This window comes from Streptomyces spinosisporus (assembly GCF_022698145.1).
Classification (GTDB): Bacteria; Actinomycetota; Actinomycetes; order Streptomycetales; family Streptomycetaceae; genus Streptomyces; species Streptomyces spinosisporus.
On the sequence record NZ_JALDAX010000023.1, the window covers coordinates 1 to 54931 of the forward strand.

The following is a 54931-nucleotide window of genomic DNA, read 5'->3' on the forward strand; positions in this document are numbered from 1 at the left end:
TGGGTTTGGGGGGGTGGGGTTGGGTGGTCGGGGGAGCGGTGTTGGTGGGCGGTGGGGTTGGGCGGTTCGGGGAGGTGGTGTTGGTGGTTGGTGGCGCCGGGTGGTCGGGGGAGCGGAGTTGGTGGTCGGCGGGATCGGCCGCGATCCGGGCGAGCGGTCGGTGGTCGTCGGGACTGGCCGATCGGCCGAGCGGGGTGTCGGTGGTCAGCGGGACCGGTCGGCCTGGGGGAGCGGAGTTGGTGGTTGGCGGGTCCGGTCGGCCCGGGCCTTCGGTGGGCGCCGGGTGCGGTTGGTTCGGGGTGGGTGTTGACGGTCAGTGGGACCGACCGCGGTCCGGGCAGGCGGTTGTCGGTGGTCGCCAGGACCGGTCGGCCTGGGGGAGCGGAGTTGGCGGTCGGTGGGATCGGCCGCGATCCGGAGGAGCGGGTGTCGGTGGTTGGCGGGACCCGTCGGCCTGGGGGAGCGGCGTTGGTGGTCGCCTGGACCGGTCGGCCTGGGGGAGCTGCGTTGCCTGGTCGGCGGGACCGGTCGGCCTGGGGGGCTGGTGTCGGTGGTCGTCGGCTGCGGCTGGTTTGGGGTGGGTGTTGACGGTCAGTGGGATCGGCCGCGGCTCGGGCTGGCGGGTGTCCGCGGTTGCCAGGTCCGGTCGACCGCGGGCGCGTTGGCGGTTTCGGCCGGATCGGCGGGCGAGTGCGGGCGGTCCGGGGCAGGTGTCGGTGGCTGGCGGGTGCGGCCGGCCGGGGGTGGGTGTTGGCGGTCGGCATGACCAGCAGGTTCCGGAACAGCGGTTGTAGGCGGTCAGCGGGATTGGCCGGCCCCGGAGCCGAGTCGGGCGTCAGCGCGATCGGCTCGGGCCAGCCGAGTTGGGCGTCAGCGGGATTGGCGGCCCCGGGAGTAGCCGCGCTGGTCAGCCGGAGTGGCCCGGGCCCGCTGCTGGGGTCTTGCCGGAGAGGACGTCCTTGAGGCGCTGGGTGCCCTTGGTCGCCGCCTGGTCGGTGGACTGTTGCTCGTCGCCTTCGAGGCCGCCTGCGGTGACGGTGATGGCGTCCTCGCCGACGCGTACGACGGCGACGTCGAGGGTGAGCGTGGTGGCCTCGCCGTTCGTGTCGCCCTGCACCACCACCCGCAGATCCTGCCGGGCGTCGCCCACGGCGGGCACCGACCCCTCGGTGACCTCGACGGTCCGCTTGGCGCCCTTGGAGTCGGTCACGGTGAACCGGTCGCACTTGACCGGCAGCGTCTTGAGCCAGGCCAGGGACGAGTTCAGCTGCCCGGAGTCGTAGGAGGCCACCTGGTAGAGGAGGCGGGAGTCGCCCTGTTCGAACCCTCTGAGCGCGGATGCGCCGGACGGCTTGCCCAGCAGTTGGTCGGAGTAGAGCGCGTCGAGGAACTTCTGGCAGTCGGCGGCGTCCGCCTTGGCGGTCAGGAAGTCGGCGACGTCGACCTTGCCGATCAGGAGGGTGTCATGCCACTTGGAGGCGTCCTTGACCTGGTTCCAGTGGTCCTCGATGTCCTCCTCGGTGATCAGCGCGGACCGGGCCCCGGCCTCGGTGAGCCGGGACGGGGCGGAGGTGGCGGGTGAGGACGCGGGGGAGGAGGCAGGCGAGGACGCGGGCGAGGTGGTGGGCGACGACGTGGGCGTCTGTGCCGCCAGCGGTGAGGCGGCGACGTCCGAGGCCCCGGAACCCGAGCCGCCGCCCTCCCCGTCGCCGGAACAGGCCGCGGTGGTCAGCAGCGCGGCCGTGGCCAGCGCGGACGCGACCACACGAGCGGTGGAGGCACCCACCGGGGCCTTGAGGTATCGGGGCAGGGACGGGTGTCGGGACATGGTGGACGCCTCCAGGGAAACCGCGACGGACAGGGGGGGGCTCTGTTCAGCGCACCACCGGCGACACCGGCCCACCAGCGCACCCGGTCCGTTCGGGGGAGTGCCCCGAGGGCCGACGTAGAACTCGAACGCCCCGCCCGGCATGCCCGCACCCCCGCCCGCGGTGACACTGGCCCCATGCCGACGCGTGCCAAGGAGTGACCGTGCTGCCCGGATTCCTCGCCAGGGCGGTCGAGTTGCTGCTCGGCCGGCCGGGCCGTTCGCTGCATCTGAAGGCGGCGGGTGCGGCCACGGCCGTCCTCGGGGTGGTGATGCTGCTCGGCGCCTGGGCCGTCGTCGCCGCCGAACACGACGCACCGCGCGCCAATCTGAAGACGTATCCCCAGGCTCTGTGGTGGTCGATCGAGACGGCCACGACCGTCGGCTACGGCGACTTCTTCCCCGTGACCCTCGGCGGCCGCGTCGTCGGGGCCGTCGTGATGATCGTCGGGATCACCACGTACGGCATGGTCACCGCGGCCCTGGCGACCTGGTTCGTCGGCCGGGAGCAACGCCGCCGCCACCATCTCGCCCACCACGCCGAGGAGTTGGGCGAAGAGACGGTCCGTGCGTTGCACGAGCGCTTCGACCGGCTGGAGCGAATGGTGGGCGGCGAAGGCGGCAGTGGTGGCCGCGAGCAACCCCCACAGCGCCACTGACCACCGGCCTGTGCCCCCACTCACGACCGACCAACGCCCCGCTGACTACCGACCAGTACCCCGCCCTGTGACCCGTGTGACCTCTGAGATACGGTCCCTCCCGGGTCCGCAAGCACCCGCAGCGTGCGGACCGTCACAGGCGGTGGCGAAGGGCGGCGGAGGCATGGAGTTCCACCTGGTCGACGGTGGCGAAGGCGACGGAGGGCACGCGACGCCGGACGGCACACGACTGGAGGACCTGGCGCCGGAGCCGCTGCTGACCCGGGACTACGAGACCCGCCCCGAACTCGTCTACGAGCGGCTGCGCGAACGGCACGGCCCTGTCGCACCGGTCGACCTGCTGGGCGTGCCCGCCTGGCTGGTCCTCGGCTACCGCGAGTCGCTCCAGATCCTCCAGGACGACGCCGCCTGGCCCAAGGGTCTGGAGAACTGGCGGGCCCGTTCCGAGGGCCGAGTCCCCGCCGACTGGCCGCTCGGCCCCTCCCTGGAGGTCAACCATGTGCTGATCCAGGGCGGCCCGGGCTACCGTTCCCTGCGCGGCGCGTGGGACATGGCCCTGCGGCCGTTCCAGGACCCGCGCAACCCGCAGGCCAAGCAGCTCAGAGCGGCCGTCACCGGCTACGCCGACGAGCTGATCACGCTGCTCGCGCAGGGCGGACGTACGGGTGTGGCCGACCTGTCGGCGCAGTTCTCCCGGCCGCTGCCGCTGATGGCCGCGAGCCATCTGCTCGGCTTTCCCGGCTCCCAGGGCGACGACGCCCTGATGGACATGTGGCGGGTGCTGGACGCGGGACCCGACGCCGAGCCCGCTCTCGAACGTCTGCTGGTCACGCTCACCGAGCTGGCCGCCGCCAAGACCGAGAAGCCCGGCGACGACTTCCCCTCCCACCTGCTGGCCGCCCACCCGGACCTGTCCGTGGACGCGCTGGCCCGGGAGCTGTTCATGCTGCTCGGCATGGTCTCCGACCACGTCGGCATCCTCATCTCCAACACCGTCGTCGAGGTGATCGCCGGGGAGAGCGACGGCGGAGTGCGCACCGCCCTGTCCGCCGGGATGATCCGGGAGACCATGAACCGGGTGGTCATGCGCAAGCCGCCCCTGGTGAACTTCGTGCCGAGGTTCGCCGCCGAGGACTCCCCGCTCGGCAACCACACCATCCGGGCGGGCGACCCCGTGTGGGTCTCGGCCGCCGCCGCGCACGCCGACCCCCTCTTCGCCACCCGTACAACATCGGGCGCGGACGTCAGCACCCGGGCGCATCTGTCGTGGGGCGCGGGGCCCCGCCAGTGCCCGGCCCGCGAGCTGGCGTCGAGCATCGCGTCGGCGGGCGTGCGCCGCGTCTTCGAACGGTTCGGGCATCTGGAACTCGCCCTCCCGGTCGACCAACTGCCGTGGCGCTCCTCGCCGTTCATGCGGGGACTGCGGTCGCTGCCGGTGCGCTACGAGCTGGTCGGGCCGGTACCGCAGCTGGCACCACCGAGCGTGCCGGACGTGCCGGACGCATCTCACGCATCGGACGCGTTGGACGCACCCGCCGTGGCGGACCGGCAGTCGGCCCGGCGGCGGTCCTCGCTGTGGCGCTACCTGACCGGGCTGATCAGGTCGAACACCTGACCACGTAGGCTGGCGGGACCGTCGCCGTCCCCCACCGGAAGCAGGTCATGTCCACCGCCCCCGCGCCCCTCCCGACCACCCCCGACCTGCCCAGCGGCTCCGCCGACATCCGGCTGATCGTCACCGACATGGACGGCACGCTCCTGGACGACGCGAAGCGGATTCCGCCGGGACTGTGGGAGACGCTGGCCGAACTGCGCCGCCGCGGGGTGCTGTTCAGCCCGGCGAGCGGACGCCAGTACGCCACGCTGGCACGGGAGTTCGCGGACGTGGCCGAGGGCATGGTGTTCATCGCCGAGAACGGCACCTATGTGGTGCGCGACGGCGTGGAGCTGAGCTCGGACCCGCTGGATCCCGAGGTCGCCGCCCGCATCGTGCGGGCCGTGCGCGGACTGGTCGCCGACGGGGTCGACGTGGGCGCCGTCGTCTGCGGCAAGCGCTCCGCCTATGTCGAGCGCTCCGACGAGCCGTTCCTCGCCGAGGTGCGCAAGTACTACGTCGAACATCGCGTCGTCGAGGACGCCACCGCGCTCGACGACGACGTCATCAAGGTCGCCCTCTTCGACTTCGGCTCCGCCGCGCACACCACCGCCCCCGCCCTGGCGCCCTTCTCCGCCACCCACCAGGTCGTCGTCTCCGGCGAACACTGGGTCGACGTCATGAACCGCACCGCCGACAAGGGCGCCGCCCTGCGCCGGCTGCAGACCGAGCTGGGCATCACCCCCGCCCAGACCATGGTGTTCGGGGACTACCTCAACGACCTGGAGATGCTCGACGCCGCCGAGTGGTCGTTCGCCATGGCCAACGCCCACCCCGACGTCATCGCCCGCGCCCGCCACCTCGCCCCGTCCAACAACGACAACGGCGTACTGCGCACGATCAGACGGGTGCTGGGCCTGCGGGCCTGACACACGGCGGGCCGCCGTGGGCCTCACCAGCGGCTCTGGCGCCCCGGTCGCTCCCGGCTGTTCAATGGGGCTGGACATCCGGCCAACGGGGCTGGACGTCCCGCACGTGGGCATCCCCCACCGGAGAGGAGCCGCCGTGTCTCCCGCCGCCGTGCCGCCGGTCGGGGCGCGCATCCGCCAGGCGCGCACCGCCAAAGGCGTGAGCCTGCGCGCCCTCGCCCGGGACGTCGGTGTCTCCGCGAGTCTGGTGTCGCAGATCGAGACCGGTAAGAGCCAGCCGTCGGTGAGCACCCTCTACGCCATCACGACGGCGCTCGGCATCTCCCTGGAGTCGCTCTTCGATGCCGCGGAGAGCACCGCCGCCCCACCGCTCGCCGCCGCCTCCTCGGCTGCCGCGGCACCTGGACCCGTCCTGCACGCCCTGGCCGCCTTCGCCGCAGATCCAGGCCGTCGTATCGGCCCGGTGGTCACGCCCGGGGAGCGGGAGGTGCTGGAGTTGGACTCGGGGGTGGTGTGGGAGCGCCTCGGGCACGTGCCCGGCACAGATGTCGACTTCCTCCAGGTGACCTACCGGCCCGGCGGTGCCTCCTCCGGCTCGGGCGGTCTGATGCGGCACGCGGGCACCGAGTACGGCTGTCTGACCTCGGGCGAGCTGATCCTCACGCTCGGCTTCGAGGAGTACACACTGCGCCCCGGCGACGCGGTGTGCTTCGAGTCGACGACCCCGCACCGCTACCGCAACGATGGAGAGGAACCGGCCGTCGGAATCTGGTTCGTGTTCAGTGACACTTGACACTCGTGCCGCATGGTCGTTCACTCCGAAGTGGGGGTGGTCGTCATGGCGATCCGTACCTACGGCCCCAATGCCGTCGACTGGGAAGAGCGCATCGACCTGGACCGGCTGCGCCGACAGCGGCTGGCCCGGCTCAACGACTCACTGAACCGCTCGTCGCTCGGCGCCGTGCTGAGCTTCGACTTCGCCAACATCCGCTACATGACCGCCACGCACATCGGCACCTGGGCGATGGACAAGCTGATCCGCTTCGCCCTGCTCGTGCGCGGCGGCGAACCGGTGGTCTGGGACTTCGGCTCCGCCGCCCGCCACCACCAGATCTACAACCCCTGGCTGGACTACAGCGACGGCAAGGACGGCCCGCCCACCGGCGCCCGCGCCGGGATCTCCACCCTGCGCGGCGCCTTCCACCCGAACGCCGGGATCGCCGAGGACGTCGCCCGCAAGATCGCCGCCGAACTGCGCGAACACGGCCTCGCGAACGAACCCCTCGGCATCGACGTCGCCGAAATGCCCGTCCTCGCCGCACTGCGCGCCGAGGGCATCGACGTCGTCGACGGCCAGCAGGTCTTCCTGGAGGCCCGCCGCACCAAGACCCGCGACGAGATCTCCCTGCTCACCCAGGCCTGCGCGATGGTCGACGCCGCCTACGAGGAGCTGTACGGGTACCTGCGCCCCGGGGTCCGCGAGAACGAGTGCGTAGGCCTGGTCAGCAAGGTGCTGTACGACCTCGGCAGCGAATACGTCGAAGGCGTCAACGCCATCTCCGGCGAACGCTGTTCACCCCACCCGCACGTCTACAGCGACCGCCTGATCCGCCCCGGCGACCCCGCCTTCTTCGACATCCTGCACAGCCACCTCGGCTACCGCACCTGCTACTACCGCACCTTCGCCGTCGGCAGCGCCTCCCGCGCCCAGCGCGACGCCTACGTCCGCTGCCGCGAGTACATGGACCAGGCCATCGCCCTCGTCCGCCCCGGCGCCACCACCGCCGACATCGTCCAAGTGTGGCCGCGCGCCGAGGAGTTCGGCTTCGCCGACGAGACGGCCGCCTTCGCCCTGCAGTACGGACACGGGGTCGGCCTGTCGATCTGGGAGAAGCCGATCTTCAGCCGGCTGGTCTCCCTCGACCACCCCGAAGTCCTCGAAGAGGGCATGGTGTTCGCCCTGGAGACCTACTGGCCGGCCGCCGACGGCTGGTCCGCGGCCCGGATCGAGGAGGAGCTGGTCGTCACCACCGACGGTTGCGAGGTCATCACCAAGTTCCCGGCCGAGGAACTGCTCGTCGCGGGCCGCAAGTACTGGACCGTCGGCGGCGAGCTCAACACCCGCCGCGAGTCCCAGTCCCACCTCAACACCCGGGCCGACGGGGGTGCTTGATGACCGACCGCGACGAATCCCGTGACGAACTGCGCGATGAACTCCTCGCCCTGTACGAGCAGATGGCCGTCATCCGCCGTACGGAGAAGGCCGCCCACGACCTGTTCATGTCCGGCCTGGTCAAGGGCACCACCCATCTCGCGGCCGGCCACGAGGCGATCGCCGTCGGCGCGAGCGCCGCCCTGCGCGACGACGACTACGTCTTCGCCACCTACCGCGGCCACCACCACGCCATGGCCCGCGGCGCCACCCCCGAGGAGTGCCTCGCCGAACTCATGAGCCGCGCAACGGGGTTGTGCCGGGCCAAGGGCGGCTCCATGCACCTCACCAAGGCCTCCGGCCACATGCTCGGCTCCTACGCCATCGTCGGCGCCCACCTTCCGATGGCGGTCGGCGCCGCCTGGTCGGCCCGGCTGCGCGGCACCGGACAGATCGCCGTCGCCTTCTTCGGCGACGGCGCCACCAACATCGGCGCCTTCCACGAGTCGCTCAACCTGGCCGCCGTATGGAAGCTGCCGGTGCTGTTCGTCTGCGAGAACAACCTGTACATGGAGTACACGCCCATCGCCGACGTCACCGCCGTCGCCCGCCCCGCGGCCGACCGCGCCCCCTCCTACGGCATCCCGGGCGAGGTCGTCGACGGCAACGACGTCGTCGCCGTCCGGGACGCCGTGGCCGCGCTGGCCCGACGGGCCCGGGCCGGAGAAGGGCCCGCCCTGCTGGAGGCCGAGACCTACCGCCACTTCGGGCACAGCCGCGCCGACCCGGCCACCTACCGCCCGGCCGAGGAGGTCGAACGCTGGCTCAAGCACGACCCGTTGGACCTCGCGCGCGGCCGGCTCGCCGAACTGGGCGTGCCCGAGGAGACGCTCACGGCGGCCGACGAGCGCGCCCGTGACGCCGTAGAGGAAGCGGTCGACGCGGCGAAGAACGCGCCACCGCCCGATCCGGCCGAGGCGCTGACCGACGTATGGGCGGACGGAGGTGCGGCATGGCGGACGTGACGACGGACCGTGACGTGATCAGCTACCGGGACGCGGTCGCCGAGGGCATCGCCCGCGAGATGCGGCGCGACGCCACCGTCGTATGCCTGGGTGAGGACATCGGCGAGGCCGGCGGGGTGTTCAAGACGACCGTCGGGCTGTTCAAGGAGTTCGGGCCCGAGCGGGTGTGGGACACGCCCATCTCCGAACAGGCCATCGTGGGCGCGGCGATGGGCGCCGCCATGACCGGGATGCGCCCGGTCGCCGAGATCATGTTCTCCGACTTCCTGGCCTGTTGCTGGGACTACCTCGCCAACGAGATCCCCAAGGTCCGCTATATGACGGGCGGTCAGGTCACCGTTCCGCTCGTCGTGCGGACCGCCAACGGTGGCGGGCTCGGCTTCGGCGCCCAGCACTCGCAGTCCACCGAGAACTGGGCGCTCACCGTCCCCGGCCTGAAGATCGCCGCACCCGCCACCCCCGCCGACGTCATCGGCATGATGGCGGCGGCCGTCCGCAGCGACGACCCCGTCGTCTTCTTCGAGCACAAGGGGCTGCTGGCCAGCAAGGGCGCCCCGCCGCCGCCCGGCCATGTCGTCGAACTGGGCCGCGCAGCCGTCGTCCGCGAGGGCGCCGACGTGACGCTGGTGGCGCTCGCCGCCATGGTGCCGATGGCGCTGCGGGCCGCCGAGCGGCTCGCCGAGGAGGGCATCGACGCGGAGGTCGTGGACCTGCGCTGCCTCGTCCCCCTGGACACCGCCACCGTCCTCGCCTCCCTGGCGAAGACCTCACGGCTCGTGACCGTCGAGGAGAACCCGTACCAGGGCGGCTGGGGCGCCACCCTCGTCTCGGTCGTCGCCGACGAGGGGTTCGCTCTCCTCGACGCGCCCGTGCGCCGGGTCGCGGGGGAGTGCGTGCCGCTGCCGTTCGCCGACGCGCTCGAGGAACGGGTCATCCCCACCGTCGACAAGCTCGTGGCGGCCGTCCGCAGTCTCGCCGCGTATTGAGCACCCCGTACTGAACACCCCGTACCGAACACCCCTGAGGAGGAAGCGCGATGACCGATCGGATCCTGCTTCGCGCGGGGCACGTGATCTCCATGGACGCCTCCGTCGGGGACCTGCCGAGGGGTGACGTCCTCATCGAGGACGGGAAGATCGCCGCCGTGCAGCCGGAGATCAGCGCCGACGCCGAGGTCCTCGACATGACCGGGCGCATCGTGATCCCCGGCTTCGTCGACACCCACCGCCACACCTGGGAGGCCTCCATCAGGGGCGTCGCCCCCGACGCCACGCTCGACGACTACTTCGTCGACATCCTCGACACCTTCGCCCCGCTGTACACCCCCGAGGACGTGTACGCGGCCAACCTGGCCGGCGCACTGGAGTGCCTCAACGCCGGCATCACGACGCTCGTCGACTGGTCCCACATCAACAACACGCCCGCACACCCGGACGCGGCGATCCAGGCACTCACCGAGTCCGGCATCCGCGCCCAGTACGCCTACGGCAGCGCCAACACCTCCCTCGCCGACTACTGGTTCGAGAGCAAGATCGCGATCCCCGGTGACGACGTGCGCCGCATCCGCGACACGTACTTCGCCTCCGACGACGGCCTGCTGACCATGGCCCTCGCCACCCGCGGCCCCGGCTTCTGCCTGGGCGACGTCGTCACCTCCGAGTGGGCGCTCGCCCGCGAACTGGACATCCCGATCACCGTGCATGTGGCGATGGGCCGGCTCGCCGGCCGCTTCGGCATGGTCAAGCAACTCAGCGACCTGGGGCTCCTGGGCCCGGACACCACCTACGTCCACTGCTGCTATCTGAGCGAGGACGAGTGGCGGATGGTCGCCGACAGCGGCGGCACGGTGTCCGTCGCACCGCAGGTCGAGACCCAGATGGGACACGGCTGGCCGCCCGTGATGAAGGCCATCGAGTACGGACTGCGGCCCTCGCTCAGCATCGACGTCGTCACCACCGTGCCCGGCGACATGTTCACCCAGATCCGCGCGGCCTTCGGCGCCGAGCGGGCCCGGGTCAACGCCGACTGCTGGAAGGCCAACATGCCTGTTCCGGACACCATGTTGACGGCCCGTCGGATGCTGGAGATCGCGACGGCGAACGGCGCGCATGTCGCGGGACTGGAGCACCGCACCGGTTCCCTGACCCCCGGCAAGCGCGCCGACGTCGTCGCCCTCGACGCCACCGCGCTCAACGTGGCCCCGGTGCACGACGCGGCCTCCGCGGTCACGCTGTGCGCGGACGTGTCCAACGTCGAGACGGTCGTCGTCGACGGCGTGATCCACAAGCGCGACGGGAAGCTGACGGGCGACGTCGCGCGCCCGGCGGCTCGTCGAGGAGTCCCGCGACCGGCTCCTGGCGGCGAAGGAGGCGAAGCAGACGGCATGACCCGGCATCTGGTGCGGCGGGCCGCCGAGGTGCCCGAGCCGCCGTACGACACACACGGCCACCGGCGCCGGACACTGGTCGGCGAGGACGACGGCAGCGTGCACACCGGCTTCGGCCTGTGCCAACTGCGCTCGGACGGACGGGTATTGGCGCATGTGCACTCCTACGAGGAGAGCTTCCACATCCTCGACGGCGCCGTCGTCCTCGACGTGCCGGACGGCTCGTACCTCCTGGAGGAGGGCGACTACGGCATCCTCCCGACGGGCGTGCCCCACGCCTGGCGCGGCTCCGGCGACACGGCCGCGCGCTGGGCGGACATGCTGGCGCCCGTGCCGCGGGCGCGCTACGACCACGACACGCAGCGGGTGTCCGACCTGCCGGAGCGCGACCCCGTACGTATCGACGTGCGCGATCCGCGCACCCGCCGCTTCGGCCACTTCGAGCCCGCCCAGATGGACCCGGGCAAACAGTCCCAGGACCTGCTGGCCGTCTCGGCGAGCATGCGCACCGCACTGCTCGTCTACAGCGGCATCACGGTCAAGATGATGGTCGACAGCGATCTCGGCGCGGTCGCCTCGACGATGTTCATGGTGCAGTACGCACCCGACGGGGTCGCCGGCACCCACGACCACCCCTTCGAGGAGACGTACTACTTCCTCGAAGGGGAGGCGGACGCCGTCTTCGACGGCGAGCGCTACCGCCTCGGACCCGGCGACTGCGCCTGGGCGGGCGCCGGTTGTGTGCACGGCTTCGCCAACGCCGGTCAGGGACCGCTGCGTTGGCTGGAGACACAGGCACCGCAGCCGCCGCCGCGCCACTCGTACCGGTTCACCCGGGACTGGGACTATCTGAGGGAGGCCCTGGAGTCATGAGCAGCGTCCTGGTCGTCGGCGGCACGTCGGGCATCGGCCGCGAGTTCGCCCGCGTCCGCGCGGAACGGGGCGACGAGGTCGTCCTCACCGGCCGTGACCCCGACCGCGCCGACGCCGTCGCCAAGGAGATCGGCGCCCGCGGCCTCGCCCTCGACCTGTCCCGCCCGCACGACCTCGCGGACGGCCTCGCGGACGTGGGACGCGTCGACCATCTCGTCCTCGCGGGCATCTCGCGCGACGAGAACCGCGCCACCGAATACGACATCGGCGCCGCGCTGCGCCTCGTGACCCTCAAACTCGTCGGCTACACCGAGGTCGTGCACTGTCTGCGGCCGCGCATGCCCGACGACGGCGCGATCGTCCTGTTCGGCGGCCAGGCCAAGGAGCGCCCCTACCCCGGCGCGACGACGGTGGCGACGGTCAACGCGGGCGTACGGGGCCTGGTGAACACCCTCGCGGTCGAACTCGCCCCGATCCGCGTCAACGCCGTCCACCCCGGGGTCGTCGGTGACAGCCCCCACTGGCGCGACAAGCCCGAGGAGGTGCTGGCCGGACTCCGCGCGAAAACACCGACCGGACGGCTGGCCACCATGGCGGACGTCGTGGACGCGGTGGACTTCCTGCTGCGCAACAGGTCGGTCAACGCGGTGGAGTTGAGTGTGGACGGGGGGTGGCTGCTGGGGTGAGTCGCCACTCACCCAGGAGAACCGTCGACGTGAGCGGATCGACGTGAGTCGTCATGCCGCCCGGCGCCGGCTCTCCTCGACCACGTCCTTGTCGAGTGCGGCGCGCACCAACGCGGCGGCCAGTACGGCCGGTTCGGTGTCACCCGCCAGCCGTATCCGGTCGGAGTCCTTCGGCAGGCCCAGCCGGGCCGCACCGTCGAGGGCCTTGCGGTCCAGGTACGGTGCGACCTCCGGCCAGACCCGCTGGACCTCGCGCAGGAAGATGTCGGCGCCGGCCGGGCCCAGGCCCGGGACCTGCTGGAGCAGATCGCGCAGTCGGCCGGTGTCGCCGTCCGCCTCCTTGCGCATACGGCGCAGATCACCGCCCCAGCGCTCGGTCAACAGCTCGGCGCCGTCACCGAGTTGAGTGGCCGTGCGCTCGTCGTAGCGCCGGTAGCCGCCCCGGCCGAGGGCGTCCACGCGCTGCTGCCAGTCCGCCCCGGCCATCCGGCGCGGGTCGCGCAGCCCCGCCGCGTACAGCTCACGGGCGGTGGCCACGGCGACGGACCCGCGGATGCGGGCGCTGAGCAGCAGCGCGAGGACCAGCAGCCGGTACAGCGGCTGGGGCGTGTCCCTGAGCGTGATGCCCGCCTCCTCGGCGAACGTCCGCCCGTGCGAGCCGACGAGCGCCCGCACCACGTCCTTGTGGCCGGTCACGGCTTGAGGGGGTCGTGGCCGATCGTCATCAGCCGGTGCCGGCGCTCGGAGTCCTCGGCAACGGGCTCGTCCGCCACGTCCGCCTGATCCTCCACCGTGTCCACCACCTGGTACATCACCCGGATGTCCTCGTCGGTGAGGTCGGTGCGCCGCTTCTGCAGGATGGCGAGAACGTGCTGTCCGGTCGGCGTACCCGCCCGGTCCGGCAGCGGTTCGAAGCTCTCGGTGGCGTCACTGACCCGCAGCCAGGCGGCCAGTTCCTGCGACGTCATGTTGACCGCGCGGTGGAAGTCCTCCCACAGCGCGTCCAGTTCGAGGGCGTCGGTCATCGCGCACCCCTCTCCACGGCGGCTCAGTTGTCCCGGGGCCAGTTCTCCGCGTCGAACATCCACCGCTGCTTCTCCAGCTCGGCGGTGATGGAGATCAGCAGGTCCTGGGTGACCGGGTCCGCCTCGTCGGTCGCGGCGATGCGCTCGCGCAGCCGCCCGATCGCGGCCTCCAGGGCGTCCACGATCACCTGGACGACCTCGGTGTCCTTCAGCCAGCCGTCCTTCGGGCCGGGCAGCGTGCAGGTCGCCGCGATGGTCTCGGGCCGGCCGTCGGGCGGCAGGCCGAGCGCGGCGGAGCGCTCCGCCACCGTGTCCGAGAAGGTGCGTGCCGTGCTGACCACCTCGTCGAGCTGGAGATGGATCGACCGGAACCGCGGGCCGACGATGTTCCAGTGCGCCTGCTTCCCGATCAGCGAAAGTCCGAGAAGATCCACGAGAGTGCTCTGCAGGGCCTGGCCGACGACCTTCTGCGCCGATTCCGGAAGCGTGCTCTTCACGACAGACATGGGGTTCCTCTCCTCTTGGCGTAATGTCCCCAGTGCCCAGGTCGGACCGGTGCAAACACCGTCCCGGTACGCCCGGATTCGTCTCAGCCAGTGAGCACGCCGTCCAGGAAGCGGATCAGATCGGCGAAGGCCTCCGCCTTGTTCGTCTCGTTGAACACCTCGTGCCGGGCACCGTCGTAGACCCGCTCGGTGAGGTGGCCGCCGTCCAGCTGCTCGACGCCGATCCGGCTCCCGGCCAGGGGCACGATCCGGTCGTCCGCGCCGTGCAGCCACAGCAGCGGGAGCCGGCCGATGTCGCCGATCTCGGTGATCGTCTCGAGCATCCGGGCGAACGCCACGACGGTCGGCCGCTTCATCGGACCGTGCCAGACCAGCGGATCGGCGGCATAGGCGGCGCCGACCGCCGGGTCCCGGGAGAGCGCGGAGGGACTGATGGGTGTGTCGGGGATCTCGTCGAGCGCCAGCAGCCGCCCCGGCAGCTCCCAGGCGCCGATCACCGGTCCCGACAGCACGAGCGCGGCGAGTTCGTCGCCGTGGCGCTGGGCGTAGCGGGCGGCGATCAGGCCTCCCATGGAGTGCCCGATCAGGACGAGCGGTACCCCCGGATGCGTGCGGCGGGCCAGGTCGGCGACGGCGTGGACGTCGTCGACGACCTCCTCGAAGTCCTCGATCAGCACCCGCTCGCCGGCCGAGGCGCCGTGCCCCATGTGGTCGGGGCCGAACACGGCCGCGCCGTGTGCGGTCAGCACACCGGCCAGTTCCTCGTACCGCCCGACGTGCTCGCCGTACCCGTGCACCACCAGCGCGACGTACCGCGGCTGCTCCGGGGGCCACTCGCGTGCGGTGATCGTGCCCCGGGTGCCGGTCAGCACGTGCTCGCGGGCCTCGGCCATGTCTCCTCCAGCGGTCGGTGAACGGTGCTGCCTGTGGTGGCCAACAGGCGAGACGGTACTGACCGGACCGTATGTCTGCACATACCATCGGTCTCCGCATGGACACGATGACGCTCTGGCACATATCCGGCTGGGAGTTCGCCGCCCTCGCCTTCGCGGCTCTCCTCGTCGGCTTCTCCAAGACGGCCGTGAGCGGGGCGAACACGGTGAGCCTCGCCATCTTCGCGGCGGTCCTGCCGGCCCGCGCCTCCACCGGCGTACTGCTGCCCGTCCTGATCGTCGGCGACGTCCTCGCCGTCCTCACCTACCGCCGGCACGCCCACTGGCCGACCCTGTGGCGGCTGTTCCCGGCGGTCGCCGCGGGCGTGGTCGTGGGCACGCTCTTCCTGGTGTGGGCCGACGACGCGGTCGTACGCATCTCGATCGGCGCGATCCTGCTGCTGATGGCGGGCGTGACGATCTGGCGGCGGCGTACGGCGAAGGCCGAGGACGAGGACGAACCGGACTCCGTGGCCACCCGCTCCGGCCGCATCAAGGCCCGCTCCTACGGCGTCCTCGGCGGCTTCACCACGATGGTCGCCAACGCGGGCGGCCCGGTGATGTCGATGTATCTGCTCTCGGCGGGTTTCCGCAAGCTCGGCTTCCTCGGCACGTCGGCGTTCTTCTTCCTGATCGTGAACGTCTCGAAGGTGCCCTTCAGCGCCGGGCTCGGCCTGATCGACGGGCACTCGCTGCTCCTCGACGCCGCGCTCGCCGTGTTCGTCGTCCCCGGCGCGTTCATCGGGAAGTGGGCCGTCGACCGCATCAACCAGCGCCTTTTCGAACAGCTCGTGATCGCGGCGACGATCGTGGGCGGCCTGCAGCTGCTGCTGCGCTGAGCCCCGCGAGAGGGTGTCGCGGGGGCGGGAATGCGGCGGGGGGTCGCCGCGTTACAGCCACTGTGATTGACATGCTCGGATCAGTGATCCAGGGCGTGGGCGAAGGGAGGACCTCATGGCACGCAGCACCGCGCGTCCCGTCATCAGGCTGAAGTCGACGGCCGGCACCGGTGTCACCTATGTGACCCGCAAGAACCGCCGGAACAACCCCGACCGACTGGTCCTGCGCAAGTACGACCCGGTGGCCGGCGAGCACGTCGCGTTCCGCGAGGAGCGCTGAACGAACCAGCGCCGCCCGGCACCCAGGGCACCGAGGAGGTAACCCCATGAAGCCCCGCATCCACCCCGACACCCGCCTCGTGGTCTTCCGCGACCGCGCCGCGAACGCCGCGTTCCTGACCCGCTCCACCGCCGACTCGTCGAAGACGATCGAGTGGGAGGACGGGAACACGTACCCGCTCATCGACGTGGAGATCTCGTCGGCGAGCCACCCCTTCTACACCGGCAAGTCGCGGGTCCTGGACACCGCCGGCCGCGTGGAGCTCTTCGAGCGCCGCTACGGCCGCACCGCGACCCGTCACCAGGAGAGCTGAACCATGAAGGTGCGCAATTCCCTGCGCTCGCTGAAGGCCAAGCCCGGGGCCCAGGTGGTCCGCCGCCGCGGCAGGGTCTTCGTCATCAACAAGAAGGACCCGCGCTTCAAGGCCCGCCAGGGCTGACGCGCCAGGCAGCTGACGAGCAAGGCGAAGGGCGGCCTCCCGACAGGAGGCGCCCTTCGCCATGTCACCCTCGGCGGCATTGTTCAGGGGGCGATCCCGACCCCGTCGATCTTGCTCCACTTCTTCTCCTGCGCCGCCGACATGGCGGGCCACTGCAGCCCGCCCGGCCGCGGCCGGATGCGCGAGGCGTAGGGGGAGGGGTGGAAGCCGGGCTCGTAGAAACAGCCCGTGCCGTACGTCCGGTCGAAGGCGCCGCACGAGTCCGCGAGCGACTGGGGCGTCGGCTTGTGGCCGGTGCGCACCCAACTGTCCAGCGCCGCGATCGAGTTGGCGTACTCGGAGTTGCTCAGCTGGCTGTGCTCGTGCTCGTCGGTGAAGGACTGCACCAGATAGCGGTCCCGGTGCGCGCCCTGAAGCGTCGCCCGGTAGGCCGCCTCGTGTTCCACGAACGCCGTCGGATCGTCGATCGCGTGCATCGTGAGCACCGGGATGGACACCTTGCCGGTGAGATCGCTGTCGTAGGACAGATCGCGTACGGCGGTCGGGTCGGCGGAGAACCGCTCGACACCGGCGTTCAGCGCCTTGTCGTCATGCGAACCGGAGTACCACACGCCCTCGTTGGAGAACGGGTTACGACCGCCGAGCCGGTCGTGCACGATGTCACGGAACGTGAAGGTCGCGAACCGCAGATGCGACTCCAGCGTGCGCTCGGGGATACGCGTGACGGCCAGGATGTCGTCGAGGTTGCGCTGCTGCAGCGCGGTGCGCTCCTCGGGGGCCGAGGCGTAACCGGTGCACTCCTGCAGCCGGGCGCGCAGCCCCGCGCTCGTCATCGTCGACCCGGCCCGCAGCCCCTCCCAGAGCGGGTACTGCACCTCGGTCGGGCGGGGATGGTTGTGGCAGTAGTACTGGTAGACCACGCGCAGGTCCACGCGGTAGTCGTACCCCCGCGAACCGCCGCCCAGGACACCGCTGGTGAGCAGCGCACCGTCGTAGGGACCGTTCTTCTTCCCGTACGTCTCGACGACCTTCGCGGCGACGTCACCGCCCCAGGACTGACCGTGCACATACGTCCGCTCCGGCTTGCCGAACCGCTCGACGAACAGCCGGCGCACGTTCTCGGTGTCCTCGGCGCCCATCCGCGTGCCGTAACCGCCCCTGCGGTACGACGAACCCGCCCAGGCATACCCCTCGTCCACCATCACCGACCAGCGGGCCAGGTCGTCCACACTGCGCTGCGGGTCCGAGGTGGCGCCGAGGTCGGGGCCGCCGTGCGCGTGCACGACGAGGGAGCCGTTCCAGTCCTTGGGGACGGCGATCGCGTAGTACGCGCCGTTGGCGTCCTGGCCGGTGTAACACGTTGCCTTGTCGGCCAGTTCGGCCGGGCAGGCGGCGACCGACGGCGGCGGCGCGGTCGCCTGTGCGGGAGGCGCTCCGGCCAGGGCGGTGGAGACCGTGGCCGCCAGGACGGCCAGTACTCCCGTACGCCGGCGGCGGCTCGCCGCGCGGATCAGTGCGCGCGTTCTCGATCTGTCCAAGACGCTGCTCCTCGTCCTCGTCGGCGCGTCGTCGCGCCGTCGGCGGCGATGCTAAGGAGCGGGGGCGGCCGGGAACCATGCTCTGACCGTTGTGTTCATAGTGTTCGGCGGCGCGGCGGCCCTCGGACGGCGCCGTGGCGGGCCCTGCGCTCTCCCTCTGGACGGCGACCTCGTACGCTCGCCCCATGTCCCCCCACGTCCTGATCCTCGGCGGCACCGCCGAGGCCCGTGAACTGGCCGCCGCGCTCGCGGCACGCCCCGGCGTGCACGTCACGACCTCCCTCGCGGGACGCGTGAGCCGGCCGGGCGCCCTGGCGGGGGACGTACGCGTCGGAGGCTTCGGTGGAGTGCGGGGGCTCGCGGACTGGCTGCGCGAACAGCGCGTGGACGTGCTCGTCGACGCCACGCATCCCTTCGCGGCCGGGATCACCGCGAACGCGGTACAGGCCGCGGCGGCGAGCGGTGTCCCGGCCGTCGTGCTGCGCCGCCCGGGCTGGCGGCCGGGCCCCGGCGACCACTGGCACCTGGTCCCGTCGCTCGCCGCGGCCGCGGACCTGCTGCCGCACCTCGGCTCCCGGGCATTCCTGACCACCGGCCGCCTCGGCCTGGCGTCCTTCGCCCATCTGACGGACCAGCACTTCGTCGTACGCTCGGTCGAACCTCCCGAACCGCCGCTGCCACCGCACACCGAAGTACTGCTCGCCCGCGGGCCGTTCACGGTGACGGACGAGACGGCACTGCTGCGCGAGCACCTCATCGACGTACTGGTGACGAAGGACAGCGGGGGTTCCGCTACGGCCGCCAAACTCACGGCAGCGCGCCAACTCGGGCTGCCTGTGGTGATGGTGGAGCGGCCGGTGCTGCCGGATGGGGTGAGTGTGGTGCCGGATGTGGCGGGGGTGCTGACGCTGTTGGAGGGTCAACTGCCGTAACAGCTCGTCCCGTTGCTCTCAGTTAACCCCCACCGCCGCCGGTTCCGGCTGTCGTTGGGGGCAGGCCGTGGGTGAGGTTGTTGGCGTCAGCCAACCCCCACCGCCGCCGGTTCCGGCTGTCGTTGGGGCAGGCCGGTGGAGAGGTCCTCGACCAGGAGGCGTTTGGCGATCGTGTCGACGGCGGCGCGGAGGTCGGTGCCCGGTGGGCGGCCGAAGTCCTGTTGGACGCGGTCCTCCAGCCAGGTGCCCCACGCCCGGCCGATGACCGCCGCCTCGCGTGCGCCCGCCTCCGTGTGGGAGAGGAGAGAGCCGTCACGTGTCAGATATCCCTCCTCGACCATGCGGTCGAAGACCGGGAGCAGCACCTCGGGCGGCATGTGTCTGCGGGCCGCGATCAGACCGAGCCCGGCGTGGCCGACCAGCCGGGTGAGGAGTTCGACCTGCATCACGGCCCAGGCGCCCGCGATGTCCAGCCGGGTGTCGCTCCCCGCCATGATCCGGCGCGCGGTGTTCAGATCCGTACCGGCGATGATCTTCCCCACGGCCGCCTCCAGCAGCCGTTGCGAGTCCGCGCCGCGCGGTGAGGCGAACCCCTCGCCCAGGTCGGTCGACCCCTGCCGCGCACTGTCGCGCAGCTCGACCTGCTTGAGGAACAGCGAGACCACGAAACCGACGGCCGCGACCGGCACGGTCCACAGGAAGACGGTCTGCAGCGTGTCGGCGTAGGCGTCGATGATCGGTGCCGCGACACCGGACGGCAGCCGGTGCACCCCCTCCGGGCTGGTCGCCGCCCTGGCGAGCGTCCCCGGGTCCACCCCGCCGCCCCGCGCGGCCGCGGCGATCCCGTCGGACAGGTTCGGCTTGAGCGCGTTGGTGTAGATCGTGCCGAACACCGCGGTGCCGAACGAACTGCCCAGCGTACGGAAGAAGGTGACACCGGAGGTCGCGGTGCCGAGGTCGGCGTAGTCGACGGTGTTCTGCACGGCGATCGTCAGGACCTGCATGCACAGCCCGATGCCGGTGCCGAGCACGAACATGTACAGCGACTCCAGCCACGCCCCGGTCTGCGGCCCCATCAGGGACATCAGATACAGGCCGAGCCCCATCACCAGGGACCCGGCGACGGGGAAGTACCGGTACTGGCCGGTCTTGCTGACCACGTTCCCGCTGAACACGGACGCGATCAGCAGCCCGACCACCATCGGCAGCGTCCGCACCCCGGAGATCGTGGCCGAGTCGCCGTCGACGTACTGCAGATAGCTCGGCAGATAGGTCATCGCGCCGAGCATCGCGAACCCCACGATGAAGCTGAGGATCGAGCAGACCGTGAACACCGGGTTGGAGAACAGCCGCATGGGCAGCATCGGTTCGCTCGCCCGCGTCTCCACCCAGCAGAACAGCCCGAGCGCGAGCGCACCGCCGGCGAACAGTCCGATGATGACGCCCGAACCCCATGCGTACTCGTTGCCGCCCCAACTCGTCGCCAGGATCACCGCACTCGCGCCGACCGCGACGAGCGCGATGCCCAGATAGTCGATGACGGGCCGGGACGCCGACTTCACCACCGGAATCGTGCGGGCGGCCGCCGCGACGACGACGATCGCGATCGGGACGTTGATGTAGAACGCCCACCGCCAGGTCAGATGGTCGGTGAACACCCCGCCGAGCAGCGGCCCGACGACCGTCGCCACCCCGAACACCGCGCCGATCGCGCCCTGGTACTTGCCGCGCTCCCGCAGCGGGATCACATCGGCGATCAGCGCCATCGCCGTCACCATCAGACCGCCGGCGCCGATGCCCTGCATCGCCCGCCACGCGATCAGCAGCGACATGTTCGTGGCCAGACCGCACAGGAACGAGCCGGTGATGAACACGACCGCCGAGACCTGGAAGACCACCTTGCGGCCGAACAGGTCGCCGAACTTGCCGACCAGCACGGTCGAGACGGTCTCTGCGAGCAGATACGCCGTCACCACCCACGACATGTGCTCGGCACCGCCCAGGTCCGACACGATCGTCGGCAGAGCCGTCCCCACGATCGTCTGGTCGAGGGCCGCGAGCAGCACTCCGAGCATGATCGTCACGAAGACGACGTTGCGCCGGCGCGCATCCAGCACGGGCGGCTGAGGGGCTGCGGCGGGCGGGGCGGAGTCCTCGGCGACGGTCACGAGGTCACGATCACACCGGTGGACCACCCCCGCATGCGGGACCGTCCGCTCGGGTGGCCCACGCACGGGCCCGCGCGGGCTGCTCCCGGGCGGCTCCCGGACTGCTCCCGGACTACTTTTCGGGACGGCGCTCGGGACGGCGTTCGGGATGGCGCCGCAGCAGATAGGTGTCCATGATCCACCCCTTGCGCTCGCGCGCCTCGGCCCGCAGCCGCTCGATCCGCGGCCCGGCCTCACCGATCGGCCCGGAGACGAGGATCTCGTCCGGAGTGCCGATGTAGGCACCCCAGTAGATGTCGATGTTCTCCTCGGCGTACTGCCGGAACGTCTGGTGCGCGTCCAGCATCACCACGACATCGTCGACCCCCTCGGGAAGGCCCTCGGACAGCCGCCGCCCGGTGGTGATCTGCACGGGCCGGGCGACCCGATTGAGCCCCGTACGATGCCGCGCGACGAGCGCCGAGACGCTGCTGATGCCCGGCACGACGTCGTACTCGAATTCGACTCCGCCCCGCTCCCGCACCTCTTCGAGAATCCCGAGCGTGCTGTCGTACAACGCCGGATCCCCCCACACCAGGAACGCGCCGCTCTCGTCCTCGCCGAGCTCCTCGGCGATCAGCCGCTCGTAGATGTCGGCGCGGGCGCTGCGCCAGTCACCGACCGCGGGGGAGTAGGCCGCGCCGCCCGCGCGGCGGTCCCGCTCCGGGTCGCGTGCCTCGACCACTCGGTACGACGCCGGGTCCGGTATGTGCGCATCGAGCATGTCCCGGCGGAGCCGCGTGAGGTCGTCCTTCACCTCGCCCTTGTCGAGGATGAAGAACACGTCCGTGCTCCGCAGCGCCTTGACCGCCTGCAGGGTGAGCTGGTCGGGGTCGCCCGCGCCGATACCGATGACATGAATCTTTCGCACACGCCGAGTCTGCCGTACGCCACTGACAGTGCAGGGCTAGGGGGTCCGCAGGCGGGGAGCCCGTGCCCCGGCGTCGACCGGCGCACCCCCGTTCTCCACCTCGCCCGCCAGCGCACGCGCCCACCCGGCCAGGCCCGCCAGATCCATCCCGTACGGCCGCGGCTGCCCCGATTCCACCGCCCAATCCTGTACGGCCCCGGCGCCCCGCCGCAGCAGCCGGGCGCCGCCCGTGACATTGCCCCGGGCGGCATGCGTGAGCCCCACGGCGAGCTGCGCCAGACCCCGCCACAGGGACCGCTCCTGCTCCGGCCCCGACTTCCAGGCGTCCTCGAACACCTCGTGCGCATGGAAGGGCTTGCCCGCGTCCAGCAGCTCCTGCGCCTCGGCTACGGTCCGGTCCGGTGTACGGACGACGCCCTCGGGCTGCCGGTCCACCCCGTCCGCGCCGTACGGCAACGGCCGCCCGAGCCCGTCCCGCGGCCGGGCATTCCGCGCCCGCCCCTCACCGTCCCGGTCCCGCGGGACCACCGACCGTCCCGAGTCCTCTGAGGATGTCCCTGCCATACACCGATTGTCGCGCGCCCCCGCCGACCGCTTCGAGGGCGGGCCCCGGCGTGGGGTAAAGTACTCACGGCGCGATCACGTGGTCCACCACGCGAAGCGCACCGGGACGTGGCGCAGCTTGGTAGCGCACTTGACTGGGGGTCAAGGGGTCGCAGGTTCAAATCCTGTCGTCCCGACCAGCTTCATGGCAGGTCGGAGGCCGTTCTCTCGTTTGCGGGAGGGCGGCTTTTTCGCGTTTCTGGAGGGCCGGTGGTCGTGGGCCGGGTCGGGGGCCGGGGCGCAGAAGGGCGGCGCGGCAAGGGAGCCGAGCCGGTGAGGGTTTCCGGGAGCCGTGGGGCCGGTGTGGCTGACCCGGCGGCGCTGTCGTCGGAACCCAGCCTGGACGATGAGCCTGGTGCCCGCTGACATGGTCACGGGCTCGGGACGCCGACGCTATCGTGGACGGACGGCGCGGTGGAGAGGAAACTGCCATGACCTCGGCGTACGACTACAGGGAACTGCACGAGCTCATCGATCGCCTGGAGCCCGAGCAGGCAGAGGAGCTGCGTCGTCACGCTCTGCGTCTGGTGAAGCCCGCGCCGAGTCGGTTCCGGATTCTGCGAAGCTTCGACGGCCCGGCGACCGATCTAGGTGCCCGTGCGAAGGACGTCGCGCGGGAGGAGATCGGCGAGGACGATGCTGATCGTTGACACCGGACCGCTTGTCGCCTTCCTCAATCGCAACGATCCAGATCACGAGCGGTGCGCCGAGCTACTGGAAATCGTAGGACGGCGATGGTGCAGGTGTTTCCCGATGCCCGGGACATGGCCCGGATCGCTGAGCTGATGCACCGCTACCGTGGCTTTCCGCTGGGCGTGGCTGATGCTTCAGTAGTCGCTGTGGCGGAGCGGCTGAAGCTGACGGATGTTGCGACACTGGACCATCGGCACTTTCGTGCGCTCGTGCCCGAGCACGTCCCTGCGTTCACACTGCTTCCCTAAGGGCTCCGCTCAGGCTTCCTCGGCCCGCCGCCGGGGGCGTTCCCGAAGACTTTGCCGATCGAGGCGGTGGGAGGGGCCTGCCCGTCCGGGGTCATGGAGGGCGGCCCCGCACCTGGTGAGGCCGGTGTGGCGGATGACGTGGTCGCCGCACCCGACCTCCATGATCACCGCGCACGCGCGTCGGGTCAGTATCGCAGCGCCCTCGCGACCTCCGCCTGCACCGTGCCGGACAGGGTGCGGTTGCTGCGGGCCGTGCCCGTGCCGGGCTTGCCTGCCGGGACGTCGGAGACGGTGACCACGGCCGTGTCGAGGAGATTGCCCCCGGAGTCCTTGAAGTTGATCTGGATGGTGAAGGACTTGGTGGACGACGTCGCGTTCTCGGCGGTCACGTCCACGGTCGTGCGCCCGCCGTCCGTCGTCGGCCGGCCGAGCCGCACCGCGTCCTTGGCGTCGACACCGCCCTTGATCTCGTCCAGCTTCCGGTTCGCCTCCGCGCTCGCCGAGGAGAGCGCGTCCGCGCCGCGCGAGGCGAGGGAGGAGGCGGCCGAGGCGGCCTTGCTCACGGAGGAGGCGGGGGTGTCGTCGTCCGAGCAGCCGGCCAGTCCGGCGCCGACGACTGCCGTCAGTACCGCACACGCCGTCCAGCGCATCGCGTTGCGTGCGATCATGCCGCCGCCTCCCTCACACTCGCCCTCGCGGCCCAGTGAAGTACGAATGCTCCGCATCTGCATGCCGAAGTCGAGCCGAAAGCCGCACCGGCCCGTCTCCACTTCGGCCTGGCTCCACATCGGCCCGGCCCCGCAGCGGCCCGTCTCCACTTCGGCCCCTCGCTCCAGCCCCGCCCCAACCCAACCCATCCCGCTCCGCGGCATCATGACCCCATGCATCTCACTCCGGTGGAAGCCACCCTCATCGGCGCCACCGTGGGTGCCCTGGCCTCGTTCGGCGGTACCTGGTTCATCCAGCGGGCCACGCTGGCGCGCGAGCGCGAGAACCGGATCTGGGAGCGGCGGGCCACGGTCTACGAAGAGGCGCTCACCTCCGTCAACCGGGGTGAACGCTTCCGCGCGGGGGTGCTGGCGACGGGCGATCTGCCCCGGGTGCCCGAACAGCGCGGGCGCGAGGTGGAGGCCGACCTGGTGCTGGCGCGGCTGAGGATCTACGGCTCGCCCCGGGTGGTGGACGCGCATGTGCGCACCGTCGCGGCGATGACGCGATGGATCACGCACTTCGCCGCCTGGAAGGAGCAGGCCGCCCACGGCACCACACCCGTCCGGGCCCAGACCGACCCTCTCTGGGCGGCCGTCCTGCAGGAGGCGGAGCGCGCAAGCGGCGTGGAGCAGCAGTTCGTGAGCATCGTGCAGGCCGAGATCCAGGCCGAGGAGGCCGTACGCCCGCTCCGGTCGCGCGTGCCGTGGCGGCGGCGCCGTTCGTGACGGTGCGGGGCGGCCGGGGTGGTAGGGGCGGCAGGGGTGGCCGCCCACGATCTCGATTCGTACCAACTGCCGCGCTATCCTTGACGATTCAGGATCGTGGCCACGGCGATCCTGCTGGCGATCGGGGGATCACTGGTGACGTCGGCCGAATACACGGTGGAGCTGTCCCGCAACGACAGGATCCTCGGTGGCGGATTCCGTATGACGCGGCATTTCGTCCTCACCGCCGACCATCACCTCGGGACCGAGATCCGTGAGCACGGCTCGGTGGATCTGCAGCTGCCGCAGGGGCTCAGGGTCGCCGGCACCGTCGAACAGCGGTGCCCGGACGCGGACTTGGCCCTGATCAGGCTCTACAGCGACGACCTGCCCGCGCCGGAGATCTATTTCGACCAGGCCAGAAGAGGCGAGCCCTGGCGCACCTCCCGCCCCACCTCCTACGGCGGCATGCTGCACGGCACCGTGCTCAGGGCCTCGTTCCACCACGCGGACCCCGGCCGTTCGGCCGTAGAGATCCTGGTGCTCGACTGCGCCGGTGCCGACGACGAGGAGCAGCAGGCCAACCGCGCCGCCTACACCGGACGCGCGGGCATGCCGATCGAACGCGCGGGAGCGGCCCGCTTCCCCGTCGTCCTCGGCGTCGCGATCCGGCTGCACGGCACCGGCAACAGCGACTCCAACGGCACCGCGCACACCGCGAACGGCCGGCCGGAGCTGGTCGCCGCGACGGTCAAGGAGGCGCTGCGGCGCTTACGTTGTCTGCGTCTGACCGAGGTGGTCGAGTCCCTGTGGCCCACGATCTCGGGCACGGACGCGGCATCGCAGCCCGGAGCGACGGTGGAACCCGCCCCGCCCATGGAGCTGTTCAGGATCGACGAGGTGCCGCAGGAGAACGTGGTGCCGTACCGTGTGAAGTACGCCAGCGAAGTCCAGACCCGCCTGAGCGAGTTCGGCTGGATCACCCCCGTCACCATCACCAGCGCTCTGACGCGTGCGAACGACGAGACGGAGGGCCAGTCGTGAGTACGGATCTCGATGCGGCCGTCGATCTGGCCGAGGATCTGCTGCTGGGCGGCACACACCCGGCCGAGGAGTCGCACCGGTCGGCGTTCGAACGGTACGCGGCGGCCCTGGAGGCGACGTCCCTGGAGTCGGCCGCCCTCCCACCGGAGTCGGCGCAGCGGCTCGTCCACCTGTCCAAGCTGCTCCTGGCGTTACGGCTCGAAGAGCTGTCCCTGCGTCTGGTACGCCTGGCCGTACGGCAGTTGGAGCTCACCGAGGCAGGCCCCTACGCCTTTGGGGCCGAGGTCTGGAGCGACGCGGCAGCACTCCTCGCCGAGCACGAGCAGCTGGACCAGGCGCGTGCGGCTTTGATCACCGGCCTCGGTAAGGCGCGCAGGGGAGCGGAGGGCGGGGGAGCGAAGGGTCTGCTGCCCCGGATCCTCGCCAATCTCGCCGCCGTGAACCTCCGTTCGGGGAACACGGAGGACGCCGACCGGTGGGCGCGGCTGGCCGAGCGGGCGCTCGACGAGCCCGGCCGTCCGCACACGGGTGAGAAGGAGGAGGCCACCGTCCGGCTGCTGGTGCACTGGGTGCGGGCGGCCACCAGGACGACCCCGGCCGGTGCCGAGGACGAGACGGCCATGACCTCCTTCGCCCGGGCCGCACGGCACTTCTCCGAGATCGCGGGCGACGGCCATCGGCTGTCCCTGAGCTCCGCCTTCGACCTGGCGCTGAGGGCGATCAGGGACGCCGACGCGACCGGCCGGCCCGAGCAGGCGGCCCGTGGCCGGGAGGCCCTGGAGATCGTCGGCCTCCATGTGTCCGCCACCTACGGCACCGAGGACCCCCGTGCGCTCGCGGCCCGCGCCGTCCTCGCGAACGCCGAACTCGAAGCGACCGACGCCGAGTCCGACCCCGGCCGCAGCACCGCCCTCGCCGCCCTGGAGCACATCGCCGGCGCCACCTCCGCCGTCCTCGGCGTCGACCACCCGCAGAGCCTCGCGACGCTCGACAGCCGCGCCCGTATACCGGCGGACCTGCCGTCCTCGCTGGAACTGCCGTACCACATCGACCACTTGTATCTCCCGCAGGACGGCGAGGAGCGCAACGCCGCGAAGAAGGAGGCCCTGCGCAAGGAGGGCTCACTGGTCAGGCTCATCGCCCACGGCGGGGCGTCGTATCTGCTGGAGGGCGCCCACCGCTTCCGGCCGGTCATGCTCGAAGCACTGGAACGGCACGTCCACTTCGAGATCATCATCAGCAACCCGTGGAACAGCCTCGGCGTGTTCATCAACAGGGATCTGCACCCCGACGTGGAGGTCACCGCCGACAACATCATCGACCACATCAGGAACAGCCCGTACTACCGCGAGACGTTCGTCGCGGTGACCGAGGCCTACGAGGAGCTGCGGGCGACGTACGGCGAGGCGATCGAGCTGCGCCTGACGCCCATGGACATCCCGGCGACCACCCTGCTGACCTCCGAGGGCGGCTTCTACGAGCCCTATGTCACGACCGACCCGGAGTACCGCACCAACCACGGCATGAAGACGTTCGAAGTCCGCTTCAACCGTGCCACCCGTCTCTACGAGGACAGCCTGGCCGGCTTCGCCACCCAGTGGGAACTCGCCGGCAGCCTTGCGCACTTCCGCCAGTTCGAGGAGCAGTACCAGTCGCGGCTGCGCTTACTGATGACGACCCTCACGCACCCCAAGTCGCCGTAGACACCGCCCGGTTCAGATGCAGCGACCCCGCCCGCACACTGTCCAGCACCGTGACCGAACCGACGAACAGGGCCTCGGGCAGCGCATCGAGCGGGAAGAACCGCCAGCCCGCGCAGCGGTCGGGCTCGCGGACCGTGATCCGTCCCTCGTAGCCGAGGACCTCGACCCCGATCTGCATATGGTGGTTGGCCTCGGGCTGCGGATCGGTGACGCAGGCGACCCTCAACCCGAGCGGCCGGATGCCGACTTCCTCCATGAGTTCCCGCGTGGCCGCCTCGAAGATCGTCTCCCCGATCTCCAGATGCCCGCCGGGAAGTCCCCAGGTGCCCTCGCCGAAGGTGTTCTTGCGCAGCCCCAGCAGGACACCGTCGTCCGACCGCACGACGGCCTGTACCCCGACACGCACCACCGAGCTCATGACGCTCCCTCTGCCGTGGGATCCGGATATGTGCCGGAGAAATTACCGGCGTTCCTCGTGTGATCGATCGCGCCGCGCAGACCCGCCGCCACCATGTCCGGCTCCTGGAAAAGGTGACCGATGCGCCGTTCCTGTCCGTCGTCGATGACGACGGCCTGGCCGTCGGGGTCGATGAACAGATAACTGCCGCTCCGCTTGGAATTCCGGTACACCTCGAGCCGGATCCCGCGATTGGCGGCGGCCTTCTCGCACCGGGCGACCACGTCCTCGAACTGCTGGTCGCCGACGGAGAGCCAGTCCCGGTTGTCGGCGCCGTAGTTGGTCTCGGACATCTGATAGACCTTCCACACATGCGGAAGCCAGGCGTCCTCGATCAGGTCCAGGACGTCGGGCGCTCCGGACAGGTTCAGCCGGGTGACGACCGTGCCGAGTTTCACCTGTACGCGGTCGTGCCGTGTGCGTACTTCCTCAAGGAGCCGCAGGACGCGTGCGCGGTGCGGTGCGACTCCGGTGCGCATGAGCCGGTGCTGTTCAGCGTCGGCGGACTCCAGGGGCAGGGCGATCCAGGAGAGCTGCGGCAGGATCCGCTCCATCGTGCGCAGCGGGGCCAGCCCGTTGGTGGACAGCACCACGCGCGGACCCGGCAGACCCGACGGCAGCGGCCGGCTCAACTCCGCCAGCAGGTCGGCCAGATAGGGCAGCAGCGTCGGTTCCCCACCCGAGACGACCACGCCCCTGACTTCTGCCCGGCGCAGCAGCCCCACAACCCGGAACGCCTCCTCTTCCGTCATGGACGGAACCTCGTGCCGCGGCCCGAAACAGAACGGGCAGCTCAGATTGCATTTGCCGAGCAGCCGAAGATCGACATAGGCCGGCAGCCGCAGCGTGGGGTCGGGCATTGCTCTCCAGATGACGTGCCTGCGAAGGAAGAGAGTAGCGAGGCGAAAGCAACTTGAGTGACGGCTCGGGTAACGAGTCGGCCGACGTCACCCGGCGTGAAGGTGACGGTGCCGGATAAAACGCTTGGACGCCGTGGGTCCGGTCGCGGGACACTCCATAGCTCTGCCTGCCCGTACTGCCACAAAGACACAGGATCGGGATGGGATCACCTGAATCGCGTGAATCTCCGCCGCGCAGGGGCGCCGTGCTCCTCGCGCTTCGTTACTACGGACGGGAGTTGGTCCGGCTTCGGTTGCCGGCGGTGCCCGGGATGTTGTTGCCGGCGCTGGGCAACATCGGACTGGCGTACATCGCGCCGCTGATCGTCGCGAAACTCGTCGGCCGCATCGCCGGGGGCGCCGGCGGCGGCATCCGTACCAACCTCTCCTACGTCCTCGCCTTCGCCGGCGTCCTGCTCCTGTCGGAGGGGCTGTGGCGCGTCGGCCTGCACTGTCTGAACCGTCTCGACGCCCTCGGCATCGAGCATCTGTATGTGATCGGCATGGACGAACTGTTCGCCAAGGACGCGACGTTCTTCCACGACAACTTCGCGGGAGCGCTGACCAAGCGGGTGCTGAGCTTCGCCTCCCGCTTCGAGGAGTTCGCCGACACCCTGACGTTCAACATCCTGGGCAGCCTGGTGCCGCTGGTGTTCGGTTCGGTGGTGCTGTGGCGCTACGAACCGCTGCTCGTCGTCGGCCTGTTGGCGATGATCCTGCTGACGGCACTGTGCGCCGCGCCGCTGATCCGGCGCCGACAGGCGCTGGTCAACCGGCGTGAGGAGGCCCTCGCCCAGGTGTCGGGCCATGTCGCCGACAGCCTGATGAACATGGACACGGTCCGGGCGTTCGCGGCCGAGCGCCGCGAGGCCGCCGAGCACCGGCGCCGCGTCGCCCACTCGCGGCGGCTGATGCTGAAGTCGTGGGACTACGGCAACCTGCGCATCGACACCTTCATCGCGCCGATGTCCGTACTGACCAACGTCCTGGGCCTGCTGCTCGCGGTCGCGCTCGGCGGCGGCGAGCACGGGGTCGAGGCCGTGATCGTCGCCTTCACCTACTACACCAACGCCACGAAGATCATGTTCGAGTTCAACCAGATCTACCGCCGTCTGGAGAGCTCGATGACGGAGGCCGCACAGTTCACCGAACTGCTGCTCGTCAAGCCCACCGTGCTCGACCCGGTCTCGCCCGAGCCGCTGCTGCCCGGACCCGCCGACGTCCGCTTCGAGAAGGTGAACTTCGCCCACGGCGGCGGCGATCCGCTCTTCGAAGGGCTCGACCTGGCCGTGGCCGCCGGGACGAAGATCGGACTCGTCGGCCGGTCCGGCGGCGGCAAGACCACCCTGACCCGGCTGCTGCTGCGGATGACGGACATCGACGGCGGCCGGATCCTGATCGGCGGCCAGGACATCAGCCGGCTGCGCCAGAGCGACCTGCGCGGGCTGATCGCCTATGTCCCGCAGGACCCGGCGATGTTCCACCGCACCCTGCGGGAGAACATCGCCTTCGCCCGGCCGGACGCCACCGACGCCGAGATCCGCCGCGCGGCCGAGGCGGCGCACGTCACGGAGTTCGCCGACGCGCTGCCGAACGGCTTCGACACCATGGTCGGCGAGCGCGGCATCAAGCTGTCCGGCGGCCAGCGCCAGCGGGTCGCGCTGGCCAGGGCGATCCTGCGGGACGCGCCGGTCCTGCTGCTCGACGAGGCGACCAGCGCACTGGACTCCGAGAGCGAGCTCCTCGTCCAGGCCGCGCTGTGGCGGCTCATGGAGGGACGTACGGCGCTGGTGGTGGCGCACCGGCTGAGCACCGTCGCCACCATGGACCGCCTCGTCGTCCTCGACCGCGGCCGGATCGTCGAGCAGGGCACCCACCAGCAACTTCTCGCATCCGACGGCGCCTACGCCAAGCTGTGGCGGCACCAGTCGGGCGGCTTCCTGGCCGAAGGCCCCGACGCGGACGTCGAGGACAACGCCCCGGACGCCGAAGTCCTGGGGTAGCGCTACGCCCGCGTCGCGGCCACGGCGAACTCCAGCATCACCTTCCTGCCCACCATCCCCCGCCCCCAACTGATCCCCCAGTGCGTACGGTCGATGACCGCCCTGCCGGTGAAGCCGACGCGGGAGCCGCCCGGTGCGTCGCTCTCCGCGTCGGTCAGCCGCAGCTCCACCGTGACCGGCCCGGTCACACCGCGGAGCGTGAGATCACCGGTGACCCTGAAGTCGGTCCCGGTGATCCGCTCCACCCCGGTCGAGGCGAAGAGGATCGCCGGGTGCTCGTCCACGGCGAGGAAGTCGCCGCTGCGCAGATGGTCGTCGCGCTTGGTGTTGTGGGTCTGGACGCTGTGGCTCTGGATCACCAGCCGTACGTCGGACCTCGACGGCTCGTCGCCGTCCAGATGCGCGCTGCCCTGGAAGTCGTCGAAGTGCCCGCGCACCTTGGCGAGCAGCATCGCCCGGCCGATAAAACCGATCCGGGTGCGGGTGGGGTCGAGCACGTAGTCGCCGGTCAGCTCGCCGCCGGCGTTGATCGTGGTAGTCATGGCTGATATCTCCCAGTCGTCTCGACGGGTACGACGACACCGCCCCCCGGAATGTGAGGTGCGGGATGCGGCCGGGCGACGGCTCACACTTCACCGCGCTGTCTCGTCGGACAGGTGTGGGCACAGGGGTGCGCACGGGTCCGACCGAGGGAGTTGGAGCACCATGACCAGCCGGTCCGAGCCAGGAGACGGCCCGCCCGACCCGGGCCTGGACGCGGTCATGAGCGAGCGCCGGCAGCTGATCAATCTCGCCTACCGGCTCCTGGGCTCGCTGGCCGACGCCGAGGACGTCGTACAGGAGACGTACGCCCGCTGGTACGCCATGTCGGCGCGGGAACAGCGGGCGATCGTCTCACCCGGCGCCTGGCTGACGAAGGTCGCCGGCCGTATCTGCCTCGATCTGCTCCGCTCGGCGCGGGCCCGGCGCGAGAGCTACGTCGGCGAATGGATTCCGGAGCCGCTGCCCGACCGTGCGGAGTGGATCACCGGATGGTCGGGGGGCGGCGGAGCGGACCCGGCCGACCGGGTCACCCTCGACGAGTCGCTCACCATGGCGTTCCTCGTGGTGCTGGAGTCGATGACCCCGGCCGAGCGCGTCGCGTTCGTCCTGCACGACGTCTTCCGCTACCCCTTCGCCGACGTCGCCGAGATCGTCGGGCGGACCCCCGCGGCCTGCCGCCAGCTGGCCTCGTCGGCCCGGCGCCGTATCCGCGCGGCACAGGCGCCCGAGACTCCCGCGGCGCGGCGCGCCGATGTCGTCAGGGCCTTCAAGGAGGCATGGGAGGCCAAGGACATCGACGCGCTCATCGGCGTCCTGGACCCGGGCGCCACGGCGGTCGGCGACGGAGGCGGTCTGGTCAGCGCCGTGCTGCACCCGGTCGAGGGCGCCGAGCCGATCGCCCGCTACCTGGTCGAACTCCGCGACATGGCACCGGACCTGACCTTCCTGGAACGCCATGTCAACGGACAGCCCGGGCTGGTGGCCGAGCAGGACGGCGTGACCGTGGTGGTGATGGCCTTCGACCTCGCGGGCGACCGGATCAGCCGCATCTGGGCCGTGCGCAACCCGGAGAAGCTCCGGCCCTGGACGACGGACTGACCGGGACGGCACATTCGTCGCAGCGGCGTTCCGGGCGGCCGTGTCACCGGCTCACCAGCAGCTGGAAGTCGAAGGCGTAGCGCGAGGCCCGGTAGATGTGCGAGCCGTACTCCACCGGGCGTCCCGTGTCGTCGTACGCGGTGCGCTGCATGGTCAGCAGCGCGGCGCCCTCCTCCTCGTCGAGGCGCTGCGCCTCCTCGGCGGTGGCGGAGCGGGCGCCGACGGTCTGGCGGGCGCTGTGCAGGGTGATGCCGGCCGCGCGCATCATCCGGTAGAGGCCCGTCGCCTCCAGCCGTGCGGTGTCGAGGTCGAGCAGGGTCGCGGGCAGATAGTTGACCAGGAGGGCGACCGGCTGGCCGTGGGTCAGGCGCAGCCGTTCCAGGACGACCACCTCGCTGCCCTCGGCGATGCCGAGTGCGGCCGCCACGTCGGGCACGGCCGGCCGGCGCTCGTTGCGCACCACCTGGGTGGTGGGACCCTGGCCGGCCGCCTCCAGGTCGTCGTAGAGGCTGGAGAGCTCCAGCGGGCGTTTGACCTGGCTGTGCACCACCTGCGTGCCGACACCGCGGCGGCGCACCAGCAGCCCCTTGTCGACCAGGGACTGGATGGCCTGCCGCACCGTCGGTCTGGACAGGCCGAGGCGGGTGGAGAGATCGATCTCGTTGCCCAGGAGGTTGCCCGGGGCGAGGACGCCGTGCTCGATGGCCGCCTCCAGCTGCTGGGCGAGCTGGTAGTACAGCGGCACCGGGCTGGCCCGGTCCAGGGCGAAGTCCATCGAGTCGACAGCGGCCGTCGCGGTACGTGCGCCGACGCCGGTCCGAGCCATGGGCGTACCTCCCTCCGAAGAACTGATCGCGTGTCAGGAGTGGCTGGGGAACCCCAGGTTGATGCCCGCGTCGGCCGGGTCCGGCCAGCGCGTGGTGATCACCTTGCCCTGGGTGTAGAAGGCGACGCCGTCACTGCCGTAGATGTGCAGATCGCCGAAGAGGGAGTCCTTCCAGCCGCCGAAGGAGTGGTAGCCGACAGGGACCGGGATCGGCACGTTCACGCCGACCATGCCCGCCTTCACCTCCAGTTGGAAGCGGCGGGCGGCGCCGCCGTCCCGGGTGAAGATCGCGGTGCCGTTGCCCCAGCGGGAGTCGTTGATCAGCTTGACGGCCTCGTCGTACGACTCGGCCCGGACGACCGCCAGGACGGGGCCGAAGATCTCGTCCCGGTACGCGTCCGCCGTCAGCGGCACCCGGTCCAGCAGGGATACGCCGAGGAAGAAGCCGGTCTCGTGGCCGTCGACGGTGTGGCCGGTGCCGTCGACGACGACCTCGGCGCCCTGCTCGGCGGCCGAGGAGACGTAGGAGGCGACCTTGTCGCGGTGTTCGCGGGTGATCAGCGGGCCCATCTCGGAGGCCGGGTCGTCGCCGGGGCCGATCCGCAGGTTCTTCGCCCGCTCGGCGATCTTCGCGACCAGCGCGTCGCCGGTGTCGCCGACCGCGACCACCACGGACACGGCCATGCAGCGCTCGCCGGCGGAGCCGTAGGCCGCGTTGACCGCCTGGTCGGCGGCGAGGTCCAGGTCGGCGTCGGGCAGGACGAGCATGTGGTTCTTGGCGCCGCCCAGGGCCTGCACGCGCTTGCCGTGCTCAACCGCCTTGAGCTGGATGTACTTTGCGATCGGTGTGGAGCCGACGAAGGAGACCGCCTCCACGTCCGGGTGCTCCAACAGGTGGTCCACGGCCACCTTGTCGCCCTGCACGACGTTCAGGACGCCGTCGGGCAGACCCGCCTCGGAGGCCAGTTCGGCCAGCCGGAGGGAGGCCGAGGGGTCCTTCTCGCTCGGCTTGAGCACGAAGGTGTTGCCGCACGCGATGGCGAGCGGGAACATCCACATCGGCACCATGGCCGGGAAGTTGAACGGCGTGATGCCGGCGACCACACCGAGCGGCTGCCGGATCGAGGCCACGTCGACCCGGGTGGACACCTGCGTCGACAGCTCGCCCTTGAGCTGCACGCTGATCCCGCACGCCAGCTCGACGATCTCCATGCCGCGCGCGACCTCGCCGAGCGCGTCCGAGTGCACCTTGCCGTGCTCGGCGGTGATCAGCCCGGCGATCTCCTCGCGGTGGACGTCCAGCAGTTCGCGGTACTTGAACAGGATCGCGGTGCGCCTGGCGAGCGAGGAGGCGCCCCAGCTGCCGAACGCGTCCTTCGCCGAGGCGACGGCCGCGTCCACCTCGTCGACGGTCGCGAATCCGACCTGCTTCTCCTGCTCGCCGGTCGCCGGGTCGTAAACGGCGCCGAAGCGGCCGGAGACGGACTCGACGGGCTTGCCGCCGATCCAGTGGGTGAGGGTCTTCATGGTGCAAGGGCCTTTCGCATACGGGGAGTTCAGAGGTGGCGGCGCCGGTCGGCGGAGAGCCGGTCGTACTCCTCGCGGGCCTGTACGGCGGCCTCGCGGGAGGCGGTCTCGGCGACCGGCACGTCCCACCAGGCCTCCGCCGGGGGAGCGGCCGGGCCGGCGGTGCCGGTCTCGACGTAGACACAGGTGGGGCGGTCGGAGGCGCGGGCCGTGGCGAGCGCCTCACGCAGTTCGCGGACCGTCTTGGCGCGCAGCACGTCCATGCCGAGGCTGCCGGCGTTGGCCGCGAGGTCGACGGGCAGCGGGGCGCCGGTGAAGGTGCCGTCGGCCGCGCGGTAGCGGTAGGCGGTGCCGAAGCGCTCGGCGCCGACGGACTCGGACAGGCCGCCGATGGAGGCGTAGCCGTGGTTCTGCAGCAGGACCAGGTTGACGGGCAGGCCCTCCTGGACGGCCGTGACGATCTCGGTCGGCATCATCAGATAGGTGCCGTCGCCGACCAGTGCCCACACCGGGGTGTCGGGCGTGGCCTGCTGCACGCCGATGGCGGCCGGGATCTCGTAGCCCATGCAGGAGTAGCCGTACTCCAGGTGGTACTGGCGCGGGCCGCGTGCCCGCCAGAGCTTGTGCAGGTCGCCCGGGAGCGAACCGGCCGCGTTGATCACCACGTCGTCGTCGCCGACGACCGCGTCCAGCGCGCCCAGCACCTGCGTCTGGGTCGGCACGGCGCTCTCGTCGTCCGCGGCGTAGGCCGCCTCCACGACCCGCTCCCAACGCTCCTTGCCGACGCGGTACTCGGCCTCGTACCGGCTGTCGACGTGATGATCCGCGAGCCCTCCGAGGAGCGCCTGCAGACCGGTGCGCGCGTCGCAGACGAGGGTGCGCGCCGCGAGCTTGTGGGCGTCGAACGCGGCGATGTTGAGGTTGACGAACCGCACGTCCGGGTTCCGGAAGAGGGTGCCCGAGGCGGTGGTGAAGTCGGTGTAGCGGGTGCCGACGCCGATCACCAGGTCGGCGGTGCGCGCGAGGTCGTCGCTGACCGCCGTGCCGGTGTGGCCGATGCCGCCGAGGTCGGCGGGGTGGTCGTGGCGCAGTGAGCCCTTGCCCGCCTGGGTGGAGGCGACCGGGATGCCGGTGGCGTCCACCAGCGCCTTCAGCGCCTCCTCGGCCCGGCTGTGGTGGACTCCGCCGCCCGCCACGATCAGCGGGCGCTCGGCGGCCCGGACCGCCCGCACCGCCTCGGCCAGCTCGAGCGGGTCCGGCGCGGGACGCCGTACGTGCCACACGCGCTCGGCGAAGAACTCCTCGGGCCAGTCGTACGCCTCTGCCTGCACGTCCTGGGGGAGGGCCAGGGTGACCGCGCCTGTCTCGGCCGGGTCGGCGAGGACCCGCATGGCGTTCAGGGCCGACGGGATCAGCGACTCGGGGCGGGTGACGCGGTCGAAGTGGCGGGAGACCGGCCGCAGGGTGTCGTTGACCGACACGTCCGCCTGCGTCGGGTGCTCCAGCTGCTGCAGCAGCGGGTCGGCCGGCCGGGTGGCGAAGTAGTCGCCGGGCAGCAGCAGGACCGGGATGCGGTTGATCGTCGCCAGGGCGGCGCCGGTGACCAGGTTGGTGGCGCCCGGACCGATGGACGTGGTGACCGCCTGCGCGGAGAGGCGGTCGAGCTGGCGGGCGTGGCCGACGGCCGCGTGCACCATGGCCTGTTCGTTGCGGCCCTGGTGGAACGGCATCGTGTCCTCGCCGGCCTCCAGCAGGGCCTGGCCGATCCCGGCGACGTTGCCGTGGCCGAAGATGCCCCAGGTGCCCGCGATCAGCCGGTGGCGCACTCCGTCGCGCTCGGTGTACTGGACCGACAGGAACCGCACCAGGGCCTGGGCGACGGTCAGGCGGCGGGTGGGGGTGCTCATAGGGACGTCTCCGGTGCCGTGTAGAGGGGGAGTCGGGGGTCGACCGGCTGCTCGGGCCAGGTGTCGCGGACCCAGGCGTGGTCCGGGTGGTCGCAGATCAGCCAGGCGCGCTCGGGCTCGGGGCCCGCCATGACGTTGAGGTAGTACATGTGGTGGCCGGGCACCGCCATGGACGGCCCGTGCCAGCCGTCGGGGATCAGGACGACGTCGCCGTCGCGCACCTCGGCCAGGACGTCGGTGCCCCGGCCGTTGCCGGAGGGGGAGACGCGCTGGTAGCCGAGGCCGGGGATGCCGTCGTGGTCGGCGAACTCGAAGTAGTAGATCTCCTCCAGCACCGATTCCTCGCCGGGCCGGTGCTCGTCGTGCTTGTGCGGCGGGAAGGACGACCAGTTGCCGCCCGGGGTGATCACCTCGACCGCGATGAGCTTGTCGCACTCGAAGACGCCCGCCGCACCGAAGTTGTTGACCTGCCGCGAGGAGTTCCCGGTGCCGCGCAGCTCCACCGGCACCGACGAGGCCGGGCCGTAGCGCGCGGGCAGCCTGCGGGTGCAGCGCGCCCCGGTGAGCGCGAACCGTCCGCCGCCGGTGGAGGTGACGGTCGTACGGGAGTCCCTCGGCACATAGGCGAAGTCGCTCACCCCGCTGAACACGCCGGCGCGGCCGGTGAGGTAGAAGGTGTCATGGCCGAAGTCGTCGGCCGTCGACACCGTGCAGCCGCCGCTCAGCGGCAGCACGATCCACTCGCTGTCGCCGGTGTCGAAGCTGTGCGTGCCGCCCGGCGGCAGCTCCAGGACGCGCAGGCCGGAGTAGCCCCAGCCGGCCTTCTGGGGCGAGACGTCGACGACGTAGGGGCCGCCGAGGGCCTTGCCTGCGGGAAGGTGGTACGTCATTGCGTTCCTCCGTGTCACAACACCGGGTCACAACAGGCCGCCTACGGCGTATCGCATGTTTTCGGCCACTTCCTGGCCGGAGAGCGGCCCGTGGGCGGGGGTCCGGGTCGCTCCAATGGCGAAGAAGTCCAGCTCCTCGGTGGGTACCGCCAGGTCAGGCGCCTTAGGCTGCGAGTAGAAGTACGAAGGGAAGTCGTTCGCATCCCAGGTGTAGGCCTCGAAGGGTGGCACTGTCAATAGTTTGTACTTACATTCGGACCTGACGGTGAAATGATGTCTTAACAAAGTATTGACAGCGGGCGCGGCCAGGGGTTTGATCCCGTCCCAGGCCGACAGCCGCGTTTGCGGCGCACGACCCGGGCATGCCAAGATCCCGGGTTCGGATCTTCGTGATCCCCTTCTCCTTTCCCCCGCAACGCACAGTGAGGTGCCAGGAAAGATGGACCGCGTTTCTCATTCCCGCTCCCGCAGACTCGTCCCCGTCGTCGCGGTGGCCGCGGCTGCCGCCCTGACCCTCGCCGGCTGCTCCAGCAGCTCGGGGGGCAAGAAGTCCGAGGAGGGCGGCAACAACGCCTCCGCGGGCAAGGCCACCACGCCCCGGATGACCGTCGCGCTGGTCACGCACCAGTCGCCCGGCGACACCTTCTGGGACATCGTCCGCAAGGGTGCCGAGGCCGCCGCGGCCAAGGACAACATCAAGCTGATCTACTCGGCCGACCCGAACGCCGGAAACCAGTCCAACCTGGTGCAGAACGCGGTCGACCAGAAGGTCGACGGCATCGCGGTCACCCTCGCCAAGCCCGACGCCCTCAAGGGCGCCATCGACAAGGCGAAGTCGGCGAACATACCCGTCGTGGGCCTCAACTCCGGCGTGAGCGACTGGAAGAAGCTCGGCCTGATGGAGTTCTTCGGCCAGGACGAGTCCGTCGCCGGCGAGGCGTTCGGCAAGAAGCTCAACGAGGTCGGCGCCAAGCACGTCGTCTGTGTCGTGCAGGAGCAGGGCAACGTCGGTCTGACGCAGCGCTGCGACGGCCTGGAGAAGACCTTCTCCGGCAAGAGCGAGGTGCTCAACGTCAACGGCACCGACATGCCCTCCGTGAAGTCGACGATCACCGCCAAGCTCAAGCAGGACTCCTCCATCGACTACGTCGCCACGCTCGGCGCGCCCTTCGCGCTGACCGCCGTGCAGTCGGTGGCCGACGCGAACAGCAAGGCGAAGGTCGCCACCTTCGACCTCAACAAGGACCTCACCAGCGCCATCAGCAAGGGCACCATCCAGTTCGCCGTGGACCAGCAGCCGTATCTGCAGGGCTACCTGGCGATCGACTCGCTGTGGCTCTACAAGAACAACGGCAACTACATGGGCGGCGGTGAGCAGCCCGTCCTGACCGGACCGGCCTTCGTCGACAAGAGCAATGTCGAGGCCGTCGCCAAGTTCGCCGCGAAGGGCACCCGGTGACGAGTATGACCCAACACGCTGAGCCGGCGGTGAAGACACCGCCGGCCTCCGGCCCCGGGCAGTCCGACGGCCGCACGGCCCAACGGTCGCTGCTCGTCAAGACGTTGGCCCGCCCCGAGGTGGGCGTCTTCCTCGGTGCCGTCGCCGTGTACGTGTTCTTCCTGATCGCCGCGCCGCCGGTGCGGGAAGCCAGCGCGATGGCGAACATCCTGTACCAGTCGTCCACCCTCGGCATCGTGACCATCCCGGTGGCGCTGCTGATGATCGGCGGCGAGTTCGACCTGTCCGCCGGTGTCGGGGTGATCACCTCGGCGCTGACCGCGAGCATGCTCGCCTACCAGCTGACGCTGAACGTGTGGGTGGGGGTCGTCGCGGCTCTCGTCGTGTCGCTGGCGATCGGCTTCTTCAACGGCTGGATGGTCGTCAGGACCGGACTGCCCAGCTTCCTGGTCACGTTGGGCACCTTCCTGATCCTCCAGGGCGTCAACCTCGCCGTGACCAAGCTGGTCACCGGCAATGTCGCCACCGACGACATCAGCGACATGGACGGCTTCGACCAGGCCAAGAAGGTCTTCGCGTCGTCCTTCGACATCGGCGGCGTCCAGGTCAAGATCACCGTGTTCTGGTGGCTGCTGTTCGCGATCATCGCCACCTGGGTGCTGATGCGCACCAGGTACGGCAACTGGACCTTCGCGGTCGGCGGCAACAAGGACAGCGCGCGGGCCGTCGGTGTGCCGGTGGCGTTCACCAAGATCTCGCTGTTCATGCTGGTCGGCTTCGGCGCCTGGTTCGTGGGCATGCACCAGCTGTTCTCGTTCAACACCGTGCAGTCCGGCGAAGGCGTGGGCCAGGAGCTCATCTACATCTCCGGCGCGGTGATCGGCGGCTGTCTGCTGACCGGTGGCTTCGGCACCGCGATCGGCCCGGTCTTCGGCGCCTTCATGTTCGGCATGGTGCAGCAGGGCATCGTCTACGCCGGCTGGAACCCCGACTGGTTCAAGGCCTTCCTCGGCGTGATGCTGCTCGGCGCCGTCCTGATCAATCTGTGGGTCCAGCGCACCATGACCCGGAGGTGACCCGGTGAAAGAAAAGAACTCCGAAACCCACGGCGAGATCATCCCGGACAGCGGGCCCCAGGGCGAGGACGGCGTGCTCGTCGAGCTGCGCAACGCGGGCAAGTCCTACGGCAACATCCGTGCCCTGCACGGCGTCAGCCTCCAGGTCCGCCCCAACCAGGTCACCTGTGTGCTCGGGGACAACGGCGCCGGCAAGTCCACCCTGATCAAGATCATCTCCGGGCTGCACCAGCACACCGAGGGCGAGTTCCTCGTCGACGGCGCCCCGGTGCGCTTCGCCAGCCCGCGCGACGCGCTCGACAAGGGCATCGCCACCGTCTACCAGGACCTGGCGACCGTGCCCCTGATGCCGGTGTGGCGCAACTTCTTCCTCGGCTCCGAGATGACCAAGGGGCCGTGGCCGGTCCGCCGCCTGGACATCGAGAGGATGAAGAAGACCGCCGACCACGAGCTGCGCGAGATGGGCATCGTCCTCGACGACCTGGAGCAGCCCATCGGCACCCTCTCGGGCGGCCAGCGCCAGTGCGTGGCCATCGCCCGCGCCGTCTACTTCGGCGCCCGGGTCCTCATCCTGGACGAGCCGACGGCCGCGCTCGGCGTCAAGCAGTCCGGTGTGGTGCTCAAGTACATCGCCGCCGCCCGCGACCGCGGCCTCGGCGTCATCTTCATCACCCACAACCCGCACCACGCCTACATGGTCGGCGACCACTTCAGCGTGCTGCGCCTGGGCACCATGGAGCTCTCCGCCTCCCGCGCCCAGGTCAGCCTGGAGGAACTCACCAACCACATGGCGGGCGGCGCCGAACTCGCCGCACTCAAGCACGAGTTGTCCCAGGTCAGCGGCGTCGACGTCGAGGGGCTCCCGGAGAAGGAAGACCTCACCGCACCCCTCGCGGCGGGCGGCCCGGAAGGAAAGGCCTGACATGGCGGGCGCTCGCGGCCGGACCCGGGCCGGCTCGGCGACCGGTTCGCAGGACACGAACCCCTGCGAACCGGACCAGCCGCCGCCCGTCGCGGAGCGCACCGGCAGGTTTCCGGGGTCCTGCGGCGCCTGACCGACCCGGCGTCCGACCACCCGAAGGGGGACCAGCATGGCTTCGCCCGGAACGCTGAAAGTCGCCGTCGTCGGCACCGGCAAGATGGGCGCCGACCACGTCCGCCGTATCCAGGAGGTCATCAGCGGTGCCCGGGTGACCGCGGTCGTGGACGTCGACGCGGAACGCGCGAAGGCCGTGGCGGCCCGCGTGGACGGCTGCACCGCCCACACGGACCCCGCCGAGGCCATGGCGAGCGCCGACGTGGACGCCGTCCTGATCGCCTCCCCGGGGCCCGCGCACGAGGCGGCCCTCCTCGCGGCGTTCGCCCGCGACCTGCCCGTGCTGTGCGAGAAGCCGCTCACCCCGGACGCGGCCTCCGCGCTGCGGGTGCTTCAGGCGGAACTGAGCCTTGGCCGACGCCGAGTCCAGGTCGGCTTCATGCGGCGCTACGACACCGAGTACGTGAAGCTCAAGTCCCTGCTGGACACCGGCCAGTTGGGCCGCCCCCTGCTGCTGCACAACCGGCACCGCAATCTCGCCTCCCCGCCCGGCTGGACGAGCGAGATGCTCATCAACGACTCCGTCGTGCACGAGATGGACGTCACGCGCTGGCTGCTCGGCCAGGAGATCACCGGCATCACGGTGCTGCGCCCCACGCCGTCCGCGAACGCGCCGGACGCCGTGCAGGACCCGCAGTTCGTCCTGTTCGAGACCGACGGCGGCGCGATCGTCGACACCGAGATCTTCGTCAACTGCGGCTTCGGCTACCAGGTCCAGGCCGAGGTGGTCTGCGAACGCGGCACCGCCCGCATCGGCGACGGCCACGCCATGGTCACCACCATGGCCGGGCGCTGGGGCGGCACCGTCGCCCAGGACTTCGTCGAACGCTTCGCCGACGCCTACGACCGCGAGGTCCAGGCCTGGGTCGACGCCACCCGCCGCGGCGAGGTCGGCGGCCCGAGCGTCTGGGACGGCTACGCGGTGGCCGCGGTGTGCGAGGCGGGGGTGCGGTCGCTGCGGGAGGGCGGCCGGGTGGCGGTGGAGCTGGTGGAGCGGCCCGCGCTGTACGCGGTCAGCTGAGCGCCCGCCGGAAGACGACCCGCGTCTCACCGGGGCCGTTGTAGTCCTCCTCCGTGCGGACCTCGAAACCGAGACTGCGGTGGAAGGCCACGGAACCCGTGTTGCCGGTGCTCGTGATGGCCTTCAGCCGGACCGCCCCCTGCCGCCGTGCCGCCTCGGTGAAGGCGGCGTACAGCTCGCGCCCCAGGCCCGTGCCGCGGGCGTCGTCCCGCGTCGCGACCAGATGCACATAACCGGTGCGGTCGGGCGTGACGAAGCCGATCAGATAGCCGAGGACGCCACCGCCCTCACCCTCGTGCCCGCCGTCGTCCGCCGCGCGCGCGACCAGGCACGTCTCGCCGAACTCCTGGACCAGCGCGAGCAGATGGAGGTGGCGCAGATCGCGCTCGCCCCAGTAGCGGGCGTGGTCTGAGAGGACCTGCCGGATGTCGGTGACGGTGGCGGGTGTGATGCGTACGGCCATGGCGCCGATCCTCTCAGAGCCATGGCCGCGGACTGCCTGCGGCTACAGCCCTCCGGCTACAGCCGCATGCGCGGCCGGGGTTCGAACCCGGCCGACCGGTAGCACGCGTCGATCAGCGTCATCGTCGCCAGCGCGTCGTCCGCGCCGAGCGGCAGCGCGGAGCCCTGGCGCACACGCGCCGCGAACGCCTCCAGCTGGTAGGTGTACGACGACGTGGTGCCCAGGTGCTCCGTCCGCTCGCCCTCCGTCGTGCGCACCACGATCCGGTCGTCCAGCTGGGGCAGGACGTAGTTCGGGGCCACCGCCTCACCCAGGCTGCCGACGATCCGGCAGCTCATCTCCAGCTCGTCGTAGGCCATGTGGCAGCGCGCGCTCGCGGTGGCCCCGTTCGGGAACTCCAGATCGGCGTCCAGCCACTCGTCGACCCCGGGCGCGCCCGCACGCTCCCCGCCGCGTGCGGAGACGAGCCGGGGTGCGCCGCCCGCCCAGGGCGCCAGCATCCGCGCCGCGTGCAGGCTGTAGCAGCCGAGGTCCATCACGGCGCCGCCGGCCAGCGGCAGGGACCAGCGCGGGTCGGATTCCGCGGGCGCCGGGATCGCGACCATGGTTTCCACCCGCTGCAGCTCGCCCAGTTCACCGCTCGCGAGGAGTTCGTGCAGCCGGCGGGTCAGCGGGTGGAAGAGGTAGTGGAACCCCTCCATGAACGCCGTGCCGGCCTTCGCCGCCGCCTCGCGGACCTCGGCGGCCTCCTCGGCGTTGCTCGCCGACGGCTTCTCGCTCAGGACGTGCTTGCCGGCCGCGAGGGCGGCGAGGTTCCACGGGCCGTGCAGTCCGTTGGCGAGCGGGTTGTAGACGACCTCGACCTCGGGGTCCGCGAGCAGGTCGGCGTAGGAGTCCACGACCCGCTCCACGCCGTGCCGGGCGGCGAAGGCCTCGGCGCGGGAGCGGTCGCGGGCGGCCACCGCGACCACCCGGTGGCCGCCCGCGCGGGCCGGGTCGATCAGGGCGCGCTCGGTGATCCGTGCGGCGCCGAGGACGCCGATGCGCAGGGGTGCGCCGACCGGTTCGCTCATGACTTCCGTTCCTCCTTGATCCGTTGCTGCGGGTTCAGTGTGCCGTCCGCGGGCGGGAAGTGGCGGCGGACGAGGTCCTGGGCGTGGGCGACGGTGCACTCGACCAGCTCGAAGGCGGGCAGCCCGCCGGCGTAGTACGTGCGGTCGCGGCCCTGCAGCGCGTCCAGCCGGTCCAGGGCGCCGGCTTCGAGGTCGGCACTGCCGAAGTGCGGCATGAACGCCCAGGGTTGGTGCAGATGCACGTCCCGAAGCCGCCCGCCGAGCCGGGCCACGTCCTCGTGCAGCAGCTCCGTGACGTCCCCGGGGCGGCCGTAGGAGTAGAAGGTCCGCACCTCGCTGTCCGGGTAGCGGTGGTGGTACGAGACGCAGTGGCCCCGCGCCTCGCGGTGCGCGGTGTGGCGGTCGAGGAAGTAGAAGGCGTCACCGGGCAGGCCGGGCGCGGTGGCGACGGTGGTGTGGTAGGCGTTGCTGCGGATCCGCCCGGCGAGGTCCCGCTCCTCGGGGGTGGCGTCCAAGGCCGGCAGGATCCGGTCCAAAGTGACAGCGAGCACCAGGTCGTCCGCCTCCAGGAGGCCCGAGTCCGTGTGCACCCGCACCCCCTCCGCCCTCCGTTCGACCGACCGTACGCGTACCGAGCAGCGCACGTCCTTCAGCTCGGCGGCGACCCGGCGCCACAGCGTGGCGAACCCGCCCGTGACGGTGAACGCGCCCGCGTGGCCGAGCAGTTCGGGCCCGCTGGACAGTAACCCGGTCATCTCCGCGTACTTGACGAAGTACAGCGCGGGCACGTCGTCGTCGAGATAGCCGTACCCGGCCGCCGTATAGCCGGTGCCGAACGACTCGGCCATGGCTTCGAGACGGTGTTCGGTGATCCACTCGGCGACGGGTGCGGCGAGCACCCGCGCCGAGTGGGCGAGCCCGGGCTCGGCGATGCGCGGGAACTCCCGCGCGCGCAGGGCGCGGTAGCGTCCGAAGGCCTCGTCCCGCAGGAACGCCATGGTCTGGCGCGAGGCGGTACCGTCTTCGACGTCCAGGACGCGGTAGCGGCTGGTGCGCTCCGTCGTCACGTCCAGCTCCGTCATCAACCGGGCCGTCCGCTCATAGCGGTTGGTGCATATGTGGCCGCCCAGGTCGTGGGCCAGGCCGTCGACGGTCACGCTCTGGCACTTCCCGGCGACCGCGTCCTGCTCCTCCAGGACCGTCACCCGGTGCCCGGCACGCTCCAGTTCACGTGCCGCCGACAGCCCGCTCGGTCCGGCGCCGACGACGATCACACTGCGGGGTCCCGGCCGGGACGTCTCGGCGGTGTTCATTCTCGTCACTCCTTGGTCCGTCGGGGCTTGAGTGGATCTCATGGTGGTACGAGGAGATCCGGTGCTCCCGGCCGTCAGGGGCAACGTGGTGGTTCACACACTCTCGTGCTCCGGGTGCCGGAGGCCGCCCCAGCACCCGGAGCACGAGGGACTGGGGTGCCGCCAGGCCGTGCGGACCTCGGCGATCGTCACCGGCCGGTGCTCCTGCAGCGACAGCGTGCAGGCGTCCGCGATCCAGCCGGCCTCCAAGGCGTCGGCGACCGTGCAGGGAGAGGGGCGCTTCCCGGCGACGACCTCGGTGAACGCGGTGAGTTCGGCGCGGTAGGCCGCCGAGAAGCGGTCCATGAAGAAGTCGTACGGCGTGCCGGCCGGGAAGGTCACGCCGGGCTCGACGGAGCGCAGCGGCAGCCTGTCCTCCAGGCCGACCGCGATGGAGTCCGTGAAACCGTGGAGCTCCATCCGTACGTCGTGCCCCCGGGCGTTGTGGCGGGAGTTGGAGACCACCGCGATCGTGCCGTCGTCGAGGGTGAGGAGCGCGCCGGTGGTGTCGGCGTCGCCCGCCTCCTTGATGTACTCGGCGCCCCGGTTGCCGCCGGTGGCGTACACCTCGACGACCTCGCGACCGGTCACCCAGCGGATGATGTCGAAGTCGTGCACCGAGCAGTCGCGGAAGATGCCGCCGGAGGCGGCGATGTACGCGGCCGGCGGGGGCGCCGGGTCCAGCGTCGTCGACCGCACGGTGTGCAGCTTGCCCAGTTCGCCGCTCTGCACGGCGGCGCGGGCGGCGACGAAGCCTGCGTCGAAGCGGCGGTTGTAGCCGATCTGGATCGGCACGTCGGTGCCCTCGACGGCCTTGAGCACCTGCACGCCCTCGGCCATGGTCTTCGCCACCGGCTTCTCGCAGAAGACGGGGATGCCGGCCTCGACCCCGGCCAGGATCAGCGCGGGGTGGGCGTCGGTCGCGGCGGCGATCACGATGCCGTCCACACCGGCGGCCAGCAGCGCCTCCGGCGAGTCCACGACCTCGCCGCCGAACCGCTCCGCGGCCGACTTGGCGGCGTCCGCGAACGGGTCGGTCAGGACGAGCGACTCGACCGCGTCGAGTCCGGAGAGGGTCTCGGCGTGGAAGGCGCCGATACGGCCGAGGCCGAGGATTCCGATACGCATGAGGGTGTTGCTCCTAGAGAGGGTGCGGTTGTCGTGACCACTGGTTCTCAGTCGAGTCTCAGTCGAGGCCGCCGAGCACGTTCTGGTCCCAGTCGATCACCGATCCGGTGACCACGCCGGAGCGGTCGGACAGCAGGAGGACCACGAAGTCGGCGATCTCGTCCGGCTGGCCGAGCTTGCCCATCGGCAGCTTCGCCGCGGCCTCCTCCCGCCACTCGTCACCGGCGCCGTGGAACCTCCTCTGGGTGGCGTCCTCGCCCTCGGTCTCGGTCCAGCCGATGTTGAGCCCGTTGATCCGGATCCGGTCCCAGCGGTGCGCGTGCGCCGCGTTGCGGGTCAGGCCGATCAGACCGGCCTTCGCGGCGACGTACGGCGCCAGGAACGGCTGCCCGCCGTGCGCCGAGGACGTGATGATGTTGACGATCGTGCCGGGCGCCCTGCGGGCGACCATGTCCGCCACGGCGGCCTGCATCGCGAAGAACGGCGCCTTGAGGTTGATCGCGACGTGCTGGTCGAACAGCTCCGGCGTGGTGTCCAGGAGCGTGCCCCGCGAGGTCAGGCCCGCGGAGTTGACCAGGCAGTCGATCCGCCCGTACGCCGCGACCACGTCGCCCACGGCGGTGCTCGCCTGCCCGGCGTCCGCGAGGTCGGCGCGGATGAACATCGCCTTGCCGCCCTCGGCCGTCAGCTCCGACACCAGCGCCTCGCCCGGTGCCGGGCGGCGCCCGGTCAGGGCCACCACCGCGCCCTCGCGGACCGCCGCCCGCGCCACGGCGGCACCCACGCCCTGACTGCCGCCGTTGACGAGCACGACCTTGTCGTCCAGAAGTCCCATGCTGTCCCTGCCCTCTCAGCTTTCCCGGCGCCCGGCGTGGGCCCGCAGCTCGTGCCGTAGTGCCTCGGCAGTCCATCCCTCGCGCAGTGCGCGCCGTACGACGTCCGCCTGTGAGGGCGGGGCGAGTCCGTCGGCCGGCGGGTCGCTGTCGAGGTTGGTGGGGAAGGGGTAGCCCTCGGCGCTGGCGGCGATCACGTTCCCCAGCCACTGGTCGCCCGCCCCCTCGGCCCTGCGCGCGAGCAGCACGGGGTAGACCGCGCTCGTCACGGCCTCGCGGTCCACCGTCTCCATGGCCCGCCCGAACGCCGAGGACACCTGCAGCAGATTGGCCGTGCGCCGGATGTCCGCGGAGCGGTTGGTGCCGGCCGCGTGGAACACCGCCGGGTTGAAGAAGGCCGCGTCGCCCTTGGCGAGCGGGAGCTGGACGTGGTGGTCGTCGAAGTACGCCTGGAACTGAGGCAGCCGCCAGGCCAGATAGCCGGGCTCGTACTGCTGCGAGTACGGCAGATACAGCGTCGGTCCCGACTCCACCGGCATGTCGCAGTGGGCGACCGCGCCCTGCAGGGTGAGCACGGGGGACAGGACGTGCACATGGGCCGGGTAGGCGGCCGCCGCCTCGTTCGACAGGAAGCCCAGGTGGTAGTCGCGGTGCACGGTCTGCGCCTTGCCGCCCGGATTGACCACGTTGACCTGCGAGGTGACCTGGTAGCCGGGGCCGAGCCAGGCCGTCGAGACCAGCGCCAGGATGTCGTTGGCGTAGTAGTCGGCGAACGCCCCGGGGTCGTGCAGGGCCGCCTTCTCCAGCGCGTTCCACACCCGGTCGTTGGCGCCCGGCTTGGCGAAGTGGTCCCCGGCCCTCGCGCCCGAGGCGCGCTGCTCGGCGATCAGCGCGTCGAACACCGCGCTGAGCCGGTCGACGACGGACAGGTCGCCGAAGGCGCCCCGGAAGACCACGATGCCCGGGCCCTGCGTGAGCGCCCGGACCAGCTCGGCGCGCACGGGGCGCGACTCGGCCGTGCGCAGCCGGTCGCTGTCGTAGACCAGGACGCCCTGCTCCACCTCGGAGGCGTGCGGGTAGTCGGTGACGTCGGTGGTCCGCTCGACGAGCCGGCGCAGGTCAGCCAGGTCGCAGTCCTGTTCGGACAGCCAGGCACGGTGTTCCACAGGGGTGAGGGACATCGTCGTTCCTTCGCTCGGGGGTGCCGCACAGTGCTCGGTGACAGTCCTGGCGCGGCCCTGCCATTCTTGTCATGACAAACCTGTCGAACAACCAGCACGGTGCCATCAAAAACCCCTCAAGGAGCCGAGGTAAGGAGCCACGGATGGGCCACCCGTTCCCGATCCGGGAGATCGCACGTCAGGCGGGCCTGAGCGAGGCCACCGTGGACCGGGTCCTCAACGGCAGGGGAGGAGTGCGCGAGAGCACCGCACGGGAGGTCCAGCAGGCCATCGCCGACCTCGACCGGCAGCGCACCCAGGTCCGGCTCGTCGGCCGCACCTTCATGATCGACATCGTGATGCAGGCGCCGGAGCGGTTCTCCACCGCCGTACGCGCCGCCCTGGAGACGGAACTGCCCTCGCTGCACCCGGCCGTCGTGCGCTCGCGCTTCCACTTCCGCGAGACCGGGCCGGTGGCGGAGCTGACCGCCGTCCTGGACCGGATCGCCCGGCGCGGCTCGCAGGGCGTGATCCTCAAGGCGCCGGACGTCCCCGAGATCACGGCCGCCGTGGGCCGGCTCGCCGAGGCGGGCATCCCCGTCGTCACCCTGTTCACCGATCTGCCCGCCACCGCCCGCCTCGCCTACGTCGGCATCGACAACCGCGCGGCCGGCGCGACCGCCGCCTACCTCATGGGCCAGTGGCTGGGCGAACGCCCCGGCAATGTGCTCACCAGCCTCAGCAGTGGCTTCTTCCGCAACGAGGAGGAGCGCGAGATGGGCTTCCGCAGCGTCATGCGCGCCCGCCACCCGCAGCGGGCGCTGGTCGAGATCGCCGAGGGGCAGGGGCTCGACGCCACCCAGTACGACCTGGTCCGCGCCGCCCTCGAACGCGACCCGGACATCCGCGCCGTCTACTCCATCGGCGGCGGCAACAACGCCACCCTGCGCGCCTTCGAGGACCTCGGCCGCGAGTGCGCGGTGTTCGTCGCGCACGACCTCGACCACGACAACACCCGGCTGCTGCGCGCGAACCGCATCTCCGCCGTCCTCCACCACGACCTGCGCCAGGACATGCGCGAGTCCTGCCACACCGTCATGCGCGCCCACGGCGCCCTACCCCCCACGGGACCTACGCTCTCCTCAGCAATCCAGGTGGTGACGCCTTACAACATGCCGCCGCAGGTTGGGGGGTGAGTGAGTGGGGGGCGGCGTTGGGCGCGGGGTGTGGGTTGGGGAGGGGTCGTGGGTTGGGGAGGGGATCATCGGGGGAGTGGTGGGCCGCGGGTTGAGGCGGTGGGCGTGGGTTGACGAGAGGGGCGCGGGTTGAGGAGAGGGTTGATGACGAGGACGGAGCTCGTGGAGATCGAGGGCGTCCGCCTGCTCGCCACGCTCACCACGGGCGGCGAGGTCGGCCTGCTCGCGCTGCACGGCAGCAACGAGGGCGGCACGGCCGAGCTGGCCCGGTCCGTGGCCGAGCGCTGCGGCGCGACGAGTCTGGTCTTCACCCAGCCGGGCGTTCCGGAGCCGGTGCACATCCCCTCCCCGCGCATGGCGGTGGAGCACTGCGACCTGCTGCGGATGTTCCTGTCCCAGGTGACGGTCGCGGTCTCGCTGCACGGCCACATGAGACGGGCGACGCCGCGGTCCATCTTCCTCGGCGGCGCCAACCGCCCGGCGGCGCATCTGCTCGCCTCGGGCCTGAGTGCCCTGCGCCCGCAGTTCGACCCGGTCACCGACCTCGCCGAGATCCCGGCCTCGCTGCGCGGGGTGCACGCCAGGAACCCGGTGAACCTGCCCCGCCACGGGGGCGTTCAGGTCGAACTCCCGCTGTCTGCCCGCACCCGCAGACCCGGCTGGGACCCGGAGGTCCCCGACAACCCGCCGCGCCCCGTCGTCGACGCCCTCGTCGCCGGCGTCCGGTTGCTGGCCGCGAAGTCCGTCACGCCGCCGGGACGTTGACCCAGGCCCGGCCCCGCTCTCGGCCGACCGCACCATCGCCGCGACCGCGACCGCGACTGCGACCGCGACCGCGACAGCGCTGTGCACGGCCTCCTGCAGAGCGCCGGGCCTCGTTCACCTTCAGGTCGTCGTGCCCCCGGCATTCGCCGCGCCCCGTCGCCGACGCCCTCGTCGCCGGCGCACGGCTGCTAACCGCGAAGTCCGTCACGCCACCGGGACGTTGACCCAGGCCCCCCTCTCGGCCGACCGCACCATCGCCTCCACCGCGGCAGCACTGTGCACGGCGTCCGGCAATGTGGCCCCGCACGGTGTGCCCTCTGTGATCGAGCGTACGAAGCGGTGGGCCTCGATGACCTTCAGGTCGTCGTAGCCCATGGCGTTCGCCGCGCCCGGCTGGAACGCGGCGAACTCGCCCGCGCCCGGACCGACGTACACCGTGCTGACCGGCTGGTCCTGGTAGCCCGTGCCGCGGCTGACGCCCAGCTCGTTCATCCGGCGGAAGTCCCAGAAGACGGCGCCCTCGGTGCCGTGCACCTCGAAGCCGTAGTTGTTCTGCTCGCCGACCGAGACCCGGCAGGCCTCCAGGACGCCGCGGGCGCCGGAGGCGAAGCGCAGCAGGCAGTTGACGTAGTCCTCGTTCTCGACCGGGCCCAGCTCACCGCCGGTGGCGCGGGCGTGGCCCGCGGTGGCGCCGGTGGGGCGGGCCCGCTCGGGGATGAACACGGCCGTGTCGGCGGTCAGCGACTCGATGTCGCCGAGCAGGAAGCGGGCGAGGTCCGCGCCGTGCGAGGCGAGGTCGCCCAGCACCCCGCTGCCGCCGCGCTCCTTCTCGTAGCGCCAGGTCAGGGCACCCTCGGGGTGGGCGGCGTAGTCGCTGAACAGCCGGATGCGCAGGTGCGTGACCCGGCCGATCGCGCCCGAGGCGATGAGCTCGCGGGCCGTCTCGACGGCGGGCGCGTTGCGGTAGTTGAAGCCGACGGCGCCCTGGACGCCCGCCGCGGCGACCGCGTCGGCCACCGCCCGCGCGTCCGCCGTGCTCAGCCCGACCGGCTTCTCGATCCAGATGTGCTTGCCCGCCTCGGCCATCGCGACGCCGATCTCGCGGTGCAGGAAGTTCGGGGCGGTGATGGACACCGCCTGCACGCGCGGGTCCTTGGCGACCTCGCGCCAGTCCCGGGTGGTGGCCGCGAAGCCGAACTGCGCGGCGGCCTCCTCGGCCCGGCCCGGCACCTCCTCGGCGACGGTCACCAGCTGCGGGCGCAGGCCCAGCCGCGGGTAGTGGTGCAGGAGGCGGGCGTACGCCTGGGTGTGCACCCGGCCCATCCAGCCGAACCCGACGACGGCGACACCGAGCGTATCCACCATGACAGCCCCTCTTTGGACCGGTCCACAATCTGTCCACGCCACCCTGAAGGCCCGATTCCGAGGCTGTCAACCCTCCCCGGACCCTTTGACAAGCCTCAACCGTTCATGGAACGGTCCAGGCCATGAAACCGCCGACCATCCGCGACGTGGCCGAACGGGCCGGGGTGTCCAAGTCGCTGGTCTCCCTCGTGCTGCGCGGCTCGGGGCAGGTGCGGCCGGAGAAGCGGGACGCCGTGCTGCGGGCGGCGCGCGAGCTCGGCTACCGGCCCAACGAGGCGGCGCGCGCCCTCAGCGAGCAGCGCACGCGCACCGTCGGCGTGCTCCTCAATGATCTGCGCAACCCCTGGTTCGTCGACCTGCTCGACGGCCTCAACCCACTCCTGCACGACAGCGGTCTGCGCATGCTGCTGGCGGACGCCCGGCTCAACCGCCGCACCGGCCAGGACCCCGCCGAACCGCTCCTCGACCTGCGTGTGGACGGCCTGGTCGTCGTCGGCACCCTGCCCGACCCGGCCGCCCTCGGCACGGCCGCCGAACGGCTCCCGGTCGTCGTCGCGGGCGCCCGCGAACCGGTCCCGTCCGGCGTGGACGTCGTGGCGTGCGACGACGAGCGGGGCGCCCGGCTGGTCGCCGAGCACCTCATCGGGCTCGGCCACCGGCGCATCGCCCACATCGCGGGCTACGGCGCCGTCGGCGAACTGCGCAGACGCAGCTTCGAGACGACGATGGCGGCGCACGGCCTCGCCGGTCAGGCCCTGGTCGAGCCGAGCGACATGACCGAGGAGGGCGGCTACCGCACCACCGTCCGGCTGCTCAGCCGCCCCGAGCGGCCCACCGCCCTGTTCGCCGTCAACGACATCGCCTCCGTCGGCGCGCTCTCGGCCGCTGAGGAGCTGGGACTGCGCGTCCCGCAGGACGTGTCCGTCGTCGGCTGCGACAACACGAGCATCTCCCGGCTGCGCCACGTCTGGCTGACCACGGTCGACAACGCCGGGCACGAGATCGGCCGGCGCGCCGCCCGCTGTCTCCTGGACCGTTTCGAGCGGCCCGGCGGAGCGGGTCAACTGCACTTGACCGCACCGACGTTGGAGATCCGCGGCACGACCGCACCGCCACCGGCACAGTGAGCACCCTCGCGCAGGCGCCCACACACGGCCGGGTCCCCCGCACGGTCGACCCCGTGCACGGATCGACGGCGTACACCTTTGGAAGGGATCCGGAACCGTGCCGCCACCGGGAAATCACATGATGGCGCCACGGACCCGCCTTCCTGCCATAAGGTCTGCCGCGTGGGGACCGACATGGATGGCGCCATCGAAAGCCGCTCGGCCGACGGACGCTGGCAGATGGAGTTCGACCTTCTCGACTTCCGGCCGCCCCGGGACTACGTCGCCTGGGACTGTCTGTTCGGCGTGCGCGGGACGGGAGACGTGGAGCGCCCGCTCTTTCCCGGCCGCGGACTGCCGGACGACGTATCGGAGCCGGTACGGGAGCATGCGCACGGCGATCACCAGCACAGCCACACGCATCTCACCTGGGCCGAGGTGTGCGCGGTCGACTGGGACGAGCCGCTGGCCTCCCGGCCCGCCTGGTACTGGACGCACTGCTCGGACCCCGAGGGCGAGCACCTGGTCCGGGTGACGCCCACCCTGCGCGAGGCCGCCGGCAAGGTCTACGGGGGAGGCCTGCACCTGGCGCCGCCGGAGTGGCCCCCCGGCGCCGAGGTGCACCTGAACGGCGCGGTGTACCGGCCGGTGGTCCTCACCGCCCGGATGCTCGCCCCGCCGGACGAGGGATGCTGGGCAGAGGTATGGAGCGCCATGCGTGACCTCGCGGCCGAGCGGGGCGACGAGCACGTACGGCTCATCGTCTGGTTCGGTTGAACCGCGCACCCGGGAAGGGAGCCGACATGACCACCGACGCCACCGACGCCCTCGACACGACCGTCACCGACGAAGCGGTGAACAGCCTGGCCGGCACCGCCGACCCGCGCCTGCGCGAGCTGCTGACCGGACTCGTCCGCCATCTGCACGCCTTCGCCCGCGAGACGCGGCTGACGCAGGAGGAGTGGGAGCGGGCCGTCGCCTTCCTGACCGCGACCGGGCAGACCTGCACGGACACCCGGCAGGAGTTCATCCTCCTGTCCGACGTGCTGGGCCTGTCCATGCTGGTCGAGACGCTCAACGGCGACCGCGCCCCCGGCGCGACCGAGTCGACGGTCCTCGGGCCGTTCCACATGACCGAGTCCCCGGTCCGCGCCCTCGGCGCCGACATCGACCTGGTGGGCGGCGGCGAGCCCTGCGTGGTCAGCGGCCGGGTGCTGTCCCGGGACGGCACACCGCTGCCGGGCGCGCTCCTCGACGTCTGGCAGGCCGACGGCAACGGCTTCTACGACGTCCAGCGCCCGGACGTGCAGCCGCCGGGCAACGGCCGCGGACTGTTCACCGCCGACGCCGAGGGCCGCTTCTGGTTCCGCACCTGTGTGCCGAGCCCGTACCCGATCCCCACGGACGGCCCGGTCGGCGGCCTGCTGCGCGCGACCGGCCGCCACCCCTACCGCCCGGCCCACATCCACTTCATCGCCACGGCCGCCGGGCACACCCCCGTGACCACGCACATCTTCGTCGCGGGCAGTGACTATCTCGACTCCGACGCCGTGTTCGCCGTCAAGCCGAGCCTGGTGCAGGACTTCGCCGAGACGGACGATCCCGCGCTGGCGGGGGAGTTCGGCGTCGCGAACCCGTTCCGGCACGCCCGCTTCGACCTCGTACTGGAGCGGTCGTGAAGGGCGTCCTCGACTTCTCGCACCAGTCCCGGCCGGTCCGGGTCGTCTTCCGCTCCGGCGCCGCCACGAACGCGACCCCCGGCGAGGCCGCCGCCCTCGGACTGCGCCGGCTGCTGGTGGTCTGCGGCAGCCGCGGTGCGGCCACCGCACGCGCGGTCGCCGACGCATTGGGCCCCGCCTGTGTGGGCCTGCACGACGGCGCCCGGATGCACGTCCCCGTCGAGGCGGCCGACCGCGCCGTCGAGGCGGCCCGCGCGGCGGGCGCCGACGGCTGTGTGGCCGTCGGCGGCGGCTCCTCGATCGGCCTCGGCAAGGCGGTCGCCCTGCGCACCGGCCTGTCGCTGATGGCGGTGCCCTCCACCTACGCCGGCTCGGAGATGACCCCGGTCTGGGGCCTGACCGAGCACGGCGTCAAACGCACCGGCCGCGACCCCGTGGTCCTGCCGCGCAGCGTCGTCTACGACCCCGACCTCACCCTCTCCCTGCCGGTGCCGCTCTCCGTCACCAGCGGCATCAACGCGATCGCCCACGCCGTCGAGGCGCTGTACGCCCCCGACACCTCG

The 54931-nt window shown here is 71.3% G+C and carries 54 protein-coding genes, 1 tRNA gene and 2 pseudogenes (1 of these 57 cut by a window edge); 33 read left to right on the plus strand and 24 right to left on the minus strand.

Translation table 11 applies throughout. The features are described from left to right. Positions 1–907: 907 nt before the first annotated feature. Positions 908–1828, minus strand: coding sequence for a hypothetical protein (locus MQN93_RS38395; protein WP_242713123.1), 921 nt, complete (start codon positions 1826–1828; stop codon positions 908–910). Between the two features lie 203 nt (positions 1829–2031). Here MQN93_RS38395 and MQN93_RS38400 point away from each other — a divergent pair, with 203 nt between their 5' ends. The 10 genes and pseudogenes from MQN93_RS38400 (at position 2032) to MQN93_RS38445 (ending at position 12171) form a co-directional block, all read left to right on the plus strand. Continuing rightward, positions 2032–2526 (plus strand): potassium channel family protein, encoded by a 495-nt coding sequence (locus MQN93_RS38400; RefSeq protein WP_016431247.1) that lies wholly within the window; start codon positions 2032–2034, stop codon positions 2524–2526. Positions 2527–2689: 163 nt separating this feature from the next. Continuing rightward, on the plus strand, positions 2690–4141 hold the full coding sequence (locus tag MQN93_RS38405) for a cytochrome P450 family protein (RefSeq protein ID WP_242713124.1): 1452 nt from the start codon (positions 2690–2692) through the stop codon (positions 4139–4141). A gap of 47 nt (positions 4142–4188) precedes the next feature. After that, positions 4189–5049 carry a Cof-type HAD-IIB family hydrolase gene (locus MQN93_RS38410; RefSeq protein WP_242713125.1) on the plus strand — a complete coding sequence of 287 codons (861 nt, stop codon included), beginning with the start codon at positions 4189–4191 and terminating at the stop codon, positions 5047–5049. Between the two features lie 136 nt (positions 5050–5185). Then, positions 5186–5842 carry a helix-turn-helix domain-containing protein gene (locus MQN93_RS38415; protein ID WP_016431244.1) on the plus strand — a complete coding sequence of 219 codons (657 nt, stop codon included), beginning with the start codon at positions 5186–5188 and terminating at the stop codon, positions 5840–5842. Positions 5843–5887: 45 nt separating this feature from the next. After that, the gene (locus MQN93_RS38420) at positions 5888–7222 is read left to right on the plus strand and encodes a M24 family metallopeptidase (protein WP_242713194.1); all 1335 of its coding nucleotides are present in this window, start codon (positions 5888–5890) and stop codon (positions 7220–7222) included. Next, a complete protein-coding gene (locus tag MQN93_RS38425; protein WP_242713126.1) occupies positions 7222–8226 on the plus strand; it encodes a thiamine pyrophosphate-dependent dehydrogenase E1 component subunit alpha in 1005 nt (334 codons plus the stop codon). The genes MQN93_RS38420 and MQN93_RS38425 overlap by 1 nt, the downstream gene beginning before the upstream one ends. Continuing rightward, positions 8214–9212: an alpha-ketoacid dehydrogenase subunit beta gene (locus MQN93_RS38430; RefSeq protein ID WP_016431241.1), complete on the plus strand. Its 999-nt coding sequence runs from the start codon at positions 8214–8216 to the stop codon at positions 9210–9212. Before MQN93_RS38425 ends, MQN93_RS38430 begins: the two co-directional genes overlap by 13 nt. A gap of 50 nt (positions 9213–9262) precedes the next feature. Further along, a pseudogene (locus tag MQN93_RS38435) lies at positions 9263–10613 on the plus strand (amidohydrolase family protein). Further along, a complete protein-coding gene (locus tag MQN93_RS38440; RefSeq protein ID WP_242713127.1) occupies positions 10610–11485 on the plus strand; it encodes a cupin domain-containing protein in 876 nt (291 codons plus the stop codon). Before MQN93_RS38435 ends, MQN93_RS38440 begins: the two are co-directional and overlap by 4 nt. Then, positions 11482–12171 carry an SDR family NAD(P)-dependent oxidoreductase gene (locus MQN93_RS38445; RefSeq protein ID WP_242713128.1) on the plus strand — a complete coding sequence of 230 codons (690 nt, stop codon included), beginning with the start codon at positions 11482–11484 and terminating at the stop codon, positions 12169–12171. Before MQN93_RS38440 ends, MQN93_RS38445 begins: the two co-directional genes overlap by 4 nt. A gap of 51 nt (positions 12172–12222) precedes the next feature. Here the strand turns inward: MQN93_RS38445 and MQN93_RS38450 are convergent, their stop codons facing one another. The 4 genes from MQN93_RS38450 to MQN93_RS38465 all read right to left on the minus strand — a co-directional run bounded on the left by MQN93_RS38450 (position 12223) and on the right by MQN93_RS38465 (position 14595). After that, positions 12223–12867, minus strand: a complete 645-nt coding sequence (locus MQN93_RS38450; protein ID WP_242713129.1) for an HhH-GDP family DNA glycosylase — start codon at positions 12865–12867, stop codon at positions 12223–12225. After that, complete coding sequence (locus MQN93_RS38455) at positions 12864–13196, minus strand: DUF3140 domain-containing protein (RefSeq protein WP_016431236.1); 333 nt, start codon at positions 13194–13196, stop codon at positions 12864–12866. Before MQN93_RS38455 ends, MQN93_RS38450 begins: the two co-directional genes overlap by 4 nt. Before the next feature lie 23 nt (positions 13197–13219). Continuing rightward, positions 13220–13702: a Dps family protein gene (locus MQN93_RS38460; protein WP_016431235.1), complete on the minus strand. Its 483-nt coding sequence runs from the start codon at positions 13700–13702 to the stop codon at positions 13220–13222. 83 nt (positions 13703–13785) lie between these two features. Then, complete coding sequence (locus MQN93_RS38465; RefSeq protein ID WP_242713130.1) at positions 13786–14595, minus strand: alpha/beta hydrolase; 810 nt, start codon at positions 14593–14595, stop codon at positions 13786–13788. Between the two features lie 98 nt (positions 14596–14693). Here MQN93_RS38465 and MQN93_RS38470 point away from each other — a divergent pair, with 98 nt between their 5' ends. The 4 genes from MQN93_RS38470 (at position 14694) to ykgO (ending at position 16192) form a co-directional block, all read left to right on the plus strand. After that, positions 14694–15473, plus strand: a complete 780-nt coding sequence (locus MQN93_RS38470) for a sulfite exporter TauE/SafE family protein (RefSeq protein WP_016431233.1) — start codon at positions 14694–14696, stop codon at positions 15471–15473. Between the two features lie 115 nt (positions 15474–15588). Next, positions 15589–15753 carry a 50S ribosomal protein L33 gene (gene rpmG / locus MQN93_RS38475; RefSeq protein WP_128801299.1) on the plus strand — a complete coding sequence of 55 codons (165 nt, stop codon included), beginning with the start codon at positions 15589–15591 and terminating at the stop codon, positions 15751–15753. Between the two features lie 46 nt (positions 15754–15799). Further along, on the plus strand, positions 15800–16066 hold the full coding sequence (locus MQN93_RS38480; RefSeq protein WP_016431231.1) for a type B 50S ribosomal protein L31: 267 nt from the start codon (positions 15800–15802) through the stop codon (positions 16064–16066). 3 nt (positions 16067–16069) lie between these two features. Further along, positions 16070–16192, plus strand: coding sequence for a type B 50S ribosomal protein L36 (gene ykgO / locus MQN93_RS38485; protein ID WP_016431230.1), 123 nt, complete (start codon positions 16070–16072; stop codon positions 16190–16192). 83 nt (positions 16193–16275) lie between these two features. Here the strand turns inward: ykgO and MQN93_RS38490 are convergent, their stop codons facing one another. Next, entirely contained in the window at positions 16276–17730 is a 1455-nt protein-coding gene (locus MQN93_RS38490) for an alpha/beta hydrolase (RefSeq protein WP_242713131.1), read from the minus strand. Between the two features lie 185 nt (positions 17731–17915). On the opposite strand from MQN93_RS38490, the gene MQN93_RS38495 reads away from it, so the two are divergent. Continuing rightward, positions 17916–18662, plus strand: a complete 747-nt coding sequence (locus MQN93_RS38495) for a cobalt-precorrin-6A reductase (RefSeq protein WP_242713132.1) — start codon at positions 17916–17918, stop codon at positions 18660–18662. Between the two features lie 86 nt (positions 18663–18748). Here MQN93_RS38495 and MQN93_RS38500 read toward each other — a convergent pair whose 3' ends face one another. The 3 genes from MQN93_RS38500 to MQN93_RS38510 form a co-directional block, all read right to left on the minus strand. Beyond that, complete coding sequence (locus MQN93_RS38500) at positions 18749–20830, minus strand: MDR family MFS transporter (RefSeq protein WP_242713133.1); 2082 nt, start codon at positions 20828–20830, stop codon at positions 18749–18751. A 112-nt stretch (positions 20831–20942) separates the two neighbouring features. Further along, positions 20943–21740 (minus strand): precorrin-6A synthase (deacetylating), encoded by a 798-nt coding sequence (cobF, locus tag MQN93_RS38505; RefSeq protein WP_242713134.1) that lies wholly within the window; start codon positions 21738–21740, stop codon positions 20943–20945. A 36-nt stretch (positions 21741–21776) separates the two neighbouring features. Next, on the minus strand, positions 21777–22304 hold the full coding sequence (locus MQN93_RS38510) for a DUF309 domain-containing protein (RefSeq protein WP_242713135.1): 528 nt from the start codon (positions 22302–22304) through the stop codon (positions 21777–21779). 102 nt (positions 22305–22406) lie between these two features. Between MQN93_RS38510 and MQN93_RS38515 the strand changes: the two genes are divergently transcribed. The 3 genes from MQN93_RS38515 (at position 22407) to MQN93_RS38525 (ending at position 23284) form a co-directional block, all read left to right on the plus strand. Beyond that, a tRNA-Pro gene (locus MQN93_RS38515) sits at positions 22407–22483 on the plus strand. 291 nt (positions 22484–22774) lie between these two features. After that, a complete protein-coding gene (locus tag MQN93_RS38520; RefSeq protein WP_242713136.1) occupies positions 22775–22993 on the plus strand; it encodes a hypothetical protein in 219 nt (72 codons plus the stop codon). Positions 22994–23077: 84 nt separating this feature from the next. Continuing rightward, positions 23078–23284 carry a PIN domain-containing protein gene (locus MQN93_RS38525; RefSeq protein WP_016431223.1) on the plus strand — a complete coding sequence of 69 codons (207 nt, stop codon included), beginning with the start codon at positions 23078–23080 and terminating at the stop codon, positions 23282–23284. 185 nt (positions 23285–23469) lie between these two features. Here the strand turns inward: MQN93_RS38525 and MQN93_RS38530 are convergent, their stop codons facing one another. Beyond that, on the minus strand, positions 23470–23952 hold the full coding sequence (locus MQN93_RS38530) for a hypothetical protein (protein WP_242713137.1): 483 nt from the start codon (positions 23950–23952) through the stop codon (positions 23470–23472). Positions 23953–24165: 213 nt separating this feature from the next. On the opposite strand from MQN93_RS38530, the gene MQN93_RS38535 reads away from it, so the two are divergent. The 3 genes from MQN93_RS38535 to MQN93_RS38545 all read left to right on the plus strand — a co-directional run bounded on the left by MQN93_RS38535 (position 24166) and on the right by MQN93_RS38545 (position 27446). After that, complete coding sequence (locus MQN93_RS38535; RefSeq protein ID WP_037780051.1) at positions 24166–24720, plus strand: hypothetical protein; 555 nt, start codon at positions 24166–24168, stop codon at positions 24718–24720. A 96-nt stretch (positions 24721–24816) separates the two neighbouring features. Continuing rightward, positions 24817–25743: a hypothetical protein gene (locus MQN93_RS38540; protein ID WP_242713138.1), complete on the plus strand. Its 927-nt coding sequence runs from the start codon at positions 24817–24819 to the stop codon at positions 25741–25743. Continuing rightward, a complete protein-coding gene (locus MQN93_RS38545; protein ID WP_242713139.1) occupies positions 25740–27446 on the plus strand; it encodes a hypothetical protein in 1707 nt (568 codons plus the stop codon). Before MQN93_RS38540 ends, MQN93_RS38545 begins: the two co-directional genes overlap by 4 nt. Here MQN93_RS38545 and MQN93_RS38550 read toward each other — a convergent pair. Continuing rightward, positions 27424–27864, minus strand: coding sequence for a nucleotide triphosphate diphosphatase NUDT15 (locus tag MQN93_RS38550; protein ID WP_016431218.1), 441 nt, complete (start codon positions 27862–27864; stop codon positions 27424–27426). The genes MQN93_RS38545 and MQN93_RS38550 overlap by 23 nt on opposite strands. Continuing rightward, positions 27861–28763 carry a radical SAM protein gene (locus MQN93_RS38555; RefSeq protein WP_016431217.1) on the minus strand — a complete coding sequence of 301 codons (903 nt, stop codon included), beginning with the start codon at positions 28761–28763 and terminating at the stop codon, positions 27861–27863. Before MQN93_RS38555 ends, MQN93_RS38550 begins: the two co-directional genes overlap by 4 nt. Before the next feature lie 200 nt (positions 28764–28963). Between MQN93_RS38555 and MQN93_RS38560 the strand changes: the two genes are divergently transcribed. After that, a complete protein-coding gene (locus MQN93_RS38560) occupies positions 28964–30805 on the plus strand; it encodes an ABC transporter ATP-binding protein (RefSeq protein WP_242713140.1) in 1842 nt (613 codons plus the stop codon). 2 nt (positions 30806–30807) lie between these two features. Here the strand turns inward: MQN93_RS38560 and MQN93_RS38565 are convergent, their stop codons facing one another. Continuing rightward, positions 30808–31347, minus strand: coding sequence for a YceI family protein (locus MQN93_RS38565; RefSeq protein WP_242713141.1), 540 nt, complete (start codon positions 31345–31347; stop codon positions 30808–30810). A gap of 163 nt (positions 31348–31510) precedes the next feature. On the opposite strand from MQN93_RS38565, the gene sigJ reads away from it, so the two are divergent. After that, entirely contained in the window at positions 31511–32446 is a 936-nt protein-coding gene (gene sigJ / locus MQN93_RS38570) for an RNA polymerase sigma factor SigJ (protein ID WP_242713142.1), read from the plus strand. Positions 32447–32489: 43 nt separating this feature from the next. Here the strand turns inward: sigJ and MQN93_RS38575 are convergent, their stop codons facing one another. From MQN93_RS38575 to iolB, 4 genes are read right to left on the minus strand one after another with little or no spacing between them, the layout of a single operon-like run. Further along, on the minus strand, positions 32490–33272 hold the full coding sequence (locus MQN93_RS38575; protein WP_242713143.1) for a GntR family transcriptional regulator: 783 nt from the start codon (positions 33270–33272) through the stop codon (positions 32490–32492). Positions 33273–33305: 33 nt separating this feature from the next. Next, a complete protein-coding gene (locus tag MQN93_RS38580; RefSeq protein ID WP_242713144.1) occupies positions 33306–34799 on the minus strand; it encodes a CoA-acylating methylmalonate-semialdehyde dehydrogenase in 1494 nt (497 codons plus the stop codon). Positions 34800–34828: 29 nt separating this feature from the next. Further along, positions 34829–36706, minus strand: a complete 1878-nt coding sequence (iolD, locus tag MQN93_RS38585; RefSeq protein WP_242713145.1) for a 3D-(3,5/4)-trihydroxycyclohexane-1,2-dione acylhydrolase (decyclizing) — start codon at positions 36704–36706, stop codon at positions 34829–34831. Further along, positions 36703–37596: a 5-deoxy-glucuronate isomerase gene (iolB, locus tag MQN93_RS38590; RefSeq protein ID WP_242713146.1), complete on the minus strand. Its 894-nt coding sequence runs from the start codon at positions 37594–37596 to the stop codon at positions 36703–36705. The genes iolD and iolB overlap by 4 nt, the downstream gene beginning before the upstream one ends. A 439-nt stretch (positions 37597–38035) precedes the next feature. On the opposite strand from iolB, the gene MQN93_RS38600 reads away from it, so the two are divergent. The 4 genes from MQN93_RS38600 (at position 38036) to MQN93_RS38615 (ending at position 42248) form a co-directional block, all read left to right on the plus strand. Then, positions 38036–39055, plus strand: coding sequence for a sugar ABC transporter substrate-binding protein (locus tag MQN93_RS38600; protein ID WP_016431208.1), 1020 nt, complete (start codon positions 38036–38038; stop codon positions 39053–39055). 5 nt (positions 39056–39060) lie between these two features. Next, the gene (locus MQN93_RS38605) at positions 39061–40131 is read left to right on the plus strand and encodes an ABC transporter permease (RefSeq protein ID WP_242713147.1); all 1071 of its coding nucleotides are present in this window, start codon (positions 39061–39063) and stop codon (positions 40129–40131) included. Positions 40132–40135: 4 nt separating this feature from the next. Continuing rightward, on the plus strand, positions 40136–41053 hold the full coding sequence (locus tag MQN93_RS38610) for an ATP-binding cassette domain-containing protein (RefSeq protein ID WP_016431206.1): 918 nt from the start codon (positions 40136–40138) through the stop codon (positions 41051–41053). A gap of 169 nt (positions 41054–41222) precedes the next feature. After that, a complete protein-coding gene (locus MQN93_RS38615) occupies positions 41223–42248 on the plus strand; it encodes a Gfo/Idh/MocA family protein (protein ID WP_242713148.1) in 1026 nt (341 codons plus the stop codon). Here the strand turns inward: MQN93_RS38615 and MQN93_RS38620 are convergent. From MQN93_RS38620 to MQN93_RS38645, 6 genes and pseudogenes are all read right to left on the minus strand, one after another. Continuing rightward, positions 42241–42711 carry a GNAT family N-acetyltransferase gene (locus MQN93_RS38620; RefSeq protein ID WP_242713149.1) on the minus strand — a complete coding sequence of 157 codons (471 nt, stop codon included), beginning with the start codon at positions 42709–42711 and terminating at the stop codon, positions 42241–42243. The two genes, MQN93_RS38615 and MQN93_RS38620, sit on opposite strands and share 8 nt — an antisense overlap. Before the next feature lie 56 nt (positions 42712–42767). Then, on the minus strand, positions 42768–43784 hold the full coding sequence (locus tag MQN93_RS38625; RefSeq protein ID WP_242713150.1) for a Gfo/Idh/MocA family protein: 1017 nt from the start codon (positions 43782–43784) through the stop codon (positions 42768–42770). Continuing rightward, the gene (locus tag MQN93_RS38630; protein WP_242713151.1) at positions 43781–45097 is read right to left on the minus strand and encodes a protoporphyrinogen/coproporphyrinogen oxidase; all 1317 of its coding nucleotides are present in this window, start codon (positions 45095–45097) and stop codon (positions 43781–43783) included. The genes MQN93_RS38625 and MQN93_RS38630 overlap by 4 nt, the downstream gene beginning before the upstream one ends. 165 nt (positions 45098–45262) lie before the next feature. Beyond that, a pseudogene (locus MQN93_RS38635) lies at positions 45263–46264 on the minus strand (Gfo/Idh/MocA family protein); the annotation flags it as partial. A 58-nt stretch (positions 46265–46322) separates the two neighbouring features. After that, positions 46323–47099, minus strand: coding sequence for an SDR family oxidoreductase (locus tag MQN93_RS38640; protein WP_242713152.1), 777 nt, complete (start codon positions 47097–47099; stop codon positions 46323–46325). A 15-nt stretch (positions 47100–47114) separates the two neighbouring features. Then, positions 47115–48278: a phytanoyl-CoA dioxygenase family protein gene (locus MQN93_RS38645; RefSeq protein ID WP_242713153.1), complete on the minus strand. Its 1164-nt coding sequence runs from the start codon at positions 48276–48278 to the stop codon at positions 47115–47117. Positions 48279–48421: 143 nt separating this feature from the next. On the opposite strand from MQN93_RS38645, the gene MQN93_RS38650 reads away from it, so the two are divergent. Both MQN93_RS38650 and MQN93_RS38655 read left to right on the plus strand, forming a co-directional pair. Then, positions 48422–49453: a LacI family DNA-binding transcriptional regulator gene (locus MQN93_RS38650; RefSeq protein WP_242713154.1), complete on the plus strand. Its 1032-nt coding sequence runs from the start codon at positions 48422–48424 to the stop codon at positions 49451–49453. A gap of 144 nt (positions 49454–49597) precedes the next feature. Further along, on the plus strand, positions 49598–50218 hold the full coding sequence (locus MQN93_RS38655; RefSeq protein WP_016431196.1) for a poly-gamma-glutamate hydrolase family protein: 621 nt from the start codon (positions 49598–49600) through the stop codon (positions 50216–50218). 204 nt (positions 50219–50422) lie between these two features. Here MQN93_RS38655 and MQN93_RS38660 read toward each other — a convergent pair whose 3' ends face one another. Then, a complete protein-coding gene (locus tag MQN93_RS38660) occupies positions 50423–51583 on the minus strand; it encodes a Gfo/Idh/MocA family protein (RefSeq protein WP_242713155.1) in 1161 nt (386 codons plus the stop codon). A gap of 122 nt (positions 51584–51705) precedes the next feature. Between MQN93_RS38660 and MQN93_RS38665 the strand changes: the two genes are divergently transcribed. The 4 genes from MQN93_RS38665 to MQN93_RS38680 all read left to right on the plus strand — a co-directional run. Beyond that, positions 51706–52710 (plus strand): LacI family DNA-binding transcriptional regulator, encoded by a 1005-nt coding sequence (locus MQN93_RS38665; RefSeq protein WP_242713156.1) that lies wholly within the window; start codon positions 51706–51708, stop codon positions 52708–52710. A gap of 162 nt (positions 52711–52872) precedes the next feature. Beyond that, the gene (locus MQN93_RS38670; RefSeq protein ID WP_242713157.1) at positions 52873–53466 is read left to right on the plus strand and encodes a hypothetical protein; all 594 of its coding nucleotides are present in this window, start codon (positions 52873–52875) and stop codon (positions 53464–53466) included. A 26-nt stretch (positions 53467–53492) separates the two neighbouring features. Next, complete coding sequence (locus MQN93_RS38675; RefSeq protein ID WP_016431192.1) at positions 53493–54368, plus strand: intradiol ring-cleavage dioxygenase; 876 nt, start codon at positions 53493–53495, stop codon at positions 54366–54368. Next, positions 54365–54931 carry the 5' portion of a maleylacetate reductase gene (locus MQN93_RS38680; RefSeq protein WP_242713158.1) on the plus strand. Its footprint extends 516 nt past the window's final position, so only the first 567 of its 1083 coding nucleotides appear in the window; its start codon is at positions 54365–54367; its stop codon lies off the right edge, out of view. Before MQN93_RS38675 ends, MQN93_RS38680 begins: the two co-directional genes overlap by 4 nt.

Excerpts from the sequence above, each read along its gene's own strand:
- MQN93_RS38535 (WP_037780051.1), top strand. The coding sequence starts at position 24,166 with ATGCATCTCACTCCGGTGGAAGCCACCCTCATCGGCGCCACCGTGGGT.
- MQN93_RS38650 (WP_242713154.1), top strand. The coding sequence starts at position 48,422 with ATGGGCCACCCGTTCCCGATCCGGGAGATCGCACGTCAGGCGGGCCTG.
- ykgO (WP_016431230.1), top strand. The coding sequence starts at position 16,070 with ATGAAGGTGCGCAATTCCCTGCGCTCGCTGAAGGCCAAGCCCGGGGCC.
- MQN93_RS38460 (WP_016431235.1), bottom strand. The coding sequence starts at position 13,702 with ATGTCTGTCGTGAAGAGCACGCTTCCGGAATCGGCGCAGAAGGTCGTC.
- sigJ (WP_242713142.1), top strand. The coding sequence starts at position 31,511 with ATGACCAGCCGGTCCGAGCCAGGAGACGGCCCGCCCGACCCGGGCCTG.
- MQN93_RS38550 (WP_016431218.1), bottom strand. The coding sequence starts at position 27,864 with ATGAGCTCGGTGGTGCGTGTCGGGGTACAGGCCGTCGTGCGGTCGGAC.
- MQN93_RS38645 (WP_242713153.1), bottom strand. The coding sequence starts at position 48,278 with ATGTCCCTCACCCCTGTGGAACACCGTGCCTGGCTGTCCGAACAGGAC.
- MQN93_RS38675 (WP_016431192.1), top strand. The coding sequence starts at position 53,493 with ATGACCACCGACGCCACCGACGCCCTCGACACGACCGTCACCGACGAA.
- MQN93_RS38625 (WP_242713150.1), bottom strand. The coding sequence starts at position 43,784 with ATGAGCGAACCGGTCGGCGCACCCCTGCGCATCGGCGTCCTCGGCGCC.
- MQN93_RS38530 (WP_242713137.1), bottom strand. The coding sequence starts at position 23,952 with ATGATCGCACGCAACGCGATGCGCTGGACGGCGTGTGCGGTACTGACG.
- MQN93_RS38440 (WP_242713127.1), top strand. The coding sequence starts at position 10,610 with ATGACCCGGCATCTGGTGCGGCGGGCCGCCGAGGTGCCCGAGCCGCCG.
- MQN93_RS38395 (WP_242713123.1), bottom strand. The coding sequence starts at position 1,828 with ATGTCCCGACACCCGTCCCTGCCCCGATACCTCAAGGCCCCGGTGGGT.
- MQN93_RS38455 (WP_016431236.1), bottom strand. The coding sequence starts at position 13,196 with ATGACCGACGCCCTCGAACTGGACGCGCTGTGGGAGGACTTCCACCGC.
- MQN93_RS38510 (WP_242713135.1), bottom strand. The coding sequence starts at position 22,304 with ATGGCAGGGACATCCTCAGAGGACTCGGGACGGTCGGTGGTCCCGCGG.
- MQN93_RS38560 (WP_242713140.1), top strand. The coding sequence starts at position 28,964 with ATGGGATCACCTGAATCGCGTGAATCTCCGCCGCGCAGGGGCGCCGTG.
- iolB (WP_242713146.1), bottom strand. The coding sequence starts at position 37,596 with ATGACGTACCACCTTCCCGCAGGCAAGGCCCTCGGCGGCCCCTACGTC.
- MQN93_RS38430 (WP_016431241.1), top strand. The coding sequence starts at position 8,214 with ATGGCGGACGTGACGACGGACCGTGACGTGATCAGCTACCGGGACGCG.
- MQN93_RS38420 (WP_242713194.1), top strand. The coding sequence starts at position 5,888 with ATGGCGATCCGTACCTACGGCCCCAATGCCGTCGACTGGGAAGAGCGC.
- MQN93_RS38495 (WP_242713132.1), top strand. The coding sequence starts at position 17,916 with ATGTCCCCCCACGTCCTGATCCTCGGCGGCACCGCCGAGGCCCGTGAA.
- MQN93_RS38480 (WP_016431231.1), top strand. The coding sequence starts at position 15,800 with ATGAAGCCCCGCATCCACCCCGACACCCGCCTCGTGGTCTTCCGCGAC.
- MQN93_RS38580 (WP_242713144.1), bottom strand. The coding sequence starts at position 34,799 with ATGAAGACCCTCACCCACTGGATCGGCGGCAAGCCCGTCGAGTCCGTC.
- iolD (WP_242713145.1), bottom strand. The coding sequence starts at position 36,706 with ATGAGCACCCCCACCCGCCGCCTGACCGTCGCCCAGGCCCTGGTGCGG.
- MQN93_RS38660 (WP_242713155.1), bottom strand. The coding sequence starts at position 51,583 with ATGGTGGATACGCTCGGTGTCGCCGTCGTCGGGTTCGGCTGGATGGGC.
- MQN93_RS38630 (WP_242713151.1), bottom strand. The coding sequence starts at position 45,097 with ATGAACACCGCCGAGACGTCCCGGCCGGGACCCCGCAGTGTGATCGTC.
- MQN93_RS38520 (WP_242713136.1), top strand. The coding sequence starts at position 22,775 with ATGACCTCGGCGTACGACTACAGGGAACTGCACGAGCTCATCGATCGC.
- MQN93_RS38445 (WP_242713128.1), top strand. The coding sequence starts at position 11,482 with ATGAGCAGCGTCCTGGTCGTCGGCGGCACGTCGGGCATCGGCCGCGAG.
- MQN93_RS38605 (WP_242713147.1), top strand. The coding sequence starts at position 39,061 with ATGACCCAACACGCTGAGCCGGCGGTGAAGACACCGCCGGCCTCCGGC.
- rpmG (WP_128801299.1), top strand. The coding sequence starts at position 15,589 with ATGGCACGCAGCACCGCGCGTCCCGTCATCAGGCTGAAGTCGACGGCC.
- MQN93_RS38410 (WP_242713125.1), top strand. The coding sequence starts at position 4,189 with ATGTCCACCGCCCCCGCGCCCCTCCCGACCACCCCCGACCTGCCCAGC.
- MQN93_RS38470 (WP_016431233.1), top strand. The coding sequence starts at position 14,694 with ATGGACACGATGACGCTCTGGCACATATCCGGCTGGGAGTTCGCCGCC.
- MQN93_RS38565 (WP_242713141.1), bottom strand. The coding sequence starts at position 31,347 with ATGACTACCACGATCAACGCCGGCGGCGAGCTGACCGGCGACTACGTG.
- MQN93_RS38665 (WP_242713156.1), top strand. The coding sequence starts at position 51,706 with ATGAAACCGCCGACCATCCGCGACGTGGCCGAACGGGCCGGGGTGTCC.
- MQN93_RS38465 (WP_242713130.1), bottom strand. The coding sequence starts at position 14,595 with ATGGCCGAGGCCCGCGAGCACGTGCTGACCGGCACCCGGGGCACGATC.
- MQN93_RS38575 (WP_242713143.1), bottom strand. The coding sequence starts at position 33,272 with ATGGCTCGGACCGGCGTCGGCGCACGTACCGCGACGGCCGCTGTCGAC.
- MQN93_RS38425 (WP_242713126.1), top strand. The coding sequence starts at position 7,222 with ATGACCGACCGCGACGAATCCCGTGACGAACTGCGCGATGAACTCCTC.
- MQN93_RS38525 (WP_016431223.1), top strand. The coding sequence starts at position 23,078 with ATGGTGCAGGTGTTTCCCGATGCCCGGGACATGGCCCGGATCGCTGAG.
- MQN93_RS38615 (WP_242713148.1), top strand. The coding sequence starts at position 41,223 with ATGGCTTCGCCCGGAACGCTGAAAGTCGCCGTCGTCGGCACCGGCAAG.
- MQN93_RS38655 (WP_016431196.1), top strand. The coding sequence starts at position 49,598 with ATGACGAGGACGGAGCTCGTGGAGATCGAGGGCGTCCGCCTGCTCGCC.
- MQN93_RS38600 (WP_016431208.1), top strand. The coding sequence starts at position 38,036 with ATGGACCGCGTTTCTCATTCCCGCTCCCGCAGACTCGTCCCCGTCGTC.
- MQN93_RS38555 (WP_016431217.1), bottom strand. The coding sequence starts at position 28,763 with ATGCCCGACCCCACGCTGCGGCTGCCGGCCTATGTCGATCTTCGGCTG.
- MQN93_RS38620 (WP_242713149.1), bottom strand. The coding sequence starts at position 42,711 with ATGGCCGTACGCATCACACCCGCCACCGTCACCGACATCCGGCAGGTC.
- MQN93_RS38405 (WP_242713124.1), top strand. The coding sequence starts at position 2,690 with ATGGAGTTCCACCTGGTCGACGGTGGCGAAGGCGACGGAGGGCACGCG.
- MQN93_RS38640 (WP_242713152.1), bottom strand. The coding sequence starts at position 47,099 with ATGGGACTTCTGGACGACAAGGTCGTGCTCGTCAACGGCGGCAGTCAG.